We start from the raw sequence: 57,671 nt of genomic DNA on the forward strand, positions 1-57,671 counted from the left end.
CCCCCTTCCGGTGGGGCGTGGGTCAGCGCTCGGTGACCGGGATGAAGTTGCGCTCGGGGGCGCCGGTGTACACCTGGCGCGGACGGCCGATCTTGGTGGCCGGGTCGCTCATCATCTCGCGCCACTGGGCGATCCAGCCGGGCAGGCGGCCCAGCGCGAACAGCACCGTGAACATCTTCGTGGGGAAGCCCATGGCCTTGTAGATCAGGCCGGTGTAGAAGTCCACGTTCGGGTAGAGCTTGCGAGAGACGAAGAAGTCGTCGGCCAGCGCGATCTCCTCGAGCTGCATCGCGAGGTCCAGCAGCGGGTCCGGCTTGGCCATGCGGCCGAGCACGTCCTGCGCCATGTTCTTCACGATCGCCGCGCGGGGGTCGTAGTTCTTGTAGACCCGGTGGCCGAAGCCCATCAGGCGTACGCCGTCCTCGCGGTCCTTGACCTTGCGGACGAAGGCCTGCACGTCGCCGCCCTCGGCGCGGATGCGCTCGAGCATCGCCAGCACGGCCTCGTTGGCGCCGCCGTGCAGCGGGCCGGACAGCGCGTTCACGCCGGACGACACCGACGCGAACAGGCTGGCCTGGGCCGAGCCGACCAGGCGCACGGTCGACGTGGAGCAGTTCTGCTCGTGGTCGGCGTGCAGGATCAGCAGCAGGTCCAGCGCCTTGGCGAAGACCGGGTCGACCTCGTAGCCGGTGGCCGGCACGCCGAAGGTCATGCGCAGGAAGTTGTCGACGTACCCGAGGGAGTTGTCGGGGTACAGCATCGGCTGGCCGATGGACTTCTTGTACGCGTACGACGCGATGGTCGGCAGCTTGGCGAGCATGCGCACGGTCGAGATCTCGACCTGCTCGTTGTCGAACGGGTCCTGGCTGTCCTGGTAGAACGTGCCCAGGGCGCTCACCGCCGCGGACAGCACGGCCATCGGGTGGGCGTCACGCGGGAAGCCCTCGAAGAACCGCTTCATGTCCTCGTGCAGCAGCGTGTGCATGCGCACCCGCTCGGTGAACTCCGACAGCTGCGTCGCGCTCGGCAGCTCGCCGTACATCAGCAGGTACGAGACCTCCAGGAAGGTGGAGTGCTCGGCCAGCTGCTCGATGGGGTAACCGCGATAACGAAGGATCCCCTCGTCACCGTCGATGTAAGTGATCGCGGAGGTACAGGCCGCGGTGTTGACGAAGCCCGGGTCGTACGTGACGTACCCCGTCTCCTTCAGCACCTTGCCGATGTCGAGCCCGGACGGGCCCTCGACGGCCGGCTGCACTTCCAGGGAGAGGTGTCCACCCGGGGTTTCCAGGTTCACATCCGCCACGACTTCCCTCGCTTTATCCGGGAGCTTCTTTTACCAAAGTTAAGTTTCAGGGTAAGCACTCGGCGGTGGCATCCGCCCCATCCGGGGCTGAGGGGAGAATCACGGTCCGCGGCTCTTTTAAGCCGACTTACCCTCTTTTCTGTCGAATTAACAGGGGTTGTGTGTCCAGAGCGACTGCCCCGCGCGGGCCCGCGCCTTAGGCTGGACCCGTGGCGACGGAGCCCCTGGCGAGCGTGGACATGCCGGGCGAGGAAGCCGAACGTTGGCTGGCCCTCGCGGTGAAGTTCGCTGTCGCCAACGTGGAGTCGGGCGGCGGCGGACCCTTCGCGTCGATCATCGTGCGCAGCGGCGAGGTCATCGGCCGCGGCGTCAACCGGGTCATCCGCGACCTGGACCCCACCGCGCACTCCGAGATCGTGGCCATCCGCGCCGCCTGCCGCCAGGCCCTGCACTTCCGGCTGCCCGGGGCCGTGCTGGTCTCCACGTGTGAGCCCTGCCCCATGTGCCTGACCGCCGCGCTGTGGGCCGAGGTCGGCCGCATCGTGTACGCCGTCGACCGCCACGAGGCCGCCGCGGCCGGATTCCCGCAGGTCGAGCTGTACGACCTGTTCGAGGACCCGCAGCACAAGTGGACCGTGCCCGTCGGCAAGATCTCCATCGCCCAGGCCCAGGACCCCTTCGATGCCTGGCAGCGCACCAAGCCCCAACGCCAGGCCCGCCCCTGAACCCCGCGCGGAAGCCGGGCGGTCAGGACGGGTGGGTGGCGTGCCAGGTCGTCAGGAGTCCGGCCTCGTCCTCGCGGGTGATGCCGGCCCAGGGCTTGCGGGTCGGCGCATCGGCGAGCCAGGCCAGGGTGTCGCGGGCGGTGTCGGCCAGCGGGCGTGGCGAGAGGCCCGCGGCGAGCGCCGCGGCGACGTCGCGGGACAGGAAACCGGCGTACTCCGGCAGCGGCAGCCACATCGGCAGCGAGCGCTCCCCCATCCACGGCCCGACCCCCTGCGCCGCGAGGAAGTCCTGGTCGACCCAGGTCAGTCGCGGCTCGGCGGCCACCGCTTCGGCGATGTCGGCGAAGAACTGCGCCCGGGTCACCGGCGCGCCGATGCCGTCATACGCCCCGGCCAGCCGCTGTTCTGCGGCCTGCACCAGCCAGGCGGCCAGGTCGCGCACGTCGATCCACTGCACCGCCTCGGCGGGCGCGCCCGGGACGAGCACTTCGCCGCCCTCGGCGAGCCGGGCCACCCAGTAGTCGAACCGGTTCGTGGTGTCCTCCGGGCCGACGATCAGCCCGGCCCGGCACAGCAGCACGCGGTCCGGCCCCACGGCGTCGAGCAGCGCCTGCTCGCAGGCGACCTTGGCCGGGCCGTAGTTCTCGCCGGTGGCGTCGTCGGTCTCCAGGGGCAGCGGGGCGAGCAGCGGGGCCTCGTCCGCGCGCTGGCCGGGGGTGGCCTGGTCGGCGTAGGCGGAACAGCTGGACACGTACACCCAGTGCGGGATGCGTGCCCCGAGCGCGGCGGCGGCGTGGCGGACGTGGCTGGGCCGGCGCGCGACGTCGATCACCGCGTCGAACTCGCCGTCGAGCCCGGCCAGGCCGCCGGGATCGTCCCGGTCGGCGGTGACCAGGGTGGCCCCGGCCGGGACCGCGCCGGACGTGCCGCGGGCGACACAGGTCACGTCGTGGCCCGCGGCCAGCGCATGCGCGGCCACCGCGCGCCCGAGGAACACCGTGCCGCCGAGTACGAGGAGTCGCATGGCCGCAACTATCGCCGACCCGCCCCGCACCCGCACACCCCGTTCGCCGTCGGCGTACCGGAGCGCGGGCCGTCGAGTAGGGGTCAGGCGGGTGGGGTCAGGCGGGTGGGATGAGGCGGTGGTCGAGGGCGGTGTAGCGGCGGCCCGCGCCGAGGGTGCGCACCGCGACCGCGAGCGCCCGGGTGGACCCGGCGAGCACGACCAGCTTCTTCGCCCGGGTGATCGCCGTGTAGAGCAGGTTGCGCTGCAGCATCATCCAGGCGCTGGTGGTCAGCGGCACGACCACGGCGGGATACTCCGAGCCCTGCGAGCGGTGGATGCTGATGGCGTACGCGTGGACCAGCTCGTCGAGCTCGTCGAAGCCGTACTCGACGTCCTCGTCCTCGTCGGTGCGCACGATCAGCTTCTGGTCGTCGGGGACCATGCCGGTGACCACGCCGACGGTGCCGTTGAACACCCCGGCCGTGCCCTTGTCGTAGTTGTTGCGGATCTGGGTGACCTTGTCGCCGACCCGGTACACCCGCCCGCCGTAGCGCCGCTCGGGCCTGCCCTCGGCCGCCGGGGTCAGCGCCTGCTGGAGCAGTTGGTTGAGGTTGCCCGCGCCGGCCGGGCCGCGGTGCATCGGGGTGAGCACCTGGATGTCGCGGCGCGCGTCGAGGCCGAACTTCTTCGGGATGCGCTGCGCCACCAGGTCGACGACCAGCGGCGCGGTCGCCTCGGTGTCGTCGCACTCGAAGAAGAAGAAATCGGGGAAGCCTTTGAGCTGCGGGAACTCGCCCGCGTTGACGCGGTGCGCGTTGACCACGACGCCCGACTGCTGCGCCTGGCGGAAGATCTGCGTCAGCCGTACGCGGGGCACGACGTCGGCGTTGAGCAGGTCCCGCAGCACCTCGCCCGCGCCGACCGAGGGCAGCTGGTCGACGTCGCCGACGAGCAGCAGGTGCGCCCCGGGTGCGACGGCCTTGACCAGCTTGTTGGCCAGGATCAGGTCGAGCATCGAGGCCTCGTCGACGACGACCAGGTCGGCGTCGAGCGGGTTGTCCCGGTCGTAGCTCGGGTCGCCGCCCGGCTGGAGCTTGAGCAGCCGGTGCACCGTGGTCGCCTCGTGGCCGGTCAGCTCGGCGAGCCGTTTCGCGGCCCGGCCGGTCGGCGCGGCCAGCACGATCTTCGCGCGCTTGGCGCGGGCCAGCTCGACGATCGAGCGTACGGTGAAGCTCTTCCCGCAGCCCGGACCGCCGGTCAGCACCGCGACCTTCTCGGTCAGCGCGAGCCGCACCGCCTGCTCCTGCTCCGGGGCCAGTTCGTGGCCGGTGCGGGCCTTCAGCCAGACCAGGGCCTTGGTCCAGTCGACGCCGTCGAACGCGGACAGCCGGTCGCGCCCCGTGTTGAGCAGGGTCAGCAGGCTGCCGGCGAGGCCGCGCTCGGCGCGGTGGAACGGCACCAGGTAGATCGCGGGCACCAGACCGTCCGCGCCCGGCACGTCCTCGCGGACGACGCCCTCCTCGTCGATCAGCTCGCGCAGGCAGTTCGTGATCAGGTCGGCGGGCACGCTCAGATCCGCGCCGTCCTTGTCGGTGACAGCGAGGATCTTCGCGGCCGCGGTGGTGAGGTTCGGGGCGGGCAGGAAGCAGTGGCCGTTGTCGGCGGCCTCGCTGAGCGTGTGCTGTAGGCCGGCCTTGACGCGCTGCGGGCTGTCGTAGGCGATGCCGACCGCGCGGGCGATGGTGTCGGCGGTGCGGAACCCGATCCCCCACACGTCGGCGGCCAGCCGGTACGGCTCCTCACGCACGACGGTGATGGAGTCGTCGCCGTACTGCTTGTAGATGCGCACCGCGAGCGAGGTGGTCACCCCCACGCCCTGCAGGAAGATCATGACTTCCTTGATCGCCTGCTGCTCCAGCCAGGCCGCGGCGATCAGCTTGGTGCGCTTCGGGCCGAGTTTCGGCACCTCGATCAGCCGCTGCGGCTCTTCCTCGATCACCCGCAGCGTGTCCACGCCGAAATGCGCCACGATGCGCTCGGCCAGCCGCGGGCCGATGCCCTTGACCAGGCCGGAGCCGAGGTAGCGCTCGATGCCGACGATCGTCGCGGGCAGCACGGTGGTGTAGTTCCACACCTCGAACTGGCGGCCGTAGCGCGGGTGCGAACCCCAGCGCCCGGTCAGCCGCAGGCTCTCCCCCGGCTGCGCGCCGAGCAGGGCGCCGACCACCGTGAGCAGGTCGTTGCCCGACTTCTCGGTCGCCACCCGGGCGATGGTGTAGCCGGTCTCCTCATTGGCGTAGGTGATCCGTTCGAGCACCGCCTCCAGCACGACACCCGGCGGGCGGTCCGGCGCGGCGGTCGGGGGCGAGGTCGACGCGGTCACTCCGACATGGTGCCGCACGGGTGCGTCGGAACGAAGTCCTCAGCGCTCGGGGCGGATGTTGGGGTTGAGGTGGAAGACGTTGTCGGGGTCGTAGACGGCTTTGATGCGGGCCAGCCGGCGGTAGTTGTCGAGGCCGTAGCCGGCGACCACGCGCTCCTGGCCCTCCTGTCCGATGAAGTTGCTGTAGACCGCGCCGGTGGACCACAGTTTGACGTCGGCGCGCAGGTCACGGGCCCAGCGCACGGCGCGTTCGTCGTCCTGCGGTTCGGCCCAGAGGCCGAGCGGGTGCACCACCCAGGGGGCACGCCGCCACGGGACCGGGTATCCGGTCGGGCCTGCGGCGACCGCGCCGCCGTACGGGAACAGCACGTGCTGCGACGGGGACGGGACGACCATGTCGTGGGCCCGCGCGCAGAACAGCTCGACCGCCTTGTCGGGCAGCGCGTCCAGGTGCTCGGCGGACCAGTAGTTGCGGTAGCCGGGCGGGTCGTCGAACATGCACTGCAGCTCGGCGTAGGGCACCTCGGCGAGCAGCTCGCCCTCGTGGCCCAGCTTCAGCAGCGGCCCGATCACCTTGCGCGCCTGCGCCAGGTCACCGGCGTACGTGACGAGCATGGCGCAGGTCAGCTTGCCGACCAGGTGCGCGGGCGTGAACGGCTCGGCGGGCCCGGTCAGGTAGATCACGCCGCCGCCGACCTCCTCCGGCGCGTTCTCCATGAAGTCGCGGTAGGCCCGGGTCACCTCGGGTCCCGCCTCCGGCCGCCACAGCAGCAGCGCCACCGAGGTCGTCGGCAGGGGGTGCAGGCGCAGCGTCAGCGAGGTGACGACGCCGAAGTTGCCGCCGCCGCCGTGCAGCGCCCAGAACAGGTCCGGGTGGGTCTCCTCGCTGGCCACCACGGTGTTGCCGTCGGCGGTGACCAGTTCGGCGGCGAGCAGGTTGTCGCAGGCCAGGCCGAACTTGCGCTCCAGCCAGCCGGAGCCGCCGCCGAGCGTGAAGCCGCCGACGCCGGTCGTGGACACCCGGCCGCCGGTGGTAGCGAGGTCGAAGGGCTGGGTGGCGCGGTCCAGATGGCTCATCGTCGCGCCGCCGCCGATGCGTACGGTCCGCCGCTGCGGATCGACCACGGCCTGGTTCATCCGGCGCAGGTCGAGGACGAGTCCGCCGTCGGTCGAGGCGCTGCCCGCCACGCCGTGCCCGCCGCCGCGCACCGCGATCTCCAGGCCCTGCTCGCGCGCGAACTCGATGGCCCGGGACACGTCGGCGCCGGTGGCGCACTGGGCGATCACACTAGGCCGCTTCGTGATCATCGCGTTGAACAGGGTCCGCGCGTCGGCGTACGCCGCGTCCGACGGCCCGAGCACCGACCCGGCGAAGCCGGCCCGCAGGTCGGCCACCACCGTCTCACCGAGGACTGTCATGAGAACTCCCCCCGCAAGCGCACGGCTGGGCCAGTCCGGACTGGCACGCCGGGATCCGCAGCTCAGCCTAGCCAGGATGGGGACATGCCATCACGAAAAGCTCATATAGCCGCTCGCCCGGGCGGCACGCCTGGGAAAGTCTGTGATCAGGGGTGGCTTTGATGGCTGCGGTCGGCACGGCAGCGCGACGCCGGGCCGCGTATCTGGCCACGGCGATGGGGGCGCTGCACGCCGTGCTGTCCCTGGGGTCGTTCTGGCTGCTGCACGGCACACCCAAACCCGGGTCCTCGGATGCCGACCTGGTCGCGTACTACGGCGGCAGCCACGGCCGCACGGTGCTGATCGTCGGCATCTACCTGCTGCCGCTGTCGGCCATCGCGTTCATCTGGTTCACCGTCGCGCTGCGCATGTGGATCTCCCAGCACGGCCATCCCGAGCATTTCCTCTTCTCGAACCTGCAGCTCGTCGCCGGCATCACGTACGCGGCGCTGCTGCTGGTCGCGGCGGCGGCGTTCAGCGTGGACTCGGCGGTGGCCCAGCTGAGCGACGGCGCGGTGGACCCGGAGAGTGCCCGCGCCTTCCCGCAGTTCGGCCGGATGCTGGCAGTGATACTCGACTCCCGCATGGCGGCCATCTTCGTGATGACCACGGCCGGCATCGGCCGGACGACCAAGGTGCTGCCGGCCTGGTTCGTCTGGCTGAGCTACCCGCTGGGCCTGCTCCTGCTGTTCGGAGCCACCCTGGAGACCGTGTTCGCGCTGGTCTTCCCCGCCTGGATCCTGGTGCTCGCGGTGCTGCTCGTGCTGCGGGTGCGGCAGGCCGCCGAGCCACGTCCCGGTGACCTGGTCACCGGGACGTGACCGCGGCGGGTCAGCAGAACCAGCCGTCCTGCACCCAGCCGTTGCGGTTGACGTGGCCGTAGGCGAAGCCGTAGACGTAGCCGCCCTGCTTCGGGCCCTTGACCAGGAACGTCTGGCCCGCGTACAGCGTGCCCATCCAGGCGCCGAGCGGCTCGGTGCGCACGAACAGCGAATCGGCGCACACGGTCTCCCGCACCCCGACGGTGCCGTTGACCGCCTGTGCGGCGGACGGCACGGCGAGCAGGGCGAGGCCGGTCACGACCGCGACCGCCGCCCGCAGGGTCGCCGCCCGCAGGGTTCTGGTCACCATGAGTCGTACCCTCCGATGCACTCGATCCGCATGAAGCCCCAGTCGTTGGGCCCGAAGTCGAAGGTCGCCGCCCAGCCGTTGTAGACCGGGTGCGCGCCCGGGGTGTGGCCGACCTTGTTGCCGTACTCGAGCACCCGCTTGAGCCCGTGCGGCCCGGACGCCGAGTCGTAGTTGTCGTAGAAGCTGGCGCTCTGGCAGACGTTGATCGCGTGCCGGGGCACGACGACGGCCTGGGCAGGGCTCGCGGTGGCGAGCGCACCCGCGACGACCAGGGACGCGACGATTCTCGTGGCTATTCGCATATCCACCCTCTTCACTTGACGGTGATCGCGCCAAGCTATCAGGACTGTAGTTTCTGCACAAGAATCACGCGAGCTGTGAAACTTTCCTTTGCGCGGACTTCCCGGCCGTCGGGCAAGCCCGCTCACTAGGCTCGGAGCATGGGGCCGGTCTCTCCGGTTTTCGTGGGCCGACAGGATGAGACGGACCGGCTGCGCGCGCTCACGCGGCAGGCGGTGGCCGGACACGGCGTGGCGGTCCTGGTCGAGGGCGAACCGGGCATCGGCAAGACCTCGCTGCTGGACCGGGTCACGGCAGACTGCGCCGAGCTCGGCATGCGACTGCTCACCGGCGTCGCCGAGGACCTGGAGCAGCAGCTGCCGTTCTCCGCGATCGCCAACTGCCTGGGCATCGGCGCCGCCACCACCGATCCCCAGCTGGCCCGGGTCTCCGGGCTGCTGCGCGGCGAGCAGGCGTTCACGCAGAGCCTGGCCGCCGCCAACCACGACTTCGTCATCACCGAGGCGATCCTCGACCTGTTCGACGAGTGGTTCGCGCAGGGCCCGGTCGCGATGCTGCTGGACGACGCGCAGTGGGCGGACCCGCAGAGCCTCGTCGTGACACACCGGCTCGGCCGCGGCATCGACCAGCAGCCGATGCTCCTGGTCGTCGCCACCCGCTCGGCGCCGCGGGCCGAAGCGGTCGACGCGCTCGAACGCAGCCTCGTGGCCCGCGGCGGGCACGTCGTCGAGCTGGCGCCGTTGCCGCCGAGCGAGGTCTCCACGCTCGCCCACCACCTGCTCCACGCCGACACCGGGCCCCGGCTGAGCCGGTTGCTGGCCACCGCCGGCGGCAACCCGATGTACGTCACCGAACTGCTGGCCGAGCTGGCCGACGAGGGTGCGCTGGCCGGCCGGGACGGCCGGGTGGAGCTGGTATGGGACACCGACGAGCTGGCCGAGGGCTGGGTCCCGCCGCCACTGGCGGAGATGATCCTGCACCGGCTCGCCTGCCTGCCCCCCGCCGTACGCGACGTGCTGCAGACCGCCGCCGTGTTCGGGCGCGCGGTCGACCTGACCGAACTGTCGCAGGTGCAGGGGCGGCCGGTGGCCGAGCTGGTCGCCGTCGCCGCCGGCGCGGTCGAGGCGGGCATCCTCACCGACACCGGCACCCGGCTGGAGTTCCGGCAACCGCTCATCCGGGAGGCGCTCGCCGCGCGCGTGCCGCCCTCCGCCCGGGCGGCGCTGCACCGGCGTGCGGCGCAGCCGCTCGACGCCCGCGGGACCGGGGTGGAACGCATCGCCGAGCACGTGATGGCGGGCGAGGACGTCGACGAGCGGACGGCACAGTGGCTGATCGGCGTGGCCGACACGCTGACCGCCCGCGCCCCCGAACTGGCGGTGGAGCTGCTGCAACGGGCGCTGCCGACCGCGACCCGCCGGCAGGCGGGCAGGCTGCGGCTGCAGCTGATCCGGGCGCTGCTCTGGCGGGGCGAGCCTGCCGAGGCCGAACGGCTGGCCCGCGCCGCCGTCGCCGCGGGTGACGATCCCGCCTGCGACGGGGAGCTGCGCTGGCTGCTCGCGCAGACCAGCTACCGCCGCGGGCACCTGCGCGAGTCGCTGGACGTCATCCAGCAGGCCCTGGCCCTGCCCGGACTGAGCGAACCCGAGCGCGGCCGCTTCCACGGCTTCGCGGCCGTCTGCCTGTTCTTCCTGACCCGGTTCGACGAGGCACGGGCCGCCGCCCGGCAGGCGGTGCTGGCCGGGGAGGCGACCGGCGACGCGCGCTGCCGCGGCATCGGTGACTTCGCCCTGGCCATGACGATGGCGATGGACGGCGATCTGGCACAGGCGCTGGCCGTCAACGACCGGGCGATCGCCACGCTGACCGAGGGGGTGCAGCCGGACCTGCAGGTCGACCCGTACACCCTGCGCGGCATGTGCCTGCTGGAGCTGGACCGGCCGGCCGAGGCGGAACGGGCGCTGGCCGCCGCGATCGCGGCCAACCGGGAGTCCGGCGGGGCCTACCTCCCGATGGCCCACACGCTGCGGGCGCGCCTGCTGTTCCTGGCCGGACGCTGGGACGACGCGCTGGTCGAGATCGAGGCCGGGGTCGACCTGCCGGACCTGCTCGGCAGCGCGGTGCGGCTGCGCGGCATGGCCGATCTGATCGCGGTGCACCGCGGCGCGACGGTCGACCCGCCCACGGGCACCGGCACGTCCTACCCGCACCACTTCAGCCGGTGGGCGCGGGCGCTGTGCGTGGAGTCCCAGCAGGGCCCTGCGGCCGCCTTGGAGCTGCTGTCCCCCGCCTGGGAGAAGGCGCACGGGCTGGAGCCGCGGCGGCTGGTCTACCGCGTCTGCGCCGACCTGGCCCGGCTGGCGGTCGCCGCGGGTGACCGGGAACGGGCCCGCGCGCTGGCGCAGGACGTGGACGGGCTGCTCACCCCGCAGGCGCAGCCGAGCCTCGCCGCGACCGCGAAGCTGTGCCACGGGCTGGCCGACGACGACCCGGACCTGCTGCTCGCGGCGGCCGCGGACTACCACGCGGCGGGCTGGCCGCTCTACGAGGGCAACGCCTTCGAGAACGCGGCCGAGGTGCTGGCCCGCCGGGACCGCCCCGCCCAGGCCCGGCAAGCCCTGGACCGGGCCCTGGAGCGGTACGGCGCACTGGAGGCGACCGCCGACGCCGACCGAGCGGAGGCACGGCTGCGGGCGGTCGGCGTGCGCCGGGGCGTACGCGGCCCGCGCAAGCGCCCCAAGCACGGCTGGGAGGCGCTCACCGCGACCGAGCAGCGCGTCGCGACCCTGGTCGCGGCGGGCATGTCCAACCCGGAGGTGGCCGCGCAGATGTTCCTGTCCCGGCGCACCGTGCAGTCGCACGTGTCGAGCATCCTCGCCAAGCTGGAACTCAGCTCACGGGTCGAGCTGGCGGTACAGGCGGCTGAGCGTACCGCGGTGCGCTCGGGCGGTTAGGCCGCCGAACGCCGACCCGATGCGGGCGCATGCAGCGGCGGTTCACCACCGGTTCGCGGCCGCCGGGCTGTCGACCGGGGGCGCGGCGTCCGCCGCATCGCCGATGACGGACTCGGGATGGAGCGCGACGTACTCGTCGAGCGTGCCGCTCGCGGCCGCCTGGAACATCAGCAGGGTCTGCGGGCTGATCGCCTGGGTGCCCTTGACCTTGGCCCGGTTGTACATGCCGTTGTTGGTCTTGAGCATGATCAGGTCGGTGGTGGCCAGGCCGCGCAGCGTCCAGATGTAGTCGAACAGGTCGGCGTGGCCGGTGTCGAGCTTCAGCGTGCTGCCCGCGGCCTTGAGCAGGGAATTGATTTTGATCGGGTTGGTGATGATCCCGGCCGAGGTGACCTTGTCACCGACCGCCTTCAGCAGCTGCTGCTGGTGGCGCTGCCGGTCGTAGTCGCCGTACGGGCCGCTCTTGCGCTGGCGGGCGTAGTCCAGCGCCTCCCAGCCCGCCATGTCGCGGCAGCCGACATGGTGCACGAAGGTGTTGGGCAGGTACACCCCGGACTTCTTGCCGTAGGCGTACTGCGGCTTGCCGTCGACCACGACGAAGTGGTCCGAGCGGGTCTCCTGGTCGACGCACATGTGCACGCCGTCCAGCTCGTCGACCACGTTCTTGAACGCGTCGAAGTCGACGACCGCCACGCCGTCGAACTTCAGCCCGGTCAGCTCGTGCACCATGTTCGCGGTCAGCGCGGCCCCGCCCTGCCAGCCCTGCCCGTTGCGCGAGCCGTACGTGTAGGCGGCATTGGCCCTGGTCCGCGCTCCGTAGAAGTTGGCCTGCGGATACGCCGGGATGTGCACCAGGGCGTCGCGCGGGATCGACATCAGGTATGCCCGCTCGTGCCCGGCGGGCACGTGCAGCACGATGATGGTGTCGGCCCGGCCGCTGCCCTCGACCCAGCCGTCACGGGTGTCCAGCCCCAGCAGCAGCAGGTCGATCGCACCGCGCAGGGTGCGCCCCTCGACCGTCGGCTCCTTTCGCGCGTCCCCCTCCAGCACCGAGCCGGTCTCCACCGCACTGGTCAGGCTGTGCAGGTAGGACTGGGTGACCAGCGCGCCGCCGAACCCCAGCGCCAGCACGAGCACCATCATCCCGAGCATCAGCACCGCCCACACCGGCAGCCGCCGCCGACGGGGTCGGAGCGGGGGGATGTCGGGCAGGCCGCGGGGGCTCTCGAGCGGGGTCATCAGTCTCTCCGTGCCGGGGGTCTCCTGGCGAAGGACCATACCAGCCTATAACTGGCTATTAGCGTGTTTTGTCTCGTTCCCCCGACTCGGGAGGTTTCGGAAGATCCGCACCGGGTACTCGAGGGTCAGAGATATCCGCTGTCTCGAAGGAGTGGACATGGGCATCAACGACAAGATCAGCAACACCGCCGAGAACGTCAAGGGCAAGGCCAAAGAGGCCACCGGCAAGATGACCGACAACGAGCGCCTCGAGGCCGAGGGCAAGATGGACCAGGCCTCGGCGAAGGCCAAGCAGGTCGGCGAGAAGGCCAAGGACGCCATGGGCGACGCCAAGGACGCGGCCAAGGACGCGCTGCGCTAGCGGTCCGAGTTGCAGATCAGAAAGGAGCCGCCCCGGCCGGGGCGGCTCCTTCGTTCTCGCGCGCTGTCGTCGCGCCGGGTCGGCAGTCCTCAGTGCTCGGAGCCGGAGAACGGCTCGGGCGGGTTGCGCGGGTCGCTGCGCTCCTCGGTCAGGCGTTCGGTGTCCTCCTGCCGACGCTGCTCGTCGCGGTGCGACTCGTCCCGGACATGCTCCAGGTCAGAACCGCCCGTCGGCTCGATCGGCTCATACTCCTCCGGGCTGTGATCGGTCATGTCTGACTGCATACCCGCGCCACGGCCTGCACAAACGCTTGCGCGGAGGGGGTCGGGTGTATCCTGATCATCTCGGCGACATCCCGTGTTGTGCCCGCCGCGGACCCGTGGTGACCCTATGATCTGTTGACATGACAGTCAGTGAACAGCTCATCACGGCGAGCAACGAGGAGCGGGCGGACCTTCGCGCCGAGCTGATCACTCTGCTCGACCGCTGGCAGGCCTGGCGCAACGACCCGGCGTACCCGGGCACCGGCCGGGTGGGACCGGCCTGGCAGGCGGGCCTTGACCGGGCCATCGCCGTCACCCGGCAGTCCGTGGACGCGCTGCCGCCCGATCACGACCCCAGCGCGCTGGCCGACCTGACCCAGCCCCTGCTGAGCACCTTCTGGGCGCACCGGCCGGGCCCGATGGCGGAGGTCGTCACCCAGGTGGCGCTGCTGCGGCTGCGCGCCGTCGCCATGCACGGCCGGGTCGCCCGGCAGCTCGCGCAGGAGCCCGTGGGCACCGCGGCCAACTGATCGTCCGGTTTAGCCCCGCCGGGAGACGGGTACCTCATCGGCGATGGGGAGTTGTTCCTCGAGTGGGGAGATCGAAGTGCTTGTTCTAGGCCTGATTCTGTTGCTGCTGGGGTATTTCCTCCACATCAGCATCCTCTGGACCATCGGCCTGATCCTGCTGATCGTGGGAGCGATCCTCTGGATCCTGGGCGCGGTGGGCCGCCCCGTGGGCGGACGACGGCATTATTGGTGACAGGATCTGAACGACGGAAGGGGCGCCCCGCGGGGCGCCCCTTCCGTCGTTTCCGCAGCGCTACTGCCGCTCGGTCGCGGCGGCCGGTCGTGCCGAGGCGGCCAGCACGACCGCGACCAGCAGTCCGGCCAGCGCCTGCACCACCGGGATGCCGGTGTAGAGCTCCGGCAGCGCCTGCGCCGTGATGCTGCCCGACGGGTCGACCAGCGGCGGCGTGAAGAGGAAGCCGATCGCCAGGTAGACCGACCAGGTGAACAGGCCGGCCAGCGCGGCCACGGCCCACAGCGCGCCGCGGCTGCCCGGCGACGGCCGCAGCCACAGCACCGCCAGGTCGGTGAGCACGCCGGCGACCAGCAGGCCGCCGATGAGTTCGAGGTTGCCGAAACCGGTGATCGCGGCACAGAGGGCGCCGATGACCGCGTACACGACCGTGACACTGCCGGGCGGCAGCGCCCAGCGCCGGGCCAGGGTCAGGATCGGCAGGATCAGCACCAGGTTGGTGACCAGGATCGAGGTCGCCATGTCGGAGCTGAGCCGCTCGTCGAGATTGGTCAGCGCCATCATGATCCGGCCCGGGGTGTACACCAGCGCGTTGGCGTACTGCAGGAACAGCAGCACCAGCGTGGCCCCCAGGGCGATGGACAGCACGGCCGGGAGCAGCCCCAGCAGGCCGGTGGCCGGATCGGTGCGGCGCGCCCACGCCGTGCGCAGCGGCGTGGTCACGATGATCATCATTGCGGTGACCAGACCCAGGTGGGTGGGGCTGAACAGGATGTCGATGGTCTGCTCGACACCGAACACGACGTGCCAGAGCATGTCGCCGAGGCCCGCCAGAGCGAACCCGCCGATCGCCAGCACCGCCGCCGGATAGCCGGCCGGCATGGCGCGCAGGTCCGGCAGCCGCCCGCCGCGGAACGCGGCCCGGCACGTCCACAGGATCCAGCCCGCGGTCACGATGAAGCCCCAGTAGAACACCGCATGCCACGGCGTGAAGAAGGTCTCCAGCTCGGGCACGTTGTTGTGCGCCCAGGCGTCGACCATCAGGCCGATGGTGAACCACGTGCCCAGCAGCACGGTCACCAGGTCGGTGCGGTAGGACGTCACCGGCCGGTCGGGATCGGACGCCGTGGCGACCTGTTCGGGTGCGGTGCTGACCATGTGGAACCCCATCCTGCCGTGAGCCGAGTCCGTGGCGCGACAAAGGATATCGCCGTCGATCACCACGTGCCGACCGCAGGGCAGGATCAGGGGGTCGCAGCGGGCGAGGCCGGCGCGGTGGGCGCGATCGGCGGCACGGGCAGCGGCGCGCCGCCGCCGTCGGGCAGCCGGTTCGGCGGGAGCGGCCAGGGCATCGGCTGGCCCTCGAGGCCCCGCTGGCGCAGCCGCTCCAGCAGCTGGCGCTTCAGCTCCTGGTCGCGCAGCCGCTGCTCGGGCCGCATCCGCTCGTCACGGTCGACTTTGCCGCCCCAGGGGCCGCGCTCGTGCCGGTCGAAGTCGTGGTGGCCGCGGTGATGCCCCGCCATCAGGCCGGCCGCGAGGCCGAGGCCGCCGCAGACCAGGCCGCCCAGCAGAAACGCGATCAGCAGCGCGGCCAGCGTGCCCGCGGACGGCCGAGACCAGGTGCGGGCGGGCCGCGGGTCCGGAGCCGGCTCGGCGGTGGTGTCGTCGTCGACCGGCTGCTGCGGCTCGGTGGTCATACGGGCTCCCAGGCTGAGGGGGTACGGCAGGACGCCGGCGCTGCCGCGCGGGCCGGGTACCACTGTGACACCGTGCGCCGCTGCGCGGAAGCCGGGCGTGGTACACATGGGCCGGTGGACGCTGAGGAGGAGCCGGGCGGACGGCGCGTGGAGGACCTCGTGCTCGACGCCGCCCGTGACTGCGTGCTGGCGTACGGGGTGCGCCGGACGACGGTCACGGACGTGGCGCGCCGGGCCGGGGTGTCCCGGATGTCGGTGTACCGCCGCTGGCCGGACGTGCAGAGCCTGGTCGGCGACCTGATGAGCCGCGAGTGGCACCGCGTGATCGTGGACGCGGCGCGGCAGGCCGCGGCTGCGGACGGACCGCTGCGCTCGCGGCTCGTGGCCCAGTCGGTGGCCGCCGCGGCGACGCTGCGCACGCATCCGCTGCTGCGCAAGATCCTGGAAGTGGATCCCGAGATCCTGCTGCCGTACATGCTGGACCGGCGCGGCGCCGGGCAGGAGGAGATGCTCGGCTTCCTGGTCGAGATGATCGCGGCGGGGCAGGACGAGGGCTCGGTGCGCGCCGGTGACCCCGCCCGCCTGGCCCGCGCCGTGCTGCTGACCGCGCAGTCCTTCGTGCTCTCCGTGGCCACCGTCTCCGATGGGCACACCCCGGCCGAGTTCGACGAGGAACTGGCCCTCCTCCTCGACCGCTACCTGTCCCCCACGCCCACCGCCCAACCCCGATTTAAATAAACGTTGGCCTATCTGGCTGAGTTTGATCTACAAAAAATCAACCAGATAGGCCAACGTCTATGAAAAAGCGGGTGCCGGGCCGCGCGAGCGCGGTGCTGTCAGTGCGGGGCGAGCAGTGACAGGGCCGCGGGGAGCACGCGGATGCGCAGCTCATCCAGCACCGAGACGGGGTCGCCGTCGGCGTACGCGGGCACCGGGCGGTCGGTGCGCACGGTGACCGCCGTGCCGCGCAGCACCGTGACCTCGGGGCGGCGCACGTGCGCGCCGGTCCGCATCTCGCGCAGGACCAGCGGGAACAGCAGTTTGGACGCAGCGCCGAGCACGATCACGTCGAGCAGCCCGTCGTCGACGGCCGCGTCGGGCGCGACGTGCAGCCCGCCGCCGTAGTAGCCGGAGTTCGCCACCACCACGGAGTACGCCCGCACGGGCGGAAGCTCCTGCCCGTCCACGGTGAGCCGGTAGACCGTGGGCCGCCAGCCGATCAGCGCGCGTGCCCCGGCCAGCGGGTAGACCAGCCTGGCCGGGGTGAACCGGGCCCGGTTGGCCCGCTCGTTGGCGGCCGCGTCGACACCTGCGTACACACTGCCGAGCACGATCTCGCCACCCGCGTCGAGCACGTCGACCCGGCGCGGCTCGCCGTGCAGCAACAGCGACGCGATCTCCTCGGGGCGGCTCGGCAGGTCGAGCTGCCGGGCCAGGTCGTTGCCGCGCCCGGCCGGGACGACGCCGAGCACGCCGTCCGTGCCCGCCAGCGCCGCACCGAGGCAGCGCAGCGTGCCGTCACCCCCGGCGGCCAGCACCGTCTCGCCGTCGGCGGCACAGCGCCGGGCGACCTCGCGGGCCTGCCCGACGCCACCGGTGTACTCGACGCGCACCCGTGCCCCGCCCGCGCGCAGCAGCTGCGCGACCGGCATCAGCCGGGCCAGCCCGCGCCGCGCGGCCGGTCCGACCACGGCCGTGAACGACCTGCTCATCAGGGCGCTACGAGGATGCCCGGGTTCAGCACCCCGGCCGGGTCGAGTTCGCGTTTGACGGCGCGCAGCACGTCGACGCCGAGCGGGCCGACCTCCTGGGCGAACCAGTCGCGGTGCTCGGTGCCGACGCCGTGGTGGTGGCTGATGGTCCCGCCCGCCGCGATGATCGCGTCGTTGGCCGCCGCCTTGGCCCGCTGCCAGCGCGCCACCGGCTCGTCGGCGTACGCGGTGACGACGGTGAAGTAGAGGGAGGCCCCGGTCTCGTACACGTGGGAGACGTGGCACAGCACCATCGACGGCACGGGCAGCGCCGCGAACAGCGCCTCGCGGACGGCCTCGTACAGGCCGGGCAGCGCGGACCAGAACGACGCGGTCTCCAGCGTCTCCGCGAACGCGCCCGCGTCGAGCAGCGCGTCGCGCAGGTAGGGCGCGTCGAACCGGTGCACGGCCCACTGCTCCCCCGGCTCCGTGCCCAGCGGCTCCCCGCCGCACTCGCGCAGCGCGTCGGCGGTCTCCGCCGCGACCCGGTCGACGGACGCGCCCTCGTGGCCGACCACGAGCAGGCAGCCGCCGTCGCCGCGGCCCCGGCCGGTCGCCCCGAGCATGGTCTCCACCTCGTCGGACAGCCGCAGCACGGTCGGCCGCGGCCCGTCCTGGGCCAGCCGCCGCGCCGCCGCGACGCCGTCGGCGAACGACGCGAACCGCCAGCCTTCGTAGTGGCGCTGGGGGGCGAGCGGCCGGACCCGCACGGTGACGTCGGTGATGACGCCGAACGCGCCCTCCGAGCCGAGGAACAGGCGGCGCAGGTCGGGCCCGGCCGACGAGGCGGGCGCGCGGCCGGTGCTGATCGTCCCGCGCGGGGTGGCCACGGTCATCCCGACGACCATGTCGTCGAAGCGGCCGTAGCCGGCGGAGGCCTGGCCCGAGGAGCGGGTGGCGGCGAAGCCGCCGATGGTGGCGTACTCGTACGACTGCGGGACGTGGCCGAGCGTGAAGCCGTGCGCGGCCAGCAGCTCGTCGGCGCGCGGCGCGGGCAGCCCGGCCTGCAGCACGGCGGTGCGCGACACCGGGTCGACCGCGACCAGCCGGTCGAGGCGGCGCAGGTCCAGGGCGAGATGGCCGTCCGCCTGGGGGGCGAGCCCGCCGACGACCGAGGTGCCGCCGCCGAACGGCACCACCGCGAGCCGGTGCTCGGCGCAGACCGCCAGCACGGCCAGCACCTGGTCGTGGTCGGCCGGGGCGACGACGGCCGCCGGGAGCACGGGCAGCTCGCCCGTCCGCTGGTGGAACAGGTCGGGAGTGGACTTGCCCGACGCGTGCAGCGCCCGCTCGGCGGTCTCGGTGCTGACGTGTTCGGCACCGACCACCGCGGCGAGCGCGGCGAGGGCCTCCCCGGCCAGCGCGGCAGGCGCCGCTACGGCGTCCAGCGCGACGGGCGCGGCCGGCGGCGTGACCTCGAAGACCTGCTTGAGCAGCCCTGCCACGGCCTCGGGCAGCGGCTTCGCGTGCTCCGGTGTGCCCCAGCGCGCCCAGCCCGCGCGCCGCTCTTCCCGCATCGCATCCATGTGTGACAGAGTTACATCTAGTGTCACTTCGGCGCAAGGAGGAGACCATGTCGGACACCTCTCTCACCGCGGCGCGCCGGGCGCGCGAGCTGGCCGCGCTGACCGCCGGCGAGGTGGTGGACGTGCTGGTGGTCGGGCTCGGCGTGACCGGCGCCGGGGTCGCGCTGGACGCGGCCAGCCGGGGGCTGTCCGTCGCCGCGATCGACGCCCACGACCTCGCCTTCGGCACCTCCCGGTGGAGCTCCAAACTGGTCCACGGCGGGCTGCGCTACCTGGCCAAGGGCGAGGTCGGGGTGGCGTATGAGAGCGCGGTGGAGCGCGGCACGCTGATGGCCCGCACCGCCCCGCACCTGACCCGGGCCCTGGCCATGCTGCTGCCCGCGACGGCGTACACCGCACCGCTGACCGTCGGTCTGGCCGGGGCGGGCCTGCGCGCGGGCGACCTGCTGCGCGCGGCGGCGGGCACCCGGCGCGCGATCCTGCCCGGCGTCCGTTCACTGTCCGCCGCCGAGGCACGGGGCATGGTGCCCGCACTGCGCCCGGCCGGGCTGCGCGGGGCGCGGCTGTCCTGGGACGGGCAGCTGTGCGACGACGCCCGCCTGGTGACCGGGCTGGCCCGCGCCGCGGCCGGGGCGGGCGCGAAGGTGCTGACCCGATGCCGGGCCACCGAGCTGGCCGGCGACGCGGCCGCCGTGGTCGACACGCTCACCGGGGCCCGGCACACCCTGCGGGCCCGCGCGGTGGTCAACGCGACCGGCGTGTGGGCCGGGCAGCTCGCCCCCGACATCACCCTGCGGCCGTCCCGCGGCACGCATCTCGTGCTGCCGTCGGCGCTGCTCGGCGGGCTGTGGGCCGGGCTGACCATCCCGGTGCCCGGCGAGCTGTCGCGCTTCGTGATCGTGCTCCCGCAGGCCGACGGACTGGTGTACGTCGGGCTCACCGACGAACCGGTGGACGGCCCCGTGCCGGACGTGCCCGAGGTTCCCGAGTCGGATGTGGACTTCCTGCTGGACGTGCTCAACTCGGCGCTGGAGACGCCGGTGCGCCGGGCCGACGTGCTCGGCGCGTTCGCCGGGCTGCGGCCGCTGATGGCAGGCCCGCAGGCGCGGCGCGGGCGCACCGCCGACATCTCCCGGCGGCACGCCGTCGTGCAGGGGCGCGACGGTGTGGTGACCGTGGTCGGCGGGAAACTGACCACGTACCGGCGGATGGCGCAGGACACCGTGGACGTGCTGGCCGCGCGGCGGGGTGTGCACGCCGGGCCGTGCCGGACCCGCGACCTGCCACTGCCCGGCGCGGCACCGCGCGATCTGCTGGCCCGGGTGCCCGCACCCGCGCGCCTGATCGCCCGCTACGGCGCCGAGGCGCCGGCCGTGCTGGCCGAGGCCCCACCGGAACTGCACTCGCTGATCACGCCCGGCAGCCCGGTGACCGGTGCCGAGCTGCTGTGGGCGATGCGCCACGAGGGCGCGCTGACCGTCGACGACCTGCTCGACCGGCGTACCCGGCTGGGGCTGGTGCCGCAGCACCGCGCCGCCGCCCTCCCCACAGCCGAGGCCATCCTCGCCACCAACCCCTGAAATACAAGGAAGGGCACCTTCTTATCGCTATGCGTTGTAGAAGGTGCCCTTCCCATCCGCCGTCCGGACGGGCGGTGTGCTGAGCAGCGACTATTCGAGTGGAGGCGGCATGAGCGGCGGGCGGGAACGGTCCTGGTGGGGCTGGGGCTGGGCGGATCAGGCGGTGGATGCCGAGGGGTGCGCGAAGCTGGCCCGGCGGGTCGGCCCGTTCCTGCCGCTGGACGGCGAGCTGAGTCCGGCGCCGCAGGTGCCGGAGCTGCCGTCGTCGCGGCTGCGGCCGCCCGCGACCGTCGCCGCGCTGTGCCGCGACGACGCGCGGACGCGGGCCGCGCACGCCTACGGGCGGGCCTACCGCGACGTGGTCCGGCTGCTGGACGGGGTGCTGGACAACCCGCCGGACCTGGTCGCCTATCCGCGCGACGAGCCGGACGTGATCGCGGTGCTGGACTGGGCCTCGGACGCCGCCGTCCCGGTGGTCCCGTTCGGCGGCGGCACCAGCGTCGTCGGCGGCGTCGAGTTCCGCGGCGGCGGCCCGTGGCTGTCGCTGGACCTGACCGGCCTGGCCGGTGTGGTCGAGGTCGACGAGGTCAGCCGGGCCGCGCTGATCCGGGGCGGCACCTTCGGCCCCGACCTGGAGGACGCGCTGCGGCCGCACGGCCTCACCCTGCGGCACTTCCCGCAGAGCTTCGAGTTCTCCACCTTCGGCGGCTGGCTGGCCACCCGCGCGGGCGGCCACTACGCCACCGGCTACACCCACATCGACGACCTGGTCGAGTCGATGCGGGTGGTGACCCCGGCCGGGGTCGCGCAATCGCTGCGGGTGCCCGCCTCGGGCGCGGGCCCGTCGCCGGACCGGTTCTGGCTGGGCTCCGAGGGCGCCCTAGGCGTCATCACCGAGGGCTGGGCCCGCGTGCAGCAGCGCCCGACGTTCCGCGCCGGGGCCGCGCTGCGCTTCGACGGGTACGCCGACGCGGTGCACGCCGTGCGAGCCGTCGCCCAGTCGGGGCTGCGCCCGGCGAACTGCCGCCTGCTCGACCCGCTCGAAGCGATGCTCGGCGCGGCGGCCGCCGACGGGTCCAGCCGGCTGCTGCTCGGCTTCGAGTCGGCCGACCACCCGGTCGACGCGCTGCTCGCGCGGGCCGTCGAGCTGTGCCGCGAGCACGGCGGGGTGGTCGAACCGGCGGCGCAGGACACCACCGGGCACTGGCGGGACACCTTCGTCGGCGCGCCGTACCTGCGCGACGGGCTGGCCCGGCTGGGCGTGGTGGTGGAGACGTTCGAGACCGCGTGCACCTGGGCCGCGTTCGACGCGCTGCACGCCGCGGTGGTCGAGGCGGCCGCGGCGGCGGGCCTGGCCGCGACGGGCAGCCCGGCGCTGGTCACCTGCCGGTTCACGCACGTGTACCCGGACGGACCGGCGCCCTACTTCACCGTGTACGCGGCCGGCCGGCGCGGCGCGCAGGTGCAGATCTGGGACGCGCTCAAGCAGGCCGCGGGTGACGCGATCGCCGCGCACGGCGGCACCATCACCCATCACCACGCCGTCGGCCGCGACCACCTGCCCTGGTACACGCGGCAGCGGCCGGAGCCGTTCGCGCTGTCGCTGCGGGCCGCGAAGTCCGCCGTGGACCCGGCGGGCGTGCTCAATCCGGGGGTGCTGCTGCCCTGATCCGGGCAGTAAGAAGCCCGCTTCGGCGATCACGGGGGGAACCGTCGAAGCGGGCTTGCAAGCGAAGGTACCTCGTTTTCCCGCTTGACGCCATCCCCGTCCTCAGGAATTTCTGCGCACGCGACTGTCGGGCGCGGGTGGCACAATCCCGCGTCGTGAACGGGGAAACGGAACCGGGCTGGCTGCCCGCGGGCGCGGGCTATCAGGTGGCGCTGCACGGTGGGCGGGTCGTGGCCCGCAACGCGTCGGGCGTACGGCTCAAGGGCCTGCCCGCCGCCCTGAAGGACGATCCGGTGGTGCTCGACCTGCGGCAGCTGCGCGAGTGGCTGGCCCGCCACGAGGCGGAGTGCCTGGCCGAGGTGGAGCGCTGGATGGTGCGCGGGCTGCCGGTGGCCGCCCCGGTGCTGGCCCGGATCTGGGCAGACGAGGCCTGGCGGGCGGCTCTGCGCGACCTGGTCGTCACGCCCTACGGCGAGCACGGGCCGGAGCTCGGGCGGGCCGGGTTCCTGCGCGACGTCGACGCCGCGCGCGGCGCGGGAGTGGTCGGGCTCGACGGCGAGTCGGCGTGGCTCGGCCCCGGCCCGTACGCCGTCCCGCATCCCGTGCTGCTCGACGACGTCGGCGAGCTGCGCGAGTTCGCGGCCGAGCTGGACGTGCGCCAGGGCGTGGCACAGCTGTTCCGGGAGGCGTACCGCCGCCCCGCAGGGCGCGCCGAGCAGGCCGCCCAGCTGCACGGCTACGCCGGGGCGCACTACGCGCAGCTGCGGCACGCGACCTCACGCGCGATCGCGCTCGGCTACGCGGTGCGCGGCGGTGTCGCCCGCTGCCGGATCGTCGAGCACGGCCGGGCGGTCGACGCCGTCGTCTGGCTCGGCGACGGCGACCCGGGCTACGAGACCTGGCTCGGCCCGCTCCAGTTCGTCGACCCGTCCGGCCGGGACGTGGACGGCGCCCAGGTCGGGCCTATCACCTGGTCGGAGGGTGTGCGCCTGGCCGCCGCCCTGCACGCCGGCAGCACCGGGACCAGCGAGTGAGGGAGCAGGCGATGACTTTGACGGCCCACCCGTCCACCGTGGACGGGCTGCTCGACGCGGGCGCGGTGCTCGGCGGCCCCGGACCGGACGATCCGGCCGTGGCGGTAGTGAGCGGCCGGGCGTACGCCCATCCGGCACTGCCCGGCCGCACCGTGGTGCGCCTGGTCAGCGAGCCGGTCGGCGCGGCCGAGGACCTGAGCATGGAGTTCCTGGGCTTCACGGCGGCCGGGGCGGTGCCGGTCGGGCACGGCCGGGTGCGCGCGCTGGGCTTTCCCGCCTCGGCGCTGGTGCAGGATCCGGCCCACGGCCGCGAGGCGCTGGCCCTGGTCAAGGAGATGGAGAAGCTGGCCCGGCTGGCCCGGTCGAAGCCCGGCAACGCCCGCGACGGCTACCTCGCCGTGGCGAACCGTCTCGCCAGAACCGTCCCGCACTTTCTGCCGGGCTTCTGGGAGCAGGCCGGGCGGGCATACATCGAGGCGGAGAACCTGCGTCGGGCCGCGATCTGTTTCGGCGACGCGCGGCGCGCCGAGCAGACGTACGCCCTGCCCGTCGACGAGACCCGGCTGCGCGACGCGCACCTGGAGTTCGCCCTGGCAGGAGCGCTGACCGCCAAGTCTTTCCGCGACTACGCGCGCGACGCGCTCACCCGGGCACCGGCCGCGCAGGCGTACCCGCTGGTCCGCTCGGTCGCGGTGCGGCGGGTCGCGGGCGGGCTGCCGCCCGGCCCGGGACTGGCCGCCGACCTGCGCCGACTGGCCAAGGCCGCCGGGCTCGACGCGGCGGCCGAGGACGAGTCGGTCGTCGCCGAGCTGCTGACGCTGCCCGCGGTGGTGCGCGCAGAGGCGAGCTTCTGGACGGCGTACCGCAAACCGCTGCAGCGGCTGGCCCGGCGCGACCCGGCGGTGGCGGCGCGGCTGCGCGAGCTGCTGCCGGAGCCGCCCGGCTGGCAGACCGACGTGTCCGAGGAGTGGCTCGACCTCATCCTCGATGCGGGCGTGCTGGACGCGCCGGACGCCGACGTCGCCGACTGGTTGGAGCGCTTCGCCTGGTACCGGGCAAACCACCGGTGGGCCGTGGGTGCGATCAGCCCTCGGCTGCTCGACCTGGTCGCCCGGCTCGCGCCGCGACTGCGGGCGGCGGGGCGGCCGCTGCGGCTGCGCCCCGTCGACGGGTCCGGCCCCGTCGACCTCAACCTCCTCGACGCCTGCCTGGCTCACGGCGTGCCGGTGTCGGTCGACCCGACGTCCGACGGGCTGCCCGTGACCCGCTGGCACGACCAGGCCGGCGAGGGACGCCGGGACCTGAGCGCGGTCGCCGCCGACCCCGACCTGCTGCCCGACCTCGTCCGGGGTCTGTGGCGGCTGCTGGACCGCGCCACGCAGCTCGACCCGGAAGGTCCCCGCGCGGCCGGCCTGATCGCGACGCTGACGGCGACGCCCGGACTGCTGGCCGCACTCCGGCACGGCATCGGGCAGGTGCGTACCGACGGCATCACCGTCGCCGGGCTGGAGGCCGTTCTGCGCGAGCTGTATCCGCTGTGGTCGGCGGCCGGGGTCCGGCTCGCACCCGGCGAGCTGCGCCGGATCGCCGCGCTCGACGCCGCCGGGGTGCTGGCCGGGTCGCTGCGCGCCGGGCTGGTCGACGAGCTGGGCTGGCCCGCGTACGAGACGGCGGTCGCCGAGCTGAAGCGGCTGGGCCTGTCCCCGACCTGGCCGACGCTGGCCGCGAGCGACGTCACCCGGGCGGTGACCGTCTCCCCCGACGGGACGTCCGCCCAGCACGTGGTGCGTGCGCCGGCGAACGGCTGGCACACCGAGGCCGCCTGTCACGAGCTCGGCGGCCGGGTGCTGGTGACCGGGAGTTCGCCCTACAGCGACGGCTGGGCCTACTGGTCCGACCGCCCGGACCAGATGTTCAAGCTGCCGCACGACCCGTCGGCCCGAACGGAGCGGACGGGGCACGCCGGACCGCCCATGCCCTACCTGCCGCTGCCCGGGGGCGGGCTCACCGCCGGTGGCCGCCCCTGGCTGCCCGCCGAGCACACGCCGCCGCCGCCCGGCCTGGTGAGCAGCGACGGCGTCACGTACTGGCGCTGTGAGCAGCAGGCCGACGGGTGGCGCTGGCGCGAGTACGACCCGCACACCGGCCGGCCCGGACGGCACAGCCTGCCGGCGTTCTTCACCGACGGCGTGCCGGACGGTGCGCGGCTGCTGTCCGAGTGGTCGTGGCTGCGACCGGGCCCGGAGGCGTTCGCCGGTTCCCCGCTGGGCAGCACGGACGACCTGCTGGGCTGGCGCGTGCACGTGCTCCCTGACGGCACCCAGATCGGCGGGTCGGTCAACGGCCGCACGGTCCGGTGGCAGCCGACCGTGCCCGGCGAGGTGCTGGTCGGCGCACTGCGGCTGCCCGGCGACGACCTGATCCGCCCGGTCACCACCCGTCCCGGCAGCCGGCCGCACCCGTATGACCTCGCCGTCATGGTCTGGTCGCCCGACGGCGGCGGCCCGCTGCAGGAGTGCCTCGCCACCCACACCCGCCCGCCGTTCCCGCACTGGCACGCGCTGCGGCCGCGCGACGCGGCAGGGTCGGCGGCACTGCGCGCGGTGACCGCGTCACTGGCCGCCGCGCTGCTGGCCGACCTGCGCGGCAACGCCACGCTGGACCACTCGGTCGACGAGGCGATCACCCGGCACCTGCCGGAGGTCACCGACCCGACGCTGCGGCGGGCCCTGCGCGCCGTCGTACGCACCGCGCTGCGGCTGGAGACCCGGCTCGCGCGGCTACGCGAGCTGCTCGCCGGGATCGAGGCGGAGCAGGCCCCGGCGGGAACGTCCGGCCTGGACGATGCGACGTCCGCCGCGCAGCGGCCGCAGGACCTCGGCCGGAAACCCGCCGAGGTGTCCGACGCCGAGCTGTCCCAGGCGCTGGGCGCGCTGGTGGTGTGGCGGGGGCGGTACTACTACGGCTCCAAGGACCACCGCACCGCGGTGATGGACCAGGTCACCGCCGTGTCGCGGGCGTTCGCCGACCCACCGGAGGGAACGGTGCCGCCGAACGCCGAGTCGGCCTGGCCGTGGCTGCTGCCCGGGCTCGGCGCGGTGCTGATGGTCGCCGGCTCCCCCACCGGGACGCCTGAGTCCCGGTCGGTGCTGGCCCGGCTGCTGCGGGCGTTCGCGGCGTCGCCGTTCGCCGCCGCGGACCCGCGCATCCGCTTCGCCGAACTCGCGGTCACCGCCGAGCACACCGTCCCCGAGGTGGGCGAGGGCGGTCGCCGCATCGTCTTCCTGTCGGGCAGCGCACACGGCCTGCCCGGCACCGACCCGAGGTTCCTGCGGTACGCCGTGGACCGCTGCGCCGACGCGGTTTTCGCGCCGATCACGGGCATCGACGTGCGCACCGAGATCCGCCGCGGCGGCTGGGGTGACGCCGCCCGGCTGAACGCCGCCGCCGACCTGCTCGATCGCGAGGGCGCCGTCCCGTGGCGGGCCGACGGGGCGCGGCGGCTGGCCGAGCTGACCGGGCTGACCCGGGCCGAGGCCGTGCTGCTGCTCGCCGGGCTGCCCATCGGCGGCTGGAGCCGGCACTCGCTCAGCACCGCGCAGCGCAAGGCCGTCGGCCTGTCCGGGGCCGAGGCCGACCTCGCCGCCCAGCAGTGGCACCTGATCCCGCACGAGCGCCGCGTCGCGCTGCTCGACGCGGCCGTGCCGGACGACCCCGCCGACCTGTGGCGGCACGGGCCCGACGTGGACGCGCTGGCGGCCCGGTGGCTCGCCCTGTTCGGACGGCGTACGCCGCTGCCGGAGGAGCTGCTGATCGAGGCGAAACGGGTGGTCCCCGGCGGGACGGGGCAGGAGGTGCTGCGCGTCATCGCCGAGCCGGGGCCCCGCACCTGGCTGTGCACCGACGGGGTGACCGAGGCGGGATCATGGGCGCTGGAGACCCACGCGAGCGGCGGCGACGCGTTCGACGAGGGCTGGCTGAAGGGGGCCGCGGCGGGCCTGGCCTGGCTGGCGTACCGGCTGCCCGCGGGCGACCCGCTGCGGGCGGCGCTGCCACGCGCGCTGGACCTGGTGCGGCAGCGGCTGGACAACCCGAAACTGGCCGTGGGGACCACGTACCAGCGGCCCGGCCTGGTGCCCGACGGGCTGCCCGGGGTGTGGCACAGCGGCGAGCAAGGCGGCCACGGCACGTACCACCTGCTGCCCGCCGCGATCACGACGCCGGACGACCCGGCGCTGGCCCTGGGCGAACCCGGTGTCTCCGACGCGCTGCGGCTGCTGCGCGACCCGGCCCTGGCCGCGGCGCTCGCCGAGGCGGACGCGCTGCCCGCGGGGGCCTGGCCGCAGGATCCGCGGCACACCGTGCCCGACCTGGTGGCGGCGGCGGTCGCGGCACACGGGCTGACGCCGGAGGCAGCCGCGTACTACCTGCAACTGCTGGCACTGCCCGACCCGACCGACGCCAACGCGGCCCGCTGGCTGGGCGTCACCACGGCGCAGCTGAAGCCGCTGCGGGCGGCGCTGATCGCGGCGGGGCTGGTCGTCGAGGCGCGGCGCGAGCGGTCCGGTCGTGCGGTGTTCCTGCCGGGCGGCTGGCTGAACCTCAAGGCCCCCGCGCTGCCGGTCGAGTCGTGGAAGGCCCCGCTGCTGGGACTGCGCGCCGACACCGCGCCGCCGCTGGGGACGGCCCTGCTCGGCCGCCCGGTCGCCGACCTGTTCCGCGCCGCGTGGGCACGGGTCGCGGCGGAATCGCCGGTGGGCGGGGTGCGGCTCCCATACGCTGGCGTCGGAGGATGACGGGTGGTGGGCCGTGGCGGCGGTGGGGGCGGTCTCGCGGGCGCTGGCCGAGCTGCACGCGCGGCTGGCCGTCGTGGACGACGGCACGGTCGCCGACTACATCCCGCAGCTGGCACTCGCCGATCCCGCCGCCTTCGGGCTGGCCCTGGTCAGCATGGACGGTCACCGGTACACCGCGGGCGATGCGCTGGCCCCGCTCACCATCCAGTCGGTCTCCAAACCTTTCGTGTACGCCCTCGCGCTGGCCGAACTCGGCCTCGACGCGGTGACGGCGCGCGTCGGCGCGGAGCCCAGCGGCGAGGGCTTCAACGCGATCAGCCTGGAGCCCGGCACCGGCCGGCCGGCCAACCCGATGATCAACGCGGGCGCGATCGTGACCACGTCGCTGATCCCGGCCACCGACCCGGCCGCGCGCTTCGAACGCATCCTGGCCTGCCTGTCCGCGTTCGCGGGCCGCCCCCTCGACGTCGACGAGGCCGTGTACGCCTCCGAGTCGCGCACCGGCGACCGCAACCGGGCGCTGGCGTACCTGATGCGCGGCGCGGGTTCGCTGACCGTGGCCGTCGAGGAGGCCGTGGAGGTCTACTTCCGGCAGTGCGCGGTGCGGGTGACCACGGCCGACCTGGCGGTGATGGCGGCGACGCTGGCCAACGGCGGGGTGAACCCGGTGACCGGCGAGCCGGTGGTGCCGGAGCTGACGGCCGAGCGGGTGCTGGCGGTGATGGCGACGTCCGGCATGTACGACGCGGCCGGCGACTGGCTGCTGCGGGTGGGCCTGCCGGCCAAGGGCGGCGTGTCCGGGGCGCTGATCGCGTGCAGCCCCGCCCGGTTCGGCATCGCCGCGTACAGCCCGCCGCTGGACGCGGTCGGCAATCCCGTGCGCGGCGTGCTGGCGCTGCGGGAGCTGTCCGAACGCTACGCCCTGCACCTGATGCACCACCCCGGCGCGGCGCCCGCGACCGTCACCCGGGACGTGCACGGCGACGGCGTGGCGCTGGTGATCGCGCAGGGACCGCTGGAGTTCACCACGACCGAGCGGCTGCTGTCCACGCTGGCGGAGGCGGTCGCGCCGCTGCCCGCGGCCGGTGGCGTGGTGCTGGACCTCGACCGGGTGACCCGCGTCGACCGGTCGTCGGCGGCGATGGCGCGTGAGGAGCTGACCGCGCTGCGCCGCCGCGGGCTCACCATCGCGGCCGTGGGCGAGGCCGGGGCGTCCGTGCTCGACGATCCCGACCACGTGTTCGGCAGCCGCGAGCGCGCCGTGGCCTGGTGCGAGCAGCAGGTCGGCGCCGCCGAGCCGCCGGAGGAGCGGCGGCGAACCGGAGCGGCGGAACCACCCGAACAACAGCACTGGTAACAGACCACCCGAACGGCGTCACCGGCCGCGGACCGCGCCGCCTGGCTCACCGGCGGGCTCCGGCTACCCCAGCTCGACCGGCGCGCCCGGACCGAGCGGGATGCCCAGCAGATACCAGACCACGAAGAACAGGGTCCAGGCCACCGCGATGATCAGCATGTACGGGATCATCAGCGAGATCACCGTGCCGACGCCGGCCTCCTTCTTGTACTTCTGCGCCAGCAGCACGATGAACGGCAGGTACACCATGAGCGGGGTGACCACGTTCATCGGTGAGTCGGCCACCCGGTAGGCGGCCAGCACGGTCTGCGGCGCCACGCCCAGCCGCAGGAACAGCGGCACGAAGATGGGCGCGAAGATGGCCCACTTCGGGATGACGCCCGGGATGATGATGTCCAGGAGCAGCACCACCAGGATGAAGCCGATGAGCAGCCACAGCGGCCCGATGTTGGCGCGTTCCAGCCCGTCGGCCATCTTCACCGCGGCGACGGTGGCCATGTTGGTGTAGTTGAAGTACGCGATGAACTGGGCGATCACCAGCAGCATGAAGATCAGGCCGCCGAGCCCGGCGTACGTCTTGGTGATCGCGTCCATCGCCGCCGCGCTGCCCTTGAGCGTGCCCGCGCCCGCGCCGTAGCACAGGCCGCAGACCAGGAAGACCAGCATGATGATGAAGATCAGGCTGTCCATCAGCGGCGAGTCCTCGACCAGGCTGCCGGTGACCGGGTTGCGCAGGATGCCCCACGGTTTGGGCGGCACGGACAGCAGCAGCAGCACGGCCAGCACGGCCAGCAGGCCCCAGAAGGCGTAGCGCAGCCCGCGGGCCTGCGCGGCCGCGGGCGCGTCGCCCTCGACCGGGGCGGCTTCGGGCACGTCGGTGGCCTCGTGCGACACGGCTCCGGTGTACTTGCCCAGCCGCGGCTCGATGACCTTCTCGGTGATGAAGGTGATCAGGAACGCCAGGAAGATGGTCGAGCCGATGGCGAAGAACATGTTCGCGGTGAGGCTGATCTTCCGGGCCGGGTCGGCCAGCGCGACCGCCTCGTTGGTGATCTCGGTGATGATGCCGTCGGTCGGCGTGATGAGCACGTTCACCATGAACGTGCCGCCCACCGCGCCGAACGCGGCGGCGAGCCCGGCGAGCGGATGCCGGCCGACGCTCATGAACGCGACCGCGCCGAGCGGGATCAGCACCAGGTATCCGGCGTCGGAGGCGATCGACGACAGGATGCCGACCAGCACGATGATGAAGGTCAGCGACCACGGCGGGGCGACCGCGACCAGCTTGCGGATCAGTGCGCCGATGAGCCCGGCCCGCTCGGCCAGGCCCACGCCGATCATGGCGACGAGGATGACGCCGACCACGCCGAAGTTGGTGAAATTGGTGACCGCCGAGGTGAAGATGAACCGGATGCCGTCCGCGGTGAGCAGGCTCTTGATCGCGGTGGTCTCGGTGTGGGTCTTCACCTCGGGGTGGTAGAACTCCTCGGGCGGGATGTCCAGCGAGGGCTGCTGGGTGCCGCCGGGATAGGTCTCCTCCGCCACCACCGGCGCGGGGGCGGCCGACTCGTAGGTGACCTGCACGCCGATCGCGGCGAAGATCGCCGAGAGCACGATGATCAGACCGATCAGGATCAGGAAGATCATCACCGGGTGCGGCACCTTGTTGCCGACCTTCTCGACCCCGTCCAGCAGGCGCTGGGTGAACGGGCGCTTCCCGGCGGACGCGGTCGCTGCGGTCATGACTCCTCCTCGCTGCGCTCGTCGTCGACATGAACCCGTGCGCACATGATTCGCTCGCTCATGCCTTCTCCTTCGCGGCCAGTGGCACCGGCTGCGGGCGCTGGAAGGCCAGCGCGAGGTCGAGCAGCAGCCGCGCGCCGAATCCGGTGCAGCCCTGGGGGATCCAGGTGCGCGCCGTGTCGTTCTGCGCGGTGCCGGCGATGTCGATGTGCGCCCACGGGGTGCCCGCGACGAACTCCTCCAGGAACAGCGCGGCGTGGATCGCCGCGGCGTTCGCGCCGCCCATGTTCTTGATGTCGGCGACGTCGGAGTTCATTTCGCCGCGGTAGCGGTGCGCCACGGGCAACTGCCAGACCTGCTCGTCGACCCGCGCCGCCGCGGCCCGCACCTGGTCCACCAGGCCCTGGTCGTTGCCGAACACCCCGGCGATCTGCGCGCCGAGGGCGCGCAGGCAGGCCCCGGTCAGCGTGGCGATGTCCACGATCGCGTCCACCGGCTCCTCGGTGGCCAGCACCAGCGCGTCGGCCATCACCAGGCGGCCCTCGGCGTCGGCGTTGACCACCTCGACCGTGGTGCCGCCGCGGATGGTGAGCACGTCGCCGAGCTTGACGGCGGTGCCCGAGGGCATGTTGTCGGTGCACATCAGATAGCCGGTGACGGCCACGGGGCAGTCCAGCTCGCGCAGCAGCGCCATCGCGGCGAGGATCGCGCCCGCGCCGGACATGTCGTTCTTCATGGTCGCGTGGACCGCGTCGGCGGGCTTGAGGCTGATGCCGCCGGAGTCGTACATGATGCCCTTGCCCACCAGCGTCAACCGGGGCACGTCGGGGTCGCCCTCCGGGCGGTAGCGCAGCTTGATCATGCGCGGCTCGTCGGCGCTGCCCGCGTTCACCCCGAGCAGGCCGCCGCAGCCCAGTTCGGTGAGCGCGTCCCGGTCGTACACCTCGACGGACAGCCCGCAGTCCGCGCCGATCTGTGCGGCCACCCCGCCCAGCCGCTCCGCGGTGAGCATGCTCGGCGGCGAGTTGGCCAGATCGCGGGCCAGCGCGGCGGCCCTGGCGTACGCGAGCCCGCGGCGCACCCCGAGCCGCACCGCCTGCACGTCGTCCGGCGCGGCCACCACGGTCAGCGCGGTGACCGGCGGCGCGCCTTCCTTCTTCAGCACCTCGAAGCGATACCGGGCCAGCAGCACCCCCTCGACCGCGGCCTGTCCCGCGATCTCCGGCGGCACACCTGTCGCCCCCTCCAGCCCCAGCACCAGGCGGCCGGCGGAGCCGGCGGCGCGGGCGAACGCGGCGGCCGCGTCACGCAGCCGGTCGCCATCGAGTTCGGCCGGGTCGCCGGCGCCGACGGCGATCAGCGCGGGCCCGCCCGGCTGCGGCAGCGCCAGCGTCTGCCCGATCTTTCCGGTGAACTCGGCCTCGGCCAGGTCGCCCCGGTCCACACCCAGCACCGGCGGCACCGTGCCCGAGGCGGCCACCAGCACACCCATCGGCGCGTTGCCCACGTCGAGGTCCCCGGCCGCGACGACGGCGACGTCGGGAACAAGCGTCCAGGAGGGAACGGGCTCGAAGCCTGCCGCCGTCGCCGTCATTCCACCGCTCCCCCATCCCGAATGCGCACCACCGGTCCGTGCAGCTCTGAAGCACAGCATCACGGCTCTCCAGCGAATTTGCGGACGTTTTGCGAGGATTGGTCGTTAGGCCCGGCCTCCGGCGAGAATGGAGGCGTGACCCGCTACGGCGCGCAGTACGGCCCGGACTTCACGTTCCTCGGGGTGCCCCGCTGCGACTGGGCCGACCCGGCGACCTATGCCGACGCCGACGTGGTGATCCTGGGCGCGCCGTTCGACGGCGGCACCTCGCACCGCCCCGGCACCCGGTTCGGGCCCAGCGCCATCCGCGGCACCGACTACCTGCCGCACGACGGCTCCCGGCCGCACCTGGCGCTGCGGGTCGACCCCCTCGGCCCCGACCTGGCCGTACGCGACGCGGGCGACCTGGAGCTCTACAGCGGCGAGGTGCAACGCAGCTGCCGGAGCATCGAGGACGCGGTGGCGTTCCTCGCCGAGCACGGTGTGATCCCGCTGATCCTGGGCGGCGACCACACCGTGACCTGGCCGGACGTCACTGGAGTGGCCCGCCGGCACGGATACGGCCGGGTCTCGGTGATCCACTTCGACGCGCACGCCGACACCGGCGACATCAACTTCGGCTCGCTCTACGGCCACGGCCAGCCGATGCGGCGGCTGATCGAGTCCGGCGCGGTGCGTGGCGACCGCTTCCTGCAGCTCGGACTGCGCGGCTACTGGCCCGAGCCGGCGACCCTGGACTGGATGGCCGACCAGGGCATGCGGTCGTACCACATGAACGAGATCGGCGCCCGGGGGCTGGACGCGGTGCTCGACGAGGCGTTCGCGATCGCCCTGGACGGCTGCGACGCGGTCTTCCTCTCCGTCGACATCGACGTGTGCGACCCGGCGCACGCGCCCGGCACCGGCACGCCCGAGCCCGGCGGCCTCACCGCCCGCCAGCTGCTCGACGCGGTGTCGCGCATCTGCCGCACGCTGCCCGTGGCGGGCATGGACGTGGTCGAGGTCTCCCCGCCGTACGACCACGCCGAGATCACCGCGATGCTCGGCAACCGGGTCGTCCTGGAGGCGCTGTCCGGTCTGGCCCGCCGCCGCCGCGACACCCACGAAGGCACCCCCTGGGACCCCACCACCCCCCTCCTCGACGGCCGCGGCGCGACCTCGTCGGACTGACGCTCCGCATGGTCGGCCGGTGGGCGAGTCCGGCGATCATGCGCCGGGCGGGCGGCCCGGGGCGGTAGGGTCGGCGACGATGGACGCCGAGGACTGGAACCGCCGCTACGCCGCCGCCGACCTGGTGTGGAGCGCCGAACCCAACCACTTCGTGGCGGCCGCGCTCGACGGGCTGCCGCCGGGCCGGGCGCTCGACCTCGCCTCGGGCGAGGGGCGCAACGCGCTGTGGCTGGCCGGCAAGGGCTGGCAGGTGACCGCGATCGACTACGCGCAGGTCGCGGTCGACAAGGGACGCGAGCGGGCCCGGCGCGACGGGCTCGCGGTGGACTGGACGGTCGGCGACGTGCTGGCGTACCGGCCTCCCGCGGAGGGCTTCGACCTGGTCCTGATCGCCTACCTGCAGCTGCCGCCGGACCAGATGGCGCAGGTGTGGGCGCTGGCGTCGCGGGCGGTCGCGCCCGGCGGCACGCTGTTCGCGATCGGCCACGACCGGACCAACCTCACCCAAGGCACCGGCGGTCCGCAGGACCCGGACCTGCTCTGGGTGCCCGAGGAGCTGACCCACACCCTGGTCGCGGACGGGCTCACCGTGGACCGGGCCGAGCGGGTGCAGCGCGAGGTCGCCACCGACGAGGGCGTCCGCCAGGCCGTGGACACCCTGCTGCAAGCGCACGCCCCGCGCCTCGACCTGCCCTGAGCGCGGGCCCGCCGGAACAACGCCGGGCGGATCATGGCAGGTCATCATACGTCTTAGTTGCACGACCCGACTTTGTGCCAGATCCATCGACACGCATTGCAGTCCTGTTGCGACGGTGTGAAACTTCCATCACGCGCGCAGGGAGCCAGACCGCGCGACACGGCACCGAGGGCCCCGGTTCTCCGGGAGGTGCCGCGCACCGCCGCAACAGCCTGTCCGGGCTGTCCATTCCTTCCTGCGCTCGAACGCGCCGCCCGCCCGGTGGCCGCGTCGCCGCGCAGGCCCCGCACCGGTCCTGAGGCAAGACGGACCGGTCCGGCCTGGCTCAAGGAGTACCCAGTGAGGATTCCGATCAGATCCACCGTGCGACGCCGATTGACGGCGCTGCTCGGCGTGAGCGCGCTGGCCACCATGGGGCTTGTCGCCGTGGCCACGCCCGCGCAGGCCGCCGTGTCCTGCCAGGTGACCTACACCAAGGCCTGGGACAACGGCAGCGGCTTCGGCGCCAACCTCAACATCACCAACACCGGCGACCCGCTGACCAGCTGGTCGCTGACCTGGACCTGGCCCGGCAACCAGGGCGGCATCCAGGGCTGGTCGGCCAACTACGCGCAGTCGGGCCAGAACGTCACCGCCACCAGCCTGTCCTACAACGGCAGCCTGGCCACCGGCGCGTCCACCGGCATCGGGTTCAACGCCTCGTACAGCGGCACGAACACCAACCCGTCCAACTTCGCGATCAACGGCACCTCGTGCGGCGGGACCACGCCGACGGTGAGCCTGGTCGTGTCGCCGACGTCGGTGAGCGTGCCCGAGGGCGGCACCGCGACCTACGCGGTACGCCTGTCGGCCCAGCCGTCCGGCAACGTCACGGTCGCCACGACCGCGGGTTCCGGTGACAGCAACCTCACCGTGTCGTCCGGCTCCAGCCTGACGTTCACGACGAGCAACTGGAACACCAACCAGAACGTCACCCTGGCCGCGGCCGAGGACTCCGACACCGCCAACGGCACCAGGCCGTTCACGGTCGCGGCGTCGGGGCTGACCTCGGTGACGGTCAACGCGACCGAGGCCGACAACGACAGCACCACGACCCAGTCGCTGGTGGTCTCGTCGACCGGCGTGACCGTGCCGGAGGGTGGCACGGCGACCTACACGGTGCGCCTCGCCGCGCAGCCGAGCGGCAACGTGACCGTGACGAACACGGCCGGCTCCGGCGACACCAACATCACCGTGTCGTCCGGCGGCAGCCTGACGTTCACGACCAGCAACTGGAGCACCGCCCAGACGGTGACCCTGGCCGCCGCCGAGGACAGCGACACGACCAACGGCACCCGACCGATCACGGTCGCGTCCAGCGGCCTGACCTCGGTCACCGTCAACGCGACCGAGGCCGACAACGACAGCACCACGACCCAGTCGCTGGTGGTCTCGTCGACCGCCGTCAGTGTGCCGGAAGGTGGCACGGCGTCCTACACGGTGCGCCTGGCCGCGCAGCCCTCGGGCAACGTGACGGTCACCAACACGGCCGGATCCGGTGACACCAACCTCACGGTCTCGTCGGGCGGCAGCCTGACGTTCACCACGAGCAACTGGAGCACCCCCCAGACGGTGACCCTGGCCGCGGCCGAGGACTCCGACAGCACTGCCGGCACCCGGCCTATCACGGTCGCGTCCAGCGGCCTGACCTCGGTGACGGTGACCGCGACCGAGGCCGACAACGACGGCGGCACCGGCGGCCCGCGGGCCGACAACCCGTACTCGGGTGCCGGCGTCTACGTGAACCCGCAGTGGCGTACGGCGGCGCTGGCCGAGCCCGGCGGCAGCCGGATCGCCAACCAGCCCACCGGTGTCTGGTTCGACCGGATCAGCGCGCTGACCGGCAACGGCAGCCCGACCACGGGCACCATGGGCCTGGCCGACCACCTCGACCAGGCGGTCATCCAGGACGCCGCCAACGGCTCCGCGCCGATGGTGATCCAGATCGTCGTCTACAACCTGCCCGGCCGTGACTGTGCCGCGCTGGCGTCCAACGGCGAGCTGGGCCCGACCGAGCTGCCCCGCTACAAGTCCGAGTACATCGACCCGATGGCGGCGATCCTGGCCCGCCCGGCGTACGCGAACCTGCGCATCGTGGCGATCATCGAGATCGACTCGCTGCCGAACCTGGTGACCAACGTCGGCGGCCGCGCCACCGCGACCGCGATGTGCGACACCATGCTCGCCAACCGTGGTTACGTCGAGGGTGTCGGCTACGCGCTGAGCAAGCTCGGCGCGGTCCCGAACGTCTACAACTACATCGACGCGGCGCACCACGGCTGGGTCGGCTGGGACGACAACTTCGGGGCGACCGCGAACATGATGTTCTCGGCCGCGACGGCGTCCGGCAGCACCGCTGCCAACGTGCACGGCTTCATCACCAACACGGCGAACACCTCGGCGCTGACCGAGCCGTACGTGGGCGCGATCACCGAGCAGCTGCGCCAGACCACCTGGATCGACTGGAACCGGTACAACGACGAGCTGTCGTTCGCGCAGGCGTTCCGTTCCCGGCTCGTCCAGTCGGGCTTCTCGTCGAGCATCGGCATGCTGATCGACACCTCGCGCAACGGCTGGGGCAACTGCGTGCAGACGCCCTGCCAGCCGACGCAGGCCACCCGGCCCACGGCGGCGAGCACGTCGACCGACCCGAACACGTTCGTGAACCAGTCGCGTATCGACCGCCGCATCCACAAGGGCAACTGGTGCAACCAGGCCGGTGCCGGCCTCGGCGAGCGCCCGCGTGCCGCGCCCGCGACGGGCATCGACGCGTACGTCTGGATCAAGCCGCCGGGCGAGTCCGACGGCTCCAGCAGCCTGATCCCGAACGACGAGGGCAAGGGCTTCGACCGGATGTGCGACCCGACCTACGGCGGCAACGCCCGTAACGGCAACAGCATGTCCGGCGCGCTGCCCAACGCCCCCGTGTCGGGGCACTGGTTCTCCGCTCAGTTCCAGCAGCTGATGGCGAACGCGTACCCGCCGTTGAGCTGACCCGCTACCGAGTGACGGTCCCGCATCCGCGTGGGTGCTCAGGATCGGGGCCGTCCTCGCGCCGGCCGGGCATCGCCGTCATGGCTGCCCGGTCGGCGGGAACCCCGCCGGCCGGGCGCACCGGCCCGGCGGGTCTGTAGGGAGTGCCGCTGGGGCGGAAACTTGGGCCCCGCCGGCAGCGGCACGGCCGCCGGCGTCGTGAGAGCGACGCCGGCGGTCCGCCGTTGAACAGGGCGTACCCCGCTTCGAGGACTTGGCGAATCTTTTTCTCCCCAGAGGTGTTTAACCGCTCGTCCGATCGGGTACCGCCCCCGCTATGGCATGGCAACAGGTGCCCTCATGGCTCGTGCCCCGCGAAGGCGCCGCCACCGCACCACCGCTCCCGGCCGCGTGACGCATGTCCGAACCTGCACCACGCGCACATGTCGGCTTCCCGTACCGCGGGGTCGCCGAGTACGTCAGCGGCACCCTGGCCTTCCTCCACACCGCCCTCGACGCCGGAAACCCGGTGCTGGTCGCCGTGCCCAGCGCGAAGCTGGAGATCCTGCGGGACTGTCTCGGCTCGTACGCCGAGCGGGTGCGTTTCACCGATCTGACCGTCGCCGGCCGCAACCCCGGCCGCATCCTGCCCGGCGTGCTGCTGGCCTTCGCCGACGAGTTCCCCGGCCGCCCCACGGCGATCGTCGTCGAGCCGCTGTGGCCGGGCCGCAGCCCGCTGGAGTATCCGGCGTGCGTCGCGCACGAGGCGCTGGTCAACCTCGCCTTCGCGGGTCGCGACGTGACGCTGCTGTGCCCGTGCGACGCCGCCAACCTGGACCCGCACATGGTGTCCGACGCCCACCGCACCCACCCCGAGCTGCTGCTGCGCGGCGAGCGCCGACCGAGCCCGGCGTACGGCGATCCGCGCCAGACCGCGGCCTCGTTCCATCCGCCGCTGCCCGCTCCCCCGCCCCACGCGGCGACGATGCGCTACGACGCGGTGCACGACCTGGCCGGGCTGCGCTCCTTCGTGACCGGCCACGCGGCCACCGCCGGGCTGAAGCCGGAGCGCTGCGACACGCTCGCCGACGTGGTGTCGGAGCTGGCCGGCGGCACCCTGACGCACACCGACGGCCCCGGCGCGGTCAGCGTCTGGCCGGAACGCGACCTGGTGGTCTGCCAGCTGCGCGACTCCGGCCAGTTCACCGACCCGCTGGCCGGGCTGGTCCCGCCCACCGTGCGGCGCGGCGCGGGCGCCCTGCTGGCCGCCCACCTGCACTGCGATCTGGTACGCGTGCACGCCCGCCCGGGCGCGGCCACCATCCGCCTGCACATGGCCGTGCCCGACTGACCCTCCGCGAGGCCGCGCGGGCGGCTCAGGCCGAGTCGCGGACGACGAGTTCGGTGGGCAGGACGGTGGCATACTCGCGTGGCGCCTCGCCGGCCGCGGCCGCGAGCAGGCCCTGCACGGCCGTCGCGCCCATCAGCTCGACGGGCTGGCGCACCGTGGTCAGCGCCGGACGCACCTGGGCCGCCAGCGCGTGATCGTCGAACCCGACGACGGCGACGTCGTCGGGGATGCGCCGGCCGGCCTGGCGCAGGTAGCGCACCGCGCCGGCGGCCATCACGTCGGACGCGGCGAACACCGCGTCGAGCTGCGGGCGCTGGTCGAGCAGGCGCTGCATGGCGTGCGCGGCGGACGCCTGGCTCCAGTCGCCGTACGCGACCGGCAGGTCGGTGCGCCCCGACGCCTGGATCGCGTCGCGGTAACCGGCGAGCCGGTCGGCCCCCGGGCCGGTGTCCGGCGGCGCGGCGATGTGGCCGATCGTCCGGTAACCCTTGTCCAGCAGGTATTCCACCGCCGCCCGTGCCCCGCCGCGGTTGTCGGCATCCACATAGGGCAGTTGATACGGGTGCAGCGGCCGGCCGACCACGGTGATCGGCAGCCCGAGCGCGGCCAGCGAGCCGGACAGCGGCAGCGGGCCGTGGTCCGAAACGATGATCACCCCGGCCACGTTGCCGGCCCGCAGGTAGCGCCCGACGGTCTCGGCCAGCGTGCCGGACACGTTGGTCACCAGCAGCGGCAGGTCGTAGCGGGCCAGTTCGGTCTCCACCGCGCCGAGGAAGCGGGCGAAGAACGGCTCGGTGTAGACGAGGCGGTGCCCGGCGTGCACCACCGCGGCGACGGCCCGCGCACCGGCCGACGAGCGCCCCCAGGCCGCGCGCCGCCGCCGGTAGCCGAGCCGGCTCGCCGCGTCGCAGACGCGCTGGTAAGCCTCGGCGCTGACCTGGCTGGAGTTGTTGAGCACGCGCGAGGCGGTCGCGATGGAGACACCGGCCGCGCGGGCGACCTCGGCCAGCGTGGCCGGGGACGCCGCCCCGGCGGGTCCCGGGTGCGGCGTGGAAGCGCTCCCGTACGTCATTGGTGCACCATAGCCCGCTGTTCCGGGGCGGCGGTAGGGTTCGCGTGAGCCATCCGTCCGCAATGGCCGGACGGGGTCGGCTCAGCCGGCGTAGACCAGGTCCATCGTGTCGGTGTGGCCCGGCCAGCTCAGTTCCAGCCGCCAGCAGCCCGCCTGCGGCAGGTCGATGATGGACGGACCCGGCCCGCCCTTGACCTCGCGGAGCACCGGCTCGCCCGTGCCTTCCGGCCGTGCCTTGATGGTCAGCGTGCCCGGCTCCGTCGCCTCCCGCGACACCCACAGGATCTTGTTGCTCGCGCCGTCCTTGCGATCGACCGTCAGCGGGTGCCCGAACAGCACCGCGGCGATGTCGCCCCGCACCCCGATCACGTGCATGGCGACCGCGTCCCCACTGAACCCCGCATCCGCCCAGTCCGGCAACGGCCCGTTCACGATCTTCGTCGCGGAACATCCCGGCGCGGGGGATGGGACCGCCGTCGACGCGCTCGGCGCGGCGGAAGGCTGGTCCTGCCCCGTGCAGCCGGTGGCGAGCACGGCACAGGCGGCCAGGACGACGGCGGCGGAATGCCTCAGCAGTGCGGTCATGAGAGTCTCCCGGATACGGGGCGGCGGGTCATCCGGGACGAGTCACGACGCCCGCAGCCGGTTCCGGGCGGCCGGCACCGAACCTTGCCGACGTGCCGCGGGCACGGCCAGGACGCGCCGCGGCGCCGATCCCGGCCGCGACGCCGCAGGGGTCGACGAGGACGGCGACGAGGTCGTCCGTGGCCTGGGCCCGCGGCACCTTGACCTCAAGCCTGGTTGAACTGGCAGGCTGTGCCGATGCGCATGACGAGTCGCCTGGTCCCGGCCGCCTACCGGGACGTGTTGCAGGTGCCGGGGTTCCGCCGTCTGCTGTCCGGCGAGGCCGTCTCCTACCTCGGCGACGGCCTGAGCGTGGTCGCGATCTCGCTGCTGGCCATCCGCATCGCCGCCCCGGAGCACGCGGCCCTCGTCGTCGGCGCGGCCGTCGCCGCGTACACGCTGCCCGCCGCGCTCGGCGCGCTCGCGCTGGCCCCGTGGCTGCGCCGCGTCGACGCCCGCTCCCTGGTCACCGCCAACGCGCTGCTGCGGGCCGGCGGCCTGGGCACGGCCGCCGCGCTGCACCTGCTCGGGCTGCTCTCCCCGGCCGGATACGTCGCCCTGCTGGCGGTCTCGTCACTGCTCGTCGCGTGGGGGTCGGCCGGCACCTACACGCTGGTCAGCCGGTTGGTGCCGGCCGAGCACCGGCTGCCCGCCAACACGCTGCTCGGCACCAGCCAGACCACCGCCATCATCGTCGGGCCGCCGCTGGCCGGGCTGCTGGTCGCGGCCACCGGCCCGGGTGTCGCGCTGGCCGTCGACGCGCTGACCTATCTCGTGCTGGCCGCGCAGCTGCGCCGCATCCCCGCCGCGGCCGCGCCCGCCGAGCCCGAGGCGACCCGCCCGACCAGCGGCTTCCGCCTGCTGGCCCGGCGACCCGAGCTGCTGGGCCTGCTCGCGCTCACCGCGGTCTTCTTCTTCCTGTACGGGCCTGTCGAGGTGGCGCTGCCGCTGTTCATCGTCGACACGCTCGGCCGCTCCGCGGGCTTCCTGGGCGTCTACTGGGCCGTCTTCGGCGTCGGCGCGCTGCTCGGCGGCCTGCTCGCGGGCGGGCTGCGGCGGGTGACGCCGTGGCCGTTCACCATCGTGGTCATCGCGGGCTGGGGCGCCGCGCTGCTGCCGTTCGGCTTCACCACCTCGACCTGGATCACCCTGGTCGGACTGGCCGTCGGCGGCGTGATCTACGGACCGTTCCCCGCCTTCAACATCACGCTGTTCCAGTCCGCGGCCGGCCCGGCCGACCTGCCCGCGGTGCTGGCCGCCCGGGGCTCGATCACCGTGGCGGCGGCCCCGATCGGCGCCGCTTTCGGCGGGCCGCTGGTCGCCTGGCTCGGCCCGGGCGGCACGCTGCTGGCCTCGGGCGCGGCGACGGTGGCGCTGGCCGTGGTCGCGGCCACCCTGCGGCTGGCGAGCACGGCTCGGCGGCGGCCCGTGCCTGCCGTCGCCACCCCGACGGCGTGAGCCGCCGGGGGCAGGAGTTTTCGCCGAACAGCTCGTGCGGTGCCCGCAGACGGCTCAGAGTCGAATGATGGAGAACCAAGCCTGGCTGCAGATGCAGCAAGCACTACGCGATATCGACTTTCCGGCGGATAAGCACGCAATCTTCTCACACGTCATCGAATACACCAGCGACGGTGACGTGCTGAAACTGGCGCGGACGCTGCCGCCCGAGGTCTACCGGAACATGTCCGAGGTGCGCAGCTCGGTGCGGCTCGACCCGTCGGTCGAGGAGGGCACCACGGCCACCCAGCGGGCCGCGCAGGCCCGCTCGCACAACAAGAAGGTCGCCTCGTACCTGCGCGAGGTCCCGAACACCGAGCTCAGCTGACCGGCGCGGTCGCGCGGCGGAGCCGGGGCGGGCGGACCCGCCCCGGCAGATCGTCAGCGGGTGACGACGGATCCGGCACCCGGCAGGCGGGACCGGCGGCGGCTCGATACCGTGGTCTGCCGTGCCACCACCTACACAGCGCCTCTTCATCGCGGTCTACCCGCCCGCACCGGCGATCACCGATCTGTCCGGGCTGGTGTCGCGGCTAGCCTTCACCCGGCCGCACCCTGAGGGCCTTTCCCTGCGGCCGGTGCCGCCGGAGCAGTGGCACGTCACCGTCGCCTTCCTGGGCGAACTCGACCCCGCGCAGCTCGGCGCGACGACCGCGGCGATGAGCGGGGCCGCGGCGGAAACCGCGCATGCCCCGCGGCTGCGGCTGGCCGGCGGCGGCCGCTTCGAGAACGGGCGGGCGGCCGCGATCTGGGCCGGGCTGCACGGTGACCTCGACGCCCTGCACGAGCTCGCCGATCGGCTGCGCACCGCGCTGACCGCCGCGCGCATCCCCTTCGACCCGCGCCCCTACCAGCCGCACCTGACCCTGGCCCGGCCCGGCGACCGGCTCGCCGCCGACGAGCTGCGCAGGATAATGGACCAGCTCGACGCGTACGCCGGACCGGTCTGGTCCGCGCCCGCCCTGGTGCTCATGCGCAGCGACCACCCGGTGAGCAACCACTACACCGAGGTGTTCCGCGCGCCCCTGCCCGCCTGACCCCCGAGGAGCCACTGTGGAACGCGACATACGCACCGTCGACGACGTGCTGAGACTGATGGACACCCTGTTCGCGCCGGACGCCGAGCGCTGGACCGCCGACGGCGCCTCCTGGTGGGACGGCTTCTACGCGGACCGCTCGCGCAAGGTGCCGTTCTTCGTCGCGAAGCCGGACGAGAACCTGGCCTCCTACCTCGACCGCGGCCTGGTCGCTCCGGGCCGCGCCCTCGACCTGGGCTGCGGGCCCGGCCGCAACGCCGTACACCTCGCGGCTCTGGGCTTCGAGGTCGACGCCGTGGACCTGTCCCCGGCCGCGCTCGCCTGGGCGCAGGACCGGGCCACCGAGGCGGCGGTCGACGTCCGTTTCCTGTGCGGCGACGCGTTCGCGCTGGACCTGACCGGCCCGTACGACCTGATCTACGACTCCGGCTGCTTCCACCACCTGCCGCCGCACCGCCGCATCAGCTACCTGCGGCTGCTGGACCGGAGCCTGGCCCCGGGCGGCCACTTCGGCCTGAGCTGCTTCGCGGCTGGCGGCATGGGCTCCGAGGAGTCCGATGCCGACCTCTACCGCCAGGGGCGGCTGCACGGCGGCCTGGCCTACACCGCGGAGTCGCTGCGGGGCATCTTCGCCGACCTGACCGAGGTCGAGCTGCGCCGGATGCACGACGAGCCGGCCGAGTCCGCGCTGTTCGGCGAGCCCTTCCTGTGGACGGCGCTGTTCCGCCGCGCGGCCCGGCCCTGACGGCGCAGCCTGGACACACGTCGGGCCGGGGCCGGCACGGCCCCGGCCCGACGTGTTCGACCCGCTACTTGATCAGCTTCCAGGGGCTGTTCGAGCCCGTGGCGGGAGCCTGGTTGCGGGTGTACCACTTCGCCTCGTAGACGTGGCCCTGGTACGACACCCGGTCGCCGGCGTTGTACACCGTCGTGGGCGTCCAGGCGGCGGGGCTGCCGTCGGCGGGCGGCGGAGCCTGCTCCTCCCAGGGTCCGTTCGGGTCGCCCGGGGCCTGGTTGCGGGAGTACCAGCGGGCGCGGAACTTCCTGTCCTGGTGGACCACGACGTCGCCGCCGTTGAAGATCCGTGACGCCGTCCAGATCGTGACGCCGTCCTCGGTCATGGCCAGTTCCTGCCACGGACCGTTCGCGTCGCCCGGCTTCTGGTTCTGCGCATACCAGGACGCCTTGTAGACCTTGCCCTGGTAGACGACCTTGTCACCCTCCTTGTACGCCTTCGACGCGACCCAGGCGGGCGGCAGGTTCACCGTCGCCGTGCCGCTGCCCTGCGCCGATTCAAGCTGGGCGTTGCCGACGAACGACGCGGTCAGCGTGTGGCTGCCCGCCGCCAGGCCCACCGGCAGGGTGAACGTCGCCGTGCCGTCGGTCGTCGTGACCGAGCCGCGCACCTTGTCGCCCTCACGCAGCTCCACGGTGCCCGCCACGGGCAGGCTGCCCGCGGCCACCTTGACCGTCACCTTCGCCGCCGTGCCCCAGTCCACCGGGGCCGAGGTCACGGTGGCCGCCGGCTTGCCCTTGCCGGTGCGGAACACCGCCGGCTGCGCCACGGCCACGCCGTCGTCGGCGCTGCGCGCCGAGACTATCCAGGCGTACGACGTCACCGGCGCGAGCCCCGACCAGGTCACCGTGGCCGTGCCGTTCGCGGCCACCTCGTCGGAGCCGATGACGCCGGTCGGCACGTACACCGCCAGGGAGTCGGTCGACAGCGACGTCTTGCGGCTGGTCAGGTCGACGGGCAGGGTCAGGTTGTCCTCCGCGCCGTTGTAGCGCGGCTTGGTCTGGCTGCCGTCGGCGCGGATGTCGAACTCGGTCGCCCCGAAGGTGTCGAGGAACGGCGAGTACGTGTCGATGTGCATCTCGGCGTTCTTGACGTCGAACTGCATCAGCCGCAGGAAGCTCGCGCCGAACTGCAGCCGGTCGGCCGCCTTGTGGTCGGTGGTGCCGTCGCCGTTGACGTCGATGTTCCCGCTCGCGTCGACCTTGTCGGGCCACAGGTCGCTCGCGGGCACCGTGTAGAACTGGTAGTCCGCCAGCAGCTCGACGACGTCGTGCGACACCGTCACGCCGACCTTCGACTTCAGGTTGATGCCCACGCCGTGCTCGTGGCCGGCGAGGATCAGGAACACGTTCGGGTTGTTCTCGACGACGCCCTTGTAGAGGGCGGAGCCGTCCGGGTCGGAGAACGCCGCCCCGCGGCCGTCCGCGTTGGCCGACGGCTTGAGGTAGTCGTGGGACAGCAGGATCCCGTTGCGGTCCTTGAACCGCTTGAAGATCGAATCAGCCCACCGCGCCTCGGCCGGGGTGACGCCGTAGGACAGGCCGACCGCGACGAAGTCGAGCCCGCCCGCGCTGAACAGCACATAGTTGTTCTGGTTGTCCCTACCCGGCGTGACCGTGCCGTCGGCGTTGGCCACCTCGTCCCACGCGTGGTACGACGCGCCCGCGGGCCAGCCCTTCGCCACCCCGTAGTACCGGTCGGCGCTGAACGTCTTGCTGAACCGGGAGTTCGACCCGGTCTCCGCGCCGAGCTGGTTGTCGTGGTTGCCCGCGATGACCTGGTTCACCACGCCGCCGTCGTCGAGGATCTTCTGGTAGCCCGACGAGACCGCCAGCTCCTTCTCGACCTGCTCGTGCAGGCCCGGCCGGAGCAGCGTGCCGTCGGCGTTCTTGGCCAGCGGGTCGTAGTAGTCGTTCTCGATGACGTCGCCGGTGTGCGCCGAGTACGCGATCTTGCGGCTCTTCGCATTGTCGGCGATCCACTGCGTCTCCGCGCGGTAGGCCGCCTGCCAGATGGCCTGCTCCTCCGCCGTCTCCACGTCCGACGGCTCGGCCTTGCCGTCCCAGTCGTCGTACGTGCCGCCGGCCGCGCCCTCGGTCAGGTACTGCGTGTCGGTGAAGTGCGAGATCGCGAAGTCGTACGTGCCCGCGTCCTCGAAGTGGTTCTTGTCGAGCGCCGCGGACGCGTCGCGCGGCGACAGGTCGTCGGCGAACGGGTCCTCACCGGTGACCAGCACGTGCACGGTCGTGCCGTCCCGGTAACCGGCGGCCAGCGGCGCGGTCAGCACCGTGCTGCGGGCGGCCTGCCCGCGGGAGCTGGTGAGCACCGTCCACCTGGCGGCGGCCGGGTCCCACACCCGCAGCGCGACGACCCGCTTCGGGTCGATCGTGCCCTCCCAGCGCAGCGTCGGAGACGCCGCGTTGTTCGCCACGGTCAGGTCGTAGCGCTGGAACACCACGTCCCGGCCGGACGGCGTGTCGACCGCCTGCCCGTCGAGCGGCCGCAGCGAGTCGACCTTCACCGCTCCGTCGTGGGCGACGTCGAGCGTGGTCGGCACGGTGACCGCCTCGCCCTGGTAGCCCGCGGTCGGCAGGACCACGTCGGCCTTGGTGAAGGTCGCCGTCAGCGGCACGCCCTGCTCGCCCGGGATCCGGGCGGACAGCCGCGCCGACGGCGCGTTGGGGTCGCCCACCGTCGCGGTGAGCTCCGCCGGCACGTCCGGGATGCTCGCGCTGGTGAAGCGGATCAGCCGGGTGCCCGTGTTGCCGAGCGCGTCGGTCGCCGTGACGGCGATCGTGTGCGCCCCGGCGGGCAGTCCGTGTCCGATCTCGTCGCCCTGCGCGACCGGCTTGCCGTCCAGGGTCATCACCGGGGTCCCGACGATGCCCGAGGCGTCCTTGACCTTGACGTTGAGCGCCACGGTCGCGACCAGCTTCTGGCCCTCGGCCGGCACGCTGCCGTCGATCTCCGGCGCGGTGTTGTCGACGGTGAACCGGCGGGTGGACGTCTTGCCCCCGACGACGGCCGTGATGGCGTGCCGCCCGTCGGCCAGCTTCGTCGTGTCGACGTCGGCCCGCCTGCCGAGCACCGGCAGCGCCGCGCCGTCGTTGGCGGTGACCTCGAACAGCATCGCCTTGACCAGCGCGCTGTTGAAGCTGCTGCCGCAGGTGCCGTCACCCATGTGCACGGTCACCGGCGAGCCCGCCGGGTAGGTCGCCGCACCGATGGTGACGGTGCTCTGCGCGAGCTGCCTGGTCAGCTGCGCTGCCTGCGCGCCCACCGGGGCGAGCGCGAAGTCGCGCAGCGTGAAGTCGTCGAAGTTGTCGCAGCCGCCCGGCTTCGCGCTGCCGTGGTCGCTGCCCGCGACGAACTCCAGCACGTTGACGCCCGGCACCAGCCACTCGTTCGGGAAGGCGACATCGGCCGTCTCCTTCTCCCACACCCCCAGGTCCAGCGGGATGCCGTTGATCAGAACCTTGTTGTCGTATCCGTTGTCGGTGCCGTTACCGCCGATGAACATCCGCAGGTGCGCGTCGCCGCCGCTGCCCAGGGTGCCGACGGTGCGCGCGGTCGGCGCGCCCGCGATGTCGAAGTGGAACTCGGCGTCCTTGTTCGGCCCGCACGTGCCGTCGCCCAGCGCCAGCGAGACGGCCGTCGTCTCGGCCTTCGTCTCCGTCGTCCCCGTGGTCGTCACCAGGTACGTCGTGCCGGCCGTGACCGTGCCCGGCAGGCTCAGCGCCAGCTTCGCCGAGCTCCGGGTCACCTTGAAGTCGTCGTGGTTGGCGCAGGTCGCGCCGTTGGCGGTGCCGTTGTAGTCACCCGTGCGCAGCTGGACGACGTTGTCGCCGGAGCGCAGGAACCGGGTCGGGAACCGCAGGCTGACGTCCTCGGCCCCGTACCCGCCGTAGTCGCCGCCGAGGTCGACGCGGTTGCCGTTGACCAGGACGAAGTTGTGGTACTTCGCCTCGGCCGAGTTGCCGGCCTCGATCGTCAGCCCGAGCGTCGCGGTGCCCCCGGCGAGGGTCTCCGGGTTCGCGGCCGGGACGTCGTCGATGGACAGCGACTCGACCGTGTCCCCGCTGCCGTTCGGCAGTGCCGCGATGACCAGCTGCGTGCCGCGGGCCAGCGCGCCGTCGGCGGGCGTCACGTTCGCCGCCCCCGCCGGAGCGTTGTTGACCTCCACGGTGACACTGCTCCGCGCACCCGACTCCGTCGTCGCCGCGACCGTGTGCGTGCCGTTCGACAGCTTCGTCGTGTCGAGGTCGGCGCGCAGGCCCGCGGTGCTGCCCGGCTCGCCGGACACGACGAACGTCAGCGGCTGGCTCAGCAGGCGCTTCGAGGTGCCGCAGGTGCCGTCACCGAAGCTGTAGCTGAACGCGTTCTGCTCGCCGTCGGCCACCACCCCGAGCAGGCCCAGGCCGATGCTGCTCAGCGCGAAGTCGTCGTAGTTCGGGCAGCGCAGGCCCTCCCCGTACGGCAGCTGCTCCACGCCGACCGCGGTCGTGCTCGTGGTGTCGACCCAGTTCGCGCCCGCCTTGACGGTGATCGTGTTGGTCCCGGCCTGCAACCACGAGCCCGGGAAGTCCAGCGTGCCGCGCGTGCCGCCGGCGACGTCCGGGATGAAGACCCGGTCGGCGTCCGCGGTGTGCCCGTTGACGACGACATAGTTGTGGTAGCGGGCCTCGGTGCCGTTGCCGCCCATGTCGAAGCTCAGGTGTGCGGTGCCGGCGGTCTGCGCGGCGGTGACGGCCGCGCCGTCGACCGTGAGGGAGACGACCGAGTCACCCTCGGTGGTCGGCCCCGCGTTGACGCCCACGGTGCCTTCGAGGGTCTGGCCTTCCCGCAGGTCGAGGGTCGGTCCGTTGCTCTGCGCCGACGCCGGCGAACCGTCGGCGGCCACCGCGGTGACGATCGCGGTGCCCGCACCGGCGACGAGCGCTAGGGCGAGCACCGGCCCGAGTAAGCGCGGGTGCCTCCGTCCCAGTCGGAAACGGTGGATCATGAGGGGGTGTCTCCTTAGGTGACATTCGTGAGCTGCACCGCTGCGACAGCGGTGACACCGACGCCGAACAAGGTGATGCCGGCGGCGGCGAGAACAGGGGCCACCCGGGTGGCGAGATGAAGCAGGCCGCTCGACCGCGAGCCGCGTACGACCAGGGACCCGCCCGCGACGGCCAGCACGCCGACCCCGAACAGCACCACGGCCATGCCGATGCCGAACGTCATCACCAGCAGCAGCGCGAACCCGGGCCGCCCGATGAACAACCCGGTCACCAGCACGAGAAACGCCGCCGGAGACGGGGTGAGCCCACCGGAGATCCCGAGCAGCACCAACCCGGGCCGCTTGCCCGAGCCGCCCCCGTGGGTGTGTCCGTGTCCGTGCGAGTGGTCGTGCGTGTGGTCTGTGCTGAGTGCGAAGCCATGGGCGTGCGTGGAATCGAGTTCGGCACCGTGCGCGCTGTCGACGCCGTGCGAGTGAAGGTGGGTGTGGGTGTGGCTGTGCGATCCGGCGTGTCCGCGGACGTGCCGGCGCACCAGGGCGAGGCCCGTGGCCAGCACGATCAGCCCGGCGAGCAGTTGCAGCCAGCTGGTCAGCTCCGCCATGCCCAAGACGTCCGAGAGGGACAGGAACGTCCAGGCCAGGCCGATGACGAGGACCGAGACGGTGTGCATGACGGCGACCGAACCGCCGAGCCAGGCGGCGTCGCGGATCCGGCCGCGCGACCCGATGAGGTATGCCGCGGCCAGGCTCTTGCCGTGCCCCGGCGCCACCGCGTGCGCCGCGCCCGCCACGAACGCGAGCCCGAACGCCAGCGGCGGCACGCCCGGCGCGTGGATGAGGTTCTGCAACTGGTCCGTGATGGACGCGGCCGGTGCGGCGGCCGTCATGCGGCCACCCGCCGTCGACGGTTTGCGCGGCGGACCAGCGCCAGTCCGCCGACCACGACGAGCAGCACGCCGCCGAGCACGGCGCCGATCTGGACGGCGGCGCTGCGGCCCAGGTCCGCAACCGCCGGCGGAGGAGCGTCACCGAGCACCCAGTCGTGCGAGGGCTGGTCGGCGCCGTACACCGCGCGGGTTCCGCCGGGACCGCTCGCCATGGTGCGGTAGGCCGGGTTGAGGTCGGTCAGCGTCCGCACCGCGACCGCGACCGTGCCGACCGGCCCGGGGCAGGTGTAGTCGATGGTCACGCCGGTCCGCGCCAGGTCGCCCGGGGGTAGGACGGCGCCCGCGCAGGCCCGGCCGCCGCTGTCGACCGTGATCTGCTTCAGCAGGTAGGCGGTGAGCTCGCCGGACGGCCCGATCGTCGCCGCGTCCTCCTCGTGGAAGAAGACCGCGCCGTCGAGCATGACCCGGTCCTGCGGCAGCAGGCCGAGCGCGACCCCGAGCAGGGTCAGGTCGTCGACGCCGCCGACCTTCCAGCGCACGTGCACGACCTCGGGGCGGACCGCGTCGGGCGCGATGGCGACGGTCTGCGGGTCCCCGAACGGGTGCGCTCCCGCCGGGGCGGCCGGGACCAGCACGGTCGCGGCGAGCGCCACCAGCGCGAGGACGATCGACGTGCCGCGGCACGGTCGATGTGCGTAGGGAGACAAGGACGACGCTCCGGTTCCTGGGTTGCGTCACGCCGAGGACGCGACCAGCCGAGGACTCTGCCGAGCCTTCGCGAACTCACCGAGTGGTCTCGGTGATCAGCGGGGATTGCCCGCGTGAACAGTAAGTTGATCAATTACTGGGCGAGAGCGAGCGGGCGCACCCCGTCACGGGCATGCGCTCGAGCCGAGGGACAGCCGCCGCTCCCTCGGACGCGTTAACCTCGCCGCAGGCGATTCATTCCGGTCGGTGCCCTGGTGGCAGCGTGCCGTTTCCTTCACGGGGAGCGCGGGGAGATGTTCGGAATATCGGCTTTCGGCGGTCCGGCCCACGCCGTCGGCAGGCTGCGCTCCCCCTCCGCGCGGGCCCGCCTGCTCCTGTTGCTGCTCGCCGCCGCCGCCCTGTCCGGCCTGCTCTGGGTCGTTCGCTGGGAAAGTGTCGACAGGCACGCCTACCCCGACACCTACTGGTACGCCCGGCAGGCCGCGATGATCGGCGGGACGCCGGAGGCCGACGCCGAGCGCTTCGCCGCCGAGCTGGTCTGCCGCCAGCGCATGCCGTCCCCGACCCGGGGCCAGGACTGCCTGCCCGGCACCAGGCAGTGGGCATCCGGGCTGCCGCCTCGATACCAGCGGATCTTCACCACCCGTCCCGGCTACTCGCTGGTGGCGGCACCGTTCGTGCAGGCGTTCGGCGAGCGCGGGCTGATCGCGGCCACCGCGCTGCTGGCCGTCCTCGCGGGAGTGCTGGCCGCCCTGGCCGTGCGGCTGCTCGGCGGCGGGCCGATCAGCTCGCTGTTCGCCACCCTGCTGCTGTTCCTGCTGCCGACCGGGTTCTGGCTGTCCCGCCTGCTCGGCGAGGCCGGCGCCACCGCCTTCGCGCTGGCCGCGCTGTGCGCCGCCATACCGCTGCTGCGCCCCGGCTCGACGGCGGCCACCCGCCGCCTCACCGCCATCGGGATGCTGATCGCGCTACTGGCGACCGCGACGACCAAGCCGGCCACCGGGCTGCTGCTGTCGCTGGCGCTGACCGTGACGGGGGCGGGCCTGGTCCTGTGGCACCGGCGGCGGGACGGCTGGGACGCGGGCCTGCTGCTGTTCACCGCGGCCGCCGGCACCGCCACAGCGGTATGGCTGGCGCTGAGCGCGGCGCTGCACATCCCCGGCGCGTCGGAGACCCTCCAGGACAAGTTCACCATGCACTTCACCCAGCCCGACGTGCCCGACCCGTGGACCCGGCTGGCCCAGCTCAACCGGGAGTTCTGGCCGGCCCGGCTCAACGAGTGGTGGAGCGGCGGCGCGCCGTCCGCGGCGTCCACGGTGCTCGCCGCGCTGGTGATCGGATACGCGGCGCTGTTCCGTGCGCTGCCCGCACGCATGGCGCTGGTCTGGGCCGCGGCCGGGGCCACCGGCCTGCTCATCCTGATCGCCCACCCGATCGCGCCGGAAGTCGACCGACTGGTGCTGATCATCTGGCTGCCGGTGGCGGTCGGCGTGGCGATGCTGATGAGCGGCCGCAGACCGGAGACCGCCCTGGACCCGACGCCGGAGGCGCCTGCCGGACCACCTGAGTCGGCCTGACGCCGGATACCGTGGCACGGTGCGCGAAACGACGGAAGACCTGGTCGAACTCCAGGCCCTGCTCCACGCCTCCCTGTCCCGCTCCACCTCGCATCTCCGCTCGATCATCAACGCGGAACGCACGCTGACCGCGGAACAGCTCACCCAGGTCCTCACCGGCATGTGCACGCTCGCGCTGTCCACGGTGACGGCGAAGGGCGAGCCGCGGATCAGCGGTGTGGACGGGCACTTCCTGCATGGAAAGTGGCACTTCGGCACGGCGCGCACCGCCGCCAAGGCCCGCCATCTGGCCGCCCGGCCCGCCGTCAGCGCCGCACACCTGCGCGGTGAGGACCTGGGCGTGTTCACGCACGGCCAGGTGGAGATCCTCAACCCGAAGCAGGGCGAGCCGGCCGCGGACTGGCCGGAACTGCTCGCCTACTTCAAGGACTTCTACGGCGCCGACGCCTTCGACTGGGACGACGAGGTCGTCTACTACCGGCTGCATCCCCACTGGATGACCGTGTACGCCCCGGACTTCGAGAAGCTCACGGCCACGTCCTGATCGCGCTCGGAACGTGGCCGTGGGTCGCCACGCTGCTCGACATCCGCGCGTACTGGCCGGAGCTGCCAAAAGCCCCATCTGACCAGGTCAGATGGGGCTTTGTTGGTGCGCCGCCAGGGACTTGAACCCCGAACCCGCGGATTAAGAGTCCGCTGCTCTGCCAATTGAGCTAGCGGCGCTCGTTGGCAACGGAGAGAACCTTAGCATGACGATCCGGGGGTTCTCCAATCGGTTAGCGCACTCGCAGCCCGCACCGCTAAATCCCGACAAAGCGCCCGCCACAACGCCCCATACCCCCACACAACGGCACCCGCGCCGGTCACCGAATTCCGACCACAGAGCGTCACAACGGGCCGGTGTGAGCACGCTCACTCGAAGATCATCGCGCGGCGCGCCCGTATCCCGAGATTCCGTCGGAACCGCCCACACGTCGCACCCGCCTGCGGCAGTATGTGAACCGGGACATAACGGTTGTAACGGGTAGGTGGCTCATGGGTGCTCTCCGCAGGTTCGGCCTCGCCGCGGCAACGGCCGTGGTTCTCGTACCGCTCACCTCCTGCGACATCGGCGATCCCGCCGGTGTCGCACCAGGTGCCGCGCCTGCGCCGGCCCCGCCCGCGCAGACGCTGGAGCTCACGCCGGCCGCCGAGCAGAAGGATCTGCCGGTCAGCACCGAGATCGGCATCAGCGTCGCGAACGCCGGTGTCCGCTCGGTGGCCCTGGCCGACGCGAAGGGCCGGCTGATCCCGGGCCGGATGCGGCCGGGCGGCACGTCCTGGGTGCCTGACCGGCCGCTGGAGTACAAGGGCCGCTACTCGGTCACCGTGACGGCCACCGACGGGCGGCGGGCGATCACGAAGTCGACCTCGTTCAGCACGATGGCGGAGCCGCAGCGGCAGGTCTTCACGGGCATGTACCTGTTCGACGGCAACACCTACGGCGTGGCGATGCCGGTCGTGGTGGAGTTCTCCGAGCAGATCCCGGAGTCGGCGCGGGCGCAGGTGGAGTCGCGGCTGTTCGTGACGACCACGCCGGCGCAGCCGGGGGTGTGGCACTGGATGAGCGGGCGGCAGGTGACCTATCGGGCGCCGGAGTACTGGAAGCCGGGCACGGTGCTCAGTGTGCGGGCGGCGCTGAAGGGTCTGCCGATGGGCGAGGGCCGGTTCGGCGACGACGACCGGAAGGCCACCGCGAAGATCGCGGACGAGAAGCTGGAGCTGATCGTCAAGAACTCGAACAAGCACATCGAGGTCTTCCGCAACGGCAAGAAGGTCAAGTCGATGCCGGTGAGCCTGGGCAAGGCGAGCACGCCGTCCTCCTCCGGCACCATGGTGATCATGGACAAGCAGGAGTCCACCATCTTCGACACCACCGGCGAGCCGGGTGATCAGTACCGGGTGGCGATCCAGTACGCGCAGCGGCTGACCTGGGGTGGCGAGTTCATCCACTCGGCCCCGTGGAGCGTCGGCGACCAGGGCAACCGCAACGTGTCGCACGGCTGCCTGAACGTCTCGTACGGCAACGCGGTGTGGCTGTTCCAGAACACGCATGTGGGCGACCCGGTGACGGTCAAGGGCACGGGGGTGAAGCTGGAGCGCGGGAACGGCTTCACCGCGTGGGACCTGAGCTGGAAGGAGTTCGTCAAGGGCAGCGCCCTGCCGGTTCCGCAGGAGTTGCTGGAGCCGGTGCCGGCGGTGGCGCCCTCGCCTTCGCCGAGCGTCAGCCCCGCTGCGGTGACCCCGTCCCCGTCGGATCCGACAAACTAGTCCGTTTTATCCTCTGATGTAACGGTGTGCAGCCTCACTGGATGCAACCAAGTCCTCAGCGTGAGCGTCGTTGAGGCAGTATGGACAGGCGCATCGCGCGTACACCCCTCGATCTTGGTGAGGAGCCTATGCCCACCCCCGATCTCCCGACCCCCATGTCCATGACCCGGCGGCGCGCGCTCACCGCGCTCGGCCTTGCCGGCGCGGGTGTCGCCGGAGTGGCCGGCCTGGCTGCCTGCACGGGCGACAAGTCCCCGGTCTGGAACGGCGCGAACGGCGACGGCGACAAGCCGGTCGAGACGCCGCCGAAGGCGACCGTCACGATCAGCGGCCCGGCTGCCGACGCCAAGGACGTGCCGGCCAGCGCGGAGCTGGTGTTCGCCGCGACCGAGGCCGTGACCACCGCGGTCTCGCTGAAGGACGCCAACGGCGTCGAGGTGCAGGGTGCCATGCACCCCGACGGCGCGGGCTGGCTGCCGGAGAAGGCACTGGCCTTCGGCACGGTCTACACCGCGACGGTGACCGCGACCGGCGACGACGGCAAGCCCGCCACCGCGACCGCCACGTTCACCACCATGGCCCAGCCGACCAAGCTGGTCGGGATCAGCAGCTTCCTGGCCGACAACGCCGTCGTCGGCGTCGGCATGGTGCTGATCTTCAGGACCAGCCGGGACATCGCGAAGGCCGACCGGGCCGTGGTCCAGCGGCGCCTGATGGTGCAGACCGAGCCGTTCCACGAAGGCATCTGGACCTGGTACACCGCTCGTGAGCTGCACTGGCGGCCGAAGACGTTCTGGAAGGCCGGCACGACGATCTCCGTCGACGTGCGGGCCGGCGGCCTGCCGATGGGCGGCGGCTACTACGGCCGCCGCAACTCGACGCTGGTCTGCAAGGTCGGGCCGGACCTGCAGCTGGTGGTCGACGACAAGACCCACAAGATGACGGTGCACCAGGACGGCAAGGTCATCAAGACGATCCCGGTCAGCCTGGGCCGTCCCAGCATGCCGTCCTCCAGCGGCACGATGATCATCATGGAGAAGAAGCGGAACACCGTCTTCGACACGATGGACGCCCCGAACCCGGCCAACCGCTACCGCACCCCGGTGGAGTACGCCCAGCGGATGACCTGGGGCGGCGAGTTCATCCACGCCGCACCGTGGTCGGTGCAGAACCAGGGCCGCACCAACGTGTCGCACGGCTGCGTGAACGTGTCCATGGCCAACGCCGCCTGGCTGTTCGCCAACACCCTGATCGGCACGCCGATCACCACCAAGGGCACGCCCCGCAGACTCGACTACGGCAACGGCTGGACCGACTGGGACAAGACCTGGGAGCAGTACGTGAAGGGCAGCGCCATTCCGTACGCCCCGCCGGCCGAGCCCACGCCCGACCCGTCGACGGCGCCGTCCACCGGCCCGTCCGGCACCCCCTCCGCGGGCCCCTCGGGCACACCGAGCGCCTGACGAGCAGCAGAAAGCCCCGGCGGGATTCCCGCCGGGGCTTTCTCGTATGGGGTGATCGACGGGACTTGAACCCGCGACCCCCGGGACCACAACCCGGTGCTCTACCAGCTGAGCTACGACCACCATCGCATCACCGACGACCTCGCGGCCGCGGCGACTGACCAATGATAGCGGTATCCCCCGGCATCACGTCGAGCGGGTATCGCTGTGTCCCCCACTACTCAGGGCAGCAGCATCTCAGGGCAGCAGCATCGTCGCCGCGATGCGCTTGGCCTCGTCGACGTCCGGACCGGGCTGCGGCACGAAGATCGCCTCGCGGTAGTAGCGCAGCTCGCGGATGCTCTCCCGGATGTCGGCCAGGGCCCGGTGGGCCAGCCCCTTCTCCGGCTGGCCGAAGTACACCCGGGGGTACCAGCGACGGCACAGCTCCTTGACCGACGACACGTCGATCATGCGGTAGTGCAGGTGCGTGTCGAGACGGGGCATGTCCCGGACGATGAAGCCCCGGTCGGTGGCGATCGAGTTGCCGCACAGCGGTGCGGTGCGCGGCTCGGTGACGTACTTGGCGACGTACTCCAGCACCATGTCCTCGGCCTGCTCGACGGTGACCGTGGACCGGCGCACCGCCTCGGTCAGGCCCGATTTCTCGTGCATCTGCTTCACCACGTCGACCATGCCGTCCAGGGCGGCGTCGTCGGTGTGGATCACGACGTCCACCCCGTCGCCCAGCACGTTCAGGTTGGCATCGGTGACCAGGGCCGCTACCTCGATCAAGGCGTCGCTACCCAGGTTCAGGCCGGTCATCTCACAGTCGATCCATACCAGATGGTCGGCGCTTCGCAGATCTCCCACCGGCACAGCGTACGCCGTAAGCACGCACTGTCAGTGCCGCCACCGTCGCGCCGGGGCCATGCCCCGGTGACCCGCCCGGCGGATAGGGTGGCGACCATGTCCGAGGTCCGCACCCGCGACCCGCTCGTGCGGGTGCTCACCGTGCTCACCGTGCTCACGCTGGCCGCCGTCGCCTTCTGGCGGCTGCGCGTGGAGCACGACTTCTTCGACCTGAAGATCTACATGTCCGCGGTGAACTGGTGGGGCGACGGCCACGACCTGTACGACTACGCCCAGCCCGACCGGGTGCAGGGCGCGCTGTACTTCACCTACCCGCCGTTCGCGGCGCTGCTGCTGTTCCCGTTCGGCCTGCTGCCGCTGGGCGTGACCCAGGCGCTGTTCACGCTGGGCACCGTCGCCGCCGTGGTGGTCACCACCTACTGGCTGGTGGCCCCGCTGGCCCGCCGGCAGGGGTGGCCGGCCTGGTACGCGGTGGGCATCGGCGCGCCGCTGGTGCTGGCCATCGAGCCGCTGCGGGAGACCATCACGTTCGGCCAGATCAACATGCTGCTGATTCTGCTGATCATGATGGACCTGCTGGTGCTCGGGCCGCGCGGCTCGAAGTGGACCGGCGTCGGCATCGGCGTGGCCACCGCGCTGAAGCTGATCCCCGGCCTGTTCATCGTGTACCTGCTGGTCACCCGCCAGTGGCGGGCGGCGTTCACGGCGATGGGCGCGGCCGCGGGTGTGACCCTGCTGGCCGCCGCGATCGCGCCGCGGGCCTCGTGGGACTTCTGGACCTCGGCGCTGTGGGACACCGCCCGGGTGGGCCGCCTCGACTACACCGGCAACCAGTCGCTGCAGGGCCTGCTGGCCCGGTTCGTCGCGCCGGAGCAGCCCGCGAAGTGGCTCTGGCTGCTGCTGGCCGTGGTGGTGCTGGGGTTCGGCATGTGGCGGGCGGCGCGGGCGGGCCTGGCCGGGGACGCGGTGACCGGGCTGGCG

The 57,671-nt window shown here is 72.8% G+C and carries 45 protein-coding genes and 2 tRNA genes (1 of these 47 running past the window's edge); 25 read left to right on the plus strand and 22 right to left on the minus strand.

The features are described 5' to 3' along the window. Window positions 1-22 precede the first annotated feature (22 nt). Window positions 23-1,306: a citrate synthase gene (locus tag F9C41_RS32620; protein ID WP_155390702.1), complete on the minus strand. Its 1,284-nt coding sequence runs from the start codon at window positions 1,304-1,306 to the stop codon at window positions 23-25. 209 nt (window positions 1,307-1,515) lie between these two features. On the opposite strand from F9C41_RS32620, the gene F9C41_RS32625 reads away from it, so the two are divergent. Then, window positions 1,516-2,031: a nucleoside deaminase gene (locus F9C41_RS32625; protein ID WP_230690191.1), complete on the plus strand. Its 516-nt coding sequence runs from the start codon at window positions 1,516-1,518 to the stop codon at window positions 2,029-2,031. Window positions 2,032-2,053: 22 nt separating this feature from the next. On the opposite strand, the gene F9C41_RS32630 is transcribed toward F9C41_RS32625, so the two are convergent. The 3 genes from F9C41_RS32630 to F9C41_RS32640 form a co-directional block, all read right to left on the minus strand. Further along, window positions 2,054-3,055 carry an NAD-dependent epimerase/dehydratase family protein gene (locus F9C41_RS32630; protein WP_155390703.1) on the minus strand — a complete coding sequence of 334 codons (1,002 nt, stop codon included), beginning with the start codon at window positions 3,053-3,055 and terminating at the stop codon, window positions 2,054-2,056. A 97-nt stretch (window positions 3,056-3,152) separates the two neighbouring features. Further along, a complete protein-coding gene (gene recD2 / locus F9C41_RS32635; protein WP_155390704.1) occupies window positions 3,153-5,420 on the minus strand; it encodes an SF1B family DNA helicase RecD2 in 2,268 nt (755 codons plus the stop codon). A 39-nt stretch (window positions 5,421-5,459) separates the two neighbouring features. Next, window positions 5,460-6,839 carry an FAD-binding oxidoreductase gene (locus F9C41_RS32640; protein ID WP_155390705.1) on the minus strand — a complete coding sequence of 460 codons (1,380 nt, stop codon included), beginning with the start codon at window positions 6,837-6,839 and terminating at the stop codon, window positions 5,460-5,462. A 161-nt stretch (window positions 6,840-7,000) separates the two neighbouring features. Between F9C41_RS32640 and F9C41_RS32645 the strand changes: the two genes are divergently transcribed. Further along, complete coding sequence (locus F9C41_RS32645) at window positions 7,001-7,699, plus strand: hypothetical protein (protein ID WP_155390706.1); 699 nt, start codon at window positions 7,001-7,003, stop codon at window positions 7,697-7,699. Window positions 7,700-7,709: 10 nt separating this feature from the next. Here F9C41_RS32645 and F9C41_RS32650 read toward each other — a convergent pair whose 3' ends face one another. Together F9C41_RS32650 and F9C41_RS32655 are read right to left on the minus strand one after the other, a co-directional pair. Next, entirely contained in the window at window positions 7,710-8,009 is a 300-nt protein-coding gene (locus tag F9C41_RS32650; RefSeq protein WP_155390707.1) for a hypothetical protein, read from the minus strand. Then, window positions 8,003-8,311, minus strand: a complete 309-nt coding sequence (locus tag F9C41_RS32655; protein WP_230690192.1) for a hypothetical protein — start codon at window positions 8,309-8,311, stop codon at window positions 8,003-8,005. The genes F9C41_RS32650 and F9C41_RS32655 overlap by 7 nt, the downstream gene beginning before the upstream one ends. A gap of 138 nt (window positions 8,312-8,449) precedes the next feature. Between F9C41_RS32655 and F9C41_RS32660 the strand changes: the two genes are divergently transcribed. Continuing rightward, window positions 8,450-11,263 carry an ATP-binding protein gene (locus F9C41_RS32660; protein ID WP_155390708.1) on the plus strand — a complete coding sequence of 938 codons (2,814 nt, stop codon included), beginning with the start codon at window positions 8,450-8,452 and terminating at the stop codon, window positions 11,261-11,263. A gap of 42 nt (window positions 11,264-11,305) precedes the next feature. On the opposite strand, the gene F9C41_RS32665 is transcribed toward F9C41_RS32660, so the two are convergent. Further along, window positions 11,306-12,502 carry an LCP family protein gene (locus F9C41_RS32665; protein WP_196280056.1) on the minus strand — a complete coding sequence of 399 codons (1,197 nt, stop codon included), beginning with the start codon at window positions 12,500-12,502 and terminating at the stop codon, window positions 11,306-11,308. A gap of 157 nt (window positions 12,503-12,659) precedes the next feature. Here F9C41_RS32665 and F9C41_RS32670 point away from each other — a divergent pair, with 157 nt between their 5' ends. Then, window positions 12,660-12,863 (plus strand): CsbD family protein, encoded by a 204-nt coding sequence (locus F9C41_RS32670; RefSeq protein ID WP_155390710.1) that lies wholly within the window; start codon window positions 12,660-12,662, stop codon window positions 12,861-12,863. 89 nt (window positions 12,864-12,952) lie between these two features. Here F9C41_RS32670 and F9C41_RS32675 read toward each other — a convergent pair whose 3' ends face one another. Further along, a complete protein-coding gene (locus tag F9C41_RS32675) occupies window positions 12,953-13,135 on the minus strand; it encodes a hypothetical protein (protein ID WP_155390711.1) in 183 nt (60 codons plus the stop codon). 131 nt (window positions 13,136-13,266) lie between these two features. Between F9C41_RS32675 and F9C41_RS32680 the strand changes: the two genes are divergently transcribed. Both F9C41_RS32680 and F9C41_RS40905 read left to right on the plus strand, forming a co-directional pair. Continuing rightward, on the plus strand, window positions 13,267-13,656 hold the full coding sequence (locus F9C41_RS32680) for a hypothetical protein (protein WP_155390712.1): 390 nt from the start codon (window positions 13,267-13,269) through the stop codon (window positions 13,654-13,656). Window positions 13,657-13,732: 76 nt separating this feature from the next. Further along, window positions 13,733-13,888, plus strand: coding sequence for a DUF6131 family protein (locus F9C41_RS40905; RefSeq protein ID WP_166382865.1), 156 nt, complete (start codon window positions 13,733-13,735; stop codon window positions 13,886-13,888). A gap of 60 nt (window positions 13,889-13,948) precedes the next feature. Here the strand turns inward: F9C41_RS40905 and F9C41_RS32685 are convergent, their stop codons facing one another. Next, window positions 13,949-15,046 (minus strand): hypothetical protein, encoded by a 1,098-nt coding sequence (locus tag F9C41_RS32685; RefSeq protein ID WP_155390713.1) that lies wholly within the window; start codon window positions 15,044-15,046, stop codon window positions 13,949-13,951. A gap of 86 nt (window positions 15,047-15,132) precedes the next feature. Next, window positions 15,133-15,585, minus strand: coding sequence for a hypothetical protein (locus tag F9C41_RS41605; RefSeq protein WP_230690193.1), 453 nt, complete (start codon window positions 15,583-15,585; stop codon window positions 15,133-15,135). Between the two features lie 114 nt (window positions 15,586-15,699). Between F9C41_RS41605 and F9C41_RS32695 the strand changes: the two genes are divergently transcribed. Next, window positions 15,700-16,323, plus strand: coding sequence for a TetR/AcrR family transcriptional regulator (locus tag F9C41_RS32695; RefSeq protein WP_230690194.1), 624 nt, complete (start codon window positions 15,700-15,702; stop codon window positions 16,321-16,323). 98 nt (window positions 16,324-16,421) lie between these two features. On the opposite strand, the gene F9C41_RS32700 is transcribed toward F9C41_RS32695, so the two are convergent. Together F9C41_RS32700 and F9C41_RS32705 are read right to left on the minus strand one after the other, a co-directional pair. Next, window positions 16,422-17,297, minus strand: coding sequence for a diacylglycerol/lipid kinase family protein (locus F9C41_RS32700; protein WP_155390716.1), 876 nt, complete (start codon window positions 17,295-17,297; stop codon window positions 16,422-16,424). After that, window positions 17,297-18,853, minus strand: coding sequence for an FAD-binding oxidoreductase (locus F9C41_RS32705; protein ID WP_155390928.1), 1,557 nt, complete (start codon window positions 18,851-18,853; stop codon window positions 17,297-17,299). Before F9C41_RS32705 ends, F9C41_RS32700 begins: the two co-directional genes overlap by 1 nt. Before the next feature lie 56 nt (window positions 18,854-18,909). Here F9C41_RS32705 and F9C41_RS32710 point away from each other — a divergent pair, with 56 nt between their 5' ends. The 5 genes from F9C41_RS32710 to glsA all read left to right on the plus strand — a co-directional run bounded on the left by F9C41_RS32710 (window position 18,910) and on the right by glsA (window position 29,298). Next, window positions 18,910-20,442, plus strand: a complete 1,533-nt coding sequence (locus tag F9C41_RS32710) for a glycerol-3-phosphate dehydrogenase/oxidase (protein ID WP_155390717.1) — start codon at window positions 18,910-18,912, stop codon at window positions 20,440-20,442. A 109-nt stretch (window positions 20,443-20,551) separates the two neighbouring features. After that, window positions 20,552-22,111, plus strand: coding sequence for an FAD-binding oxidoreductase (locus F9C41_RS32715; protein WP_155390718.1), 1,560 nt, complete (start codon window positions 20,552-20,554; stop codon window positions 22,109-22,111). Between the two features lie 155 nt (window positions 22,112-22,266). After that, entirely contained in the window at window positions 22,267-23,145 is an 879-nt protein-coding gene (locus F9C41_RS32720) for a DUF4132 domain-containing protein (RefSeq protein ID WP_155390719.1), read from the plus strand. An 11-nt stretch (window positions 23,146-23,156) separates the two neighbouring features. Beyond that, window positions 23,157-27,941, plus strand: coding sequence for a hypothetical protein (locus F9C41_RS32725; RefSeq protein WP_155390720.1), 4,785 nt, complete (start codon window positions 23,157-23,159; stop codon window positions 27,939-27,941). Window positions 27,942-27,954: 13 nt separating this feature from the next. After that, window positions 27,955-29,298, plus strand: a complete 1,344-nt coding sequence (glsA, locus tag F9C41_RS32730; RefSeq protein WP_155390721.1) for a glutaminase A — start codon at window positions 27,955-27,957, stop codon at window positions 29,296-29,298. Between the two features lie 63 nt (window positions 29,299-29,361). On the opposite strand, the gene F9C41_RS32735 is transcribed toward glsA, so the two are convergent. Both F9C41_RS32735 and F9C41_RS32740 read right to left on the minus strand, forming a co-directional pair. Further along, complete coding sequence (locus F9C41_RS32735; protein ID WP_155390722.1) at window positions 29,362-31,041, minus strand: AbgT family transporter; 1,680 nt, start codon at window positions 31,039-31,041, stop codon at window positions 29,362-29,364. Window positions 31,042-31,099: 58 nt separating this feature from the next. Further along, on the minus strand, window positions 31,100-32,635 hold the full coding sequence (locus F9C41_RS32740; protein ID WP_155390723.1) for a leucyl aminopeptidase: 1,536 nt from the start codon (window positions 32,633-32,635) through the stop codon (window positions 31,100-31,102). A gap of 135 nt (window positions 32,636-32,770) precedes the next feature. Between F9C41_RS32740 and speB the strand changes: the two genes are divergently transcribed. The 4 genes from speB (at window position 32,771) to F9C41_RS32760 (ending at window position 38,865) form a co-directional block, all read left to right on the plus strand. Further along, a complete protein-coding gene (speB, locus tag F9C41_RS32745; RefSeq protein WP_155390724.1) occupies window positions 32,771-33,805 on the plus strand; it encodes an agmatinase in 1,035 nt (344 codons plus the stop codon). 79 nt (window positions 33,806-33,884) lie between these two features. Next, a complete protein-coding gene (locus F9C41_RS32750) occupies window positions 33,885-34,502 on the plus strand; it encodes a class I SAM-dependent methyltransferase (protein WP_155390725.1) in 618 nt (205 codons plus the stop codon). Between the two features lie 339 nt (window positions 34,503-34,841). Then, window positions 34,842-37,535 carry a glycoside hydrolase family 6 protein gene (locus F9C41_RS42240; protein ID WP_155390726.1) on the plus strand — a complete coding sequence of 898 codons (2,694 nt, stop codon included), beginning with the start codon at window positions 34,842-34,844 and terminating at the stop codon, window positions 37,533-37,535. A 397-nt stretch (window positions 37,536-37,932) separates the two neighbouring features. Continuing rightward, window positions 37,933-38,865: an MEDS domain-containing protein gene (locus F9C41_RS32760; protein WP_155390727.1), complete on the plus strand. Its 933-nt coding sequence runs from the start codon at window positions 37,933-37,935 to the stop codon at window positions 38,863-38,865. 25 nt (window positions 38,866-38,890) lie between these two features. On the opposite strand, the gene F9C41_RS32765 is transcribed toward F9C41_RS32760, so the two are convergent. Together F9C41_RS32765 and F9C41_RS41615 are read right to left on the minus strand one after the other, a co-directional pair. After that, a complete protein-coding gene (locus tag F9C41_RS32765; RefSeq protein WP_155390728.1) occupies window positions 38,891-39,937 on the minus strand; it encodes a LacI family DNA-binding transcriptional regulator in 1,047 nt (348 codons plus the stop codon). An 81-nt stretch (window positions 39,938-40,018) separates the two neighbouring features. Continuing rightward, the gene (locus F9C41_RS41615) at window positions 40,019-40,522 is read right to left on the minus strand and encodes a hypothetical protein (RefSeq protein WP_230690195.1); all 504 of its coding nucleotides are present in this window, start codon (window positions 40,520-40,522) and stop codon (window positions 40,019-40,021) included. Window positions 40,523-40,759: 237 nt separating this feature from the next. Between F9C41_RS41615 and F9C41_RS32775 the strand changes: the two genes are divergently transcribed. The 4 genes from F9C41_RS32775 to F9C41_RS32790 all read left to right on the plus strand — a co-directional run bounded on the left by F9C41_RS32775 (window position 40,760) and on the right by F9C41_RS32790 (window position 43,840). Further along, entirely contained in the window at window positions 40,760-42,019 is a 1,260-nt protein-coding gene (locus tag F9C41_RS32775; RefSeq protein ID WP_155390729.1) for an MFS transporter, read from the plus strand. Between the two features lie 67 nt (window positions 42,020-42,086). After that, window positions 42,087-42,386 carry a DUF2795 domain-containing protein gene (locus F9C41_RS32780; RefSeq protein ID WP_186315984.1) on the plus strand — a complete coding sequence of 100 codons (300 nt, stop codon included), beginning with the start codon at window positions 42,087-42,089 and terminating at the stop codon, window positions 42,384-42,386. 121 nt (window positions 42,387-42,507) lie between these two features. Then, a complete protein-coding gene (gene thpR, locus F9C41_RS32785; RefSeq protein WP_196280057.1) occupies window positions 42,508-43,095 on the plus strand; it encodes an RNA 2',3'-cyclic phosphodiesterase in 588 nt (195 codons plus the stop codon). 16 nt (window positions 43,096-43,111) lie between these two features. Then, complete coding sequence (locus F9C41_RS32790; RefSeq protein WP_155390732.1) at window positions 43,112-43,840, plus strand: class I SAM-dependent methyltransferase; 729 nt, start codon at window positions 43,112-43,114, stop codon at window positions 43,838-43,840. A 64-nt stretch (window positions 43,841-43,904) separates the two neighbouring features. Here the strand turns inward: F9C41_RS32790 and F9C41_RS32795 are convergent, their stop codons facing one another. The 3 genes from F9C41_RS32795 to F9C41_RS32805 form a co-directional block, all read right to left on the minus strand. Continuing rightward, on the minus strand, window positions 43,905-48,842 hold the full coding sequence (locus F9C41_RS32795) for a carbohydrate-binding protein (protein WP_155390733.1): 4,938 nt from the start codon (window positions 48,840-48,842) through the stop codon (window positions 43,905-43,907). Window positions 48,843-48,907: 65 nt separating this feature from the next. Beyond that, window positions 48,908-49,780 (minus strand): cobalt transporter, encoded by an 873-nt coding sequence (locus F9C41_RS32800; protein ID WP_155390734.1) that lies wholly within the window; start codon window positions 49,778-49,780, stop codon window positions 48,908-48,910. Next, complete coding sequence (locus F9C41_RS32805) at window positions 49,777-50,487, minus strand: hypothetical protein (protein ID WP_155390735.1); 711 nt, start codon at window positions 50,485-50,487, stop codon at window positions 49,777-49,779. The genes F9C41_RS32800 and F9C41_RS32805 overlap by 4 nt, the downstream gene beginning before the upstream one ends. A gap of 294 nt (window positions 50,488-50,781) precedes the next feature. Here F9C41_RS32805 and F9C41_RS32810 point away from each other — a divergent pair, with 294 nt between their 5' ends. Both F9C41_RS32810 and F9C41_RS32815 read left to right on the plus strand, forming a co-directional pair. Further along, window positions 50,782-52,065 (plus strand): hypothetical protein, encoded by a 1,284-nt coding sequence (locus tag F9C41_RS32810; RefSeq protein WP_155390736.1) that lies wholly within the window; start codon window positions 50,782-50,784, stop codon window positions 52,063-52,065. Window positions 52,066-52,084: 19 nt separating this feature from the next. Then, a complete protein-coding gene (locus F9C41_RS32815; RefSeq protein ID WP_155390737.1) occupies window positions 52,085-52,609 on the plus strand; it encodes a pyridoxamine 5'-phosphate oxidase family protein in 525 nt (174 codons plus the stop codon). 103 nt (window positions 52,610-52,712) lie between these two features. Here F9C41_RS32815 and F9C41_RS32820 read toward each other — a convergent pair. After that, window positions 52,713-52,788 (minus strand) — tRNA-Lys (locus tag F9C41_RS32820). Between the two features lie 312 nt (window positions 52,789-53,100). Here F9C41_RS32820 and F9C41_RS32825 point away from each other — a divergent pair. Both F9C41_RS32825 and F9C41_RS32830 read left to right on the plus strand, forming a co-directional pair. Beyond that, window positions 53,101-54,375 (plus strand): L,D-transpeptidase, encoded by a 1,275-nt coding sequence (locus tag F9C41_RS32825; protein ID WP_155390738.1) that lies wholly within the window; start codon window positions 53,101-53,103, stop codon window positions 54,373-54,375. 128 nt (window positions 54,376-54,503) lie between these two features. Further along, on the plus strand, window positions 54,504-55,838 hold the full coding sequence (locus F9C41_RS32830; RefSeq protein ID WP_155390739.1) for an Ig-like domain-containing protein: 1,335 nt from the start codon (window positions 54,504-54,506) through the stop codon (window positions 55,836-55,838). A gap of 47 nt (window positions 55,839-55,885) precedes the next feature. Here the strand turns inward: F9C41_RS32830 and F9C41_RS32835 are convergent. Then, window positions 55,886-55,961, minus strand: a tRNA-His gene (locus F9C41_RS32835). A 114-nt stretch (window positions 55,962-56,075) separates the two neighbouring features. Further along, window positions 56,076-56,681: an oligoribonuclease gene (gene orn / locus F9C41_RS32840; RefSeq protein ID WP_155390930.1), complete on the minus strand. Its 606-nt coding sequence runs from the start codon at window positions 56,679-56,681 to the stop codon at window positions 56,076-56,078. A 105-nt stretch (window positions 56,682-56,786) separates the two neighbouring features. On the opposite strand from orn, the gene F9C41_RS32845 reads away from it, so the two are divergent. Continuing rightward, window positions 56,787-57,671 carry the 5' portion of a glycosyltransferase 87 family protein gene (locus F9C41_RS32845; protein WP_155390740.1) on the plus strand. 327 nt of this gene lie beyond the right edge of the window, so the window shows 885 of its 1,212 coding nt (coding positions 1-885); it begins with the start codon at window positions 56,787-56,789; its stop codon lies beyond the right edge, outside the window.

It is taken from the genome of Catellatospora paridis, from assembly GCF_009720365.1.
GTDB lineage: Bacteria > Actinomycetota > Actinomycetes > Mycobacteriales > Micromonosporaceae > Catellatospora > Catellatospora paridis.

Excerpts from the sequence above, each read along its gene's own strand:
- F9C41_RS32765 (WP_155390728.1), bottom strand. The coding sequence starts at position 39,937 with ATGACGTACGGGAGCGCTTCCACGCCGCACCCGGGACCCGCCGGGGCG.
- F9C41_RS32670 (WP_155390710.1), top strand. The coding sequence starts at position 12,660 with ATGGGCATCAACGACAAGATCAGCAACACCGCCGAGAACGTCAAGGGC.
- F9C41_RS32700 (WP_155390716.1), bottom strand. The coding sequence starts at position 17,297 with ATGAGCAGGTCGTTCACGGCCGTGGTCGGACCGGCCGCGCGGCGCGGG.
- F9C41_RS32675 (WP_155390711.1), bottom strand. The coding sequence starts at position 13,135 with ATGACCGATCACAGCCCGGAGGAGTATGAGCCGATCGAGCCGACGGGC.
- F9C41_RS32630 (WP_155390703.1), bottom strand. The coding sequence starts at position 3,055 with ATGCGACTCCTCGTACTCGGCGGCACGGTGTTCCTCGGGCGCGCGGTG.
- F9C41_RS32710 (WP_155390717.1), top strand. The coding sequence starts at position 18,910 with ATGTCGGACACCTCTCTCACCGCGGCGCGCCGGGCGCGCGAGCTGGCC.
- F9C41_RS32780 (WP_186315984.1), top strand. The coding sequence starts at position 42,087 with ATGGAGAACCAAGCCTGGCTGCAGATGCAGCAAGCACTACGCGATATC.
- F9C41_RS32640 (WP_155390705.1), bottom strand. The coding sequence starts at position 6,839 with ATGACAGTCCTCGGTGAGACGGTGGTGGCCGACCTGCGGGCCGGCTTC.
- F9C41_RS32800 (WP_155390734.1), bottom strand. The coding sequence starts at position 49,780 with ATGACGGCCGCCGCACCGGCCGCGTCCATCACGGACCAGTTGCAGAAC.
- F9C41_RS41605 (WP_230690193.1), bottom strand. The coding sequence starts at position 15,585 with ATGACCACCGAGCCGCAGCAGCCGGTCGACGACGACACCACCGCCGAG.
- F9C41_RS32685 (WP_155390713.1), bottom strand. The coding sequence starts at position 15,046 with ATGGTCAGCACCGCACCCGAACAGGTCGCCACGGCGTCCGATCCCGAC.
- F9C41_RS32760 (WP_155390727.1), top strand. The coding sequence starts at position 37,933 with ATGTCCGAACCTGCACCACGCGCACATGTCGGCTTCCCGTACCGCGGG.
- F9C41_RS32650 (WP_155390707.1), bottom strand. The coding sequence starts at position 8,009 with ATGGTGACCAGAACCCTGCGGGCGGCGACCCTGCGGGCGGCGGTCGCG.
- F9C41_RS32680 (WP_155390712.1), top strand. The coding sequence starts at position 13,267 with ATGACAGTCAGTGAACAGCTCATCACGGCGAGCAACGAGGAGCGGGCG.
- F9C41_RS32825 (WP_155390738.1), top strand. The coding sequence starts at position 53,101 with ATGGGTGCTCTCCGCAGGTTCGGCCTCGCCGCGGCAACGGCCGTGGTT.
- F9C41_RS32775 (WP_155390729.1), top strand. The coding sequence starts at position 40,760 with ATGCGCATGACGAGTCGCCTGGTCCCGGCCGCCTACCGGGACGTGTTG.
- F9C41_RS32655 (WP_230690192.1), bottom strand. The coding sequence starts at position 8,311 with ATGCGAATAGCCACGAGAATCGTCGCGTCCCTGGTCGTCGCGGGTGCG.
- F9C41_RS32810 (WP_155390736.1), top strand. The coding sequence starts at position 50,782 with ATGTTCGGAATATCGGCTTTCGGCGGTCCGGCCCACGCCGTCGGCAGG.
- F9C41_RS32715 (WP_155390718.1), top strand. The coding sequence starts at position 20,552 with ATGAGCGGCGGGCGGGAACGGTCCTGGTGGGGCTGGGGCTGGGCGGAT.
- F9C41_RS32740 (WP_155390723.1), bottom strand. The coding sequence starts at position 32,635 with ATGACGGCGACGGCGGCAGGCTTCGAGCCCGTTCCCTCCTGGACGCTT.
- F9C41_RS32660 (WP_155390708.1), top strand. The coding sequence starts at position 8,450 with ATGGGGCCGGTCTCTCCGGTTTTCGTGGGCCGACAGGATGAGACGGAC.
- F9C41_RS32665 (WP_196280056.1), bottom strand. The coding sequence starts at position 12,502 with ATGACCCCGCTCGAGAGCCCCCGCGGCCTGCCCGACATCCCCCCGCTC.
- F9C41_RS32750 (WP_155390725.1), top strand. The coding sequence starts at position 33,885 with ATGGACGCCGAGGACTGGAACCGCCGCTACGCCGCCGCCGACCTGGTG.
- F9C41_RS32830 (WP_155390739.1), top strand. The coding sequence starts at position 54,504 with ATGCCCACCCCCGATCTCCCGACCCCCATGTCCATGACCCGGCGGCGC.
- F9C41_RS32725 (WP_155390720.1), top strand. The coding sequence starts at position 23,157 with ATGACTTTGACGGCCCACCCGTCCACCGTGGACGGGCTGCTCGACGCG.
- F9C41_RS32705 (WP_155390928.1), bottom strand. The coding sequence starts at position 18,853 with ATGCGGGAAGAGCGGCGCGCGGGCTGGGCGCGCTGGGGCACACCGGAG.
- F9C41_RS32735 (WP_155390722.1), bottom strand. The coding sequence starts at position 31,041 with ATGACCGCAGCGACCGCGTCCGCCGGGAAGCGCCCGTTCACCCAGCGC.
- F9C41_RS32645 (WP_155390706.1), top strand. The coding sequence starts at position 7,001 with ATGGCTGCGGTCGGCACGGCAGCGCGACGCCGGGCCGCGTATCTGGCC.
- F9C41_RS41615 (WP_230690195.1), bottom strand. The coding sequence starts at position 40,522 with ATGACCGCACTGCTGAGGCATTCCGCCGCCGTCGTCCTGGCCGCCTGT.